At 71.2% G+C, this 53,808-nt stretch carries 63 protein-coding genes (2 of these 63 running past the window's edge); 35 read left to right on the top strand and 28 right to left on the bottom strand.

The annotated features are described in order from the left end of the window. From ABGB05_RS21475 to ABGB05_RS21465, 3 genes are all read left to right on the top strand, one after another. Positions 1 to 491, top strand: partial view of a PAS domain-containing sensor histidine kinase gene (locus tag ABGB05_RS21475; RefSeq protein WP_347655243.1) — the final stretch only. It extends 967 nt beyond the left edge of the window; 491 of the gene's 1,458 nt are visible here — the last part of the coding sequence; the start codon falls outside the window, past its left edge; its stop codon occupies positions 489 to 491. A 215-nt stretch (positions 492 to 706) separates the two neighbouring features. Next, the gene (locus tag ABGB05_RS21470; RefSeq protein WP_347655242.1) at positions 707 to 1,120 is read left to right on the top strand and encodes an ATP-binding protein; all 414 of its coding nucleotides are present in this window, start codon (positions 707 to 709) and stop codon (positions 1,118 to 1,120) included. 11 nt (positions 1,121 to 1,131) lie between these two features. Further along, positions 1,132 to 2,049 carry a DUF5926 family protein gene (locus tag ABGB05_RS21465; RefSeq protein WP_347655241.1) on the top strand — a complete coding sequence of 306 codons (918 nt, stop codon included), beginning with the start codon at positions 1,132 to 1,134 and terminating at the stop codon, positions 2,047 to 2,049. A gap of 36 nt (positions 2,050 to 2,085) precedes the next feature. On the opposite strand, the gene ABGB05_RS21460 is transcribed toward ABGB05_RS21465, so the two are convergent. Continuing rightward, positions 2,086 to 2,973 (bottom strand): RNA polymerase subunit sigma-70, encoded by an 888-nt coding sequence (locus ABGB05_RS21460; RefSeq protein ID WP_347655240.1) that lies wholly within the window; start codon positions 2,971 to 2,973, stop codon positions 2,086 to 2,088. Beyond that, complete coding sequence (locus ABGB05_RS21455) at positions 2,946 to 3,773, bottom strand: alpha/beta hydrolase (RefSeq protein ID WP_347655239.1); 828 nt, start codon at positions 3,771 to 3,773, stop codon at positions 2,946 to 2,948. Before ABGB05_RS21455 ends, ABGB05_RS21460 begins: the two co-directional genes overlap by 28 nt. Positions 3,774 to 3,880: 107 nt before the next feature. On the opposite strand from ABGB05_RS21455, the gene ABGB05_RS21450 reads away from it, so the two are divergent. The 3 genes from ABGB05_RS21450 to ABGB05_RS21440 all read left to right on the top strand — a co-directional run bounded on the left by ABGB05_RS21450 (position 3,881) and on the right by ABGB05_RS21440 (position 6,523). Beyond that, positions 3,881 to 4,384 (top strand): glutathione peroxidase, encoded by a 504-nt coding sequence (locus tag ABGB05_RS21450; protein WP_347655238.1) that lies wholly within the window; start codon positions 3,881 to 3,883, stop codon positions 4,382 to 4,384. Between the two features lie 88 nt (positions 4,385 to 4,472). Continuing rightward, positions 4,473 to 5,156 (top strand): N-acetyltransferase, encoded by a 684-nt coding sequence (locus ABGB05_RS21445; protein WP_347655237.1) that lies wholly within the window; start codon positions 4,473 to 4,475, stop codon positions 5,154 to 5,156. A 1,079-nt stretch (positions 5,157 to 6,235) separates the two neighbouring features. Continuing rightward, positions 6,236 to 6,523, top strand: coding sequence for a hypothetical protein (locus ABGB05_RS21440; RefSeq protein ID WP_347655236.1), 288 nt, complete (start codon positions 6,236 to 6,238; stop codon positions 6,521 to 6,523). Between the two features lie 158 nt (positions 6,524 to 6,681). Here the strand turns inward: ABGB05_RS21440 and ABGB05_RS21435 are convergent, their stop codons facing one another. From ABGB05_RS21435 to ABGB05_RS21420, 4 genes are all read right to left on the bottom strand, one after another. Next, entirely contained in the window at positions 6,682 to 7,131 is a 450-nt protein-coding gene (locus ABGB05_RS21435; protein WP_347655235.1) for a group II truncated hemoglobin, read from the bottom strand. 271 nt (positions 7,132 to 7,402) lie between these two features. Further along, complete coding sequence (locus ABGB05_RS21430) at positions 7,403 to 7,858, bottom strand: pyridoxamine 5'-phosphate oxidase family protein (protein ID WP_347655234.1); 456 nt, start codon at positions 7,856 to 7,858, stop codon at positions 7,403 to 7,405. Positions 7,859 to 7,991: 133 nt separating this feature from the next. Continuing rightward, positions 7,992 to 8,192, bottom strand: coding sequence for a DUF397 domain-containing protein (locus ABGB05_RS21425; protein ID WP_347655233.1), 201 nt, complete (start codon positions 8,190 to 8,192; stop codon positions 7,992 to 7,994). Continuing rightward, positions 8,185 to 8,961, bottom strand: a complete 777-nt coding sequence (locus ABGB05_RS21420) for a helix-turn-helix transcriptional regulator (protein WP_347655232.1) — start codon at positions 8,959 to 8,961, stop codon at positions 8,185 to 8,187. Before ABGB05_RS21420 ends, ABGB05_RS21425 begins: the two co-directional genes overlap by 8 nt. Positions 8,962 to 9,548: 587 nt before the next feature. Here ABGB05_RS21420 and ABGB05_RS21415 point away from each other — a divergent pair. Next, positions 9,549 to 9,842, top strand: coding sequence for a flavin reductase (locus ABGB05_RS21415; RefSeq protein ID WP_347655231.1), 294 nt, complete (start codon positions 9,549 to 9,551; stop codon positions 9,840 to 9,842). 8 nt (positions 9,843 to 9,850) lie between these two features. Here the strand turns inward: ABGB05_RS21415 and ABGB05_RS21410 are convergent, their stop codons facing one another. Further along, positions 9,851 to 11,059 (bottom strand): arginine deiminase, encoded by a 1,209-nt coding sequence (locus tag ABGB05_RS21410; protein WP_347655230.1) that lies wholly within the window; start codon positions 11,057 to 11,059, stop codon positions 9,851 to 9,853. 164 nt (positions 11,060 to 11,223) lie between these two features. Here ABGB05_RS21410 and ABGB05_RS21405 point away from each other — a divergent pair, with 164 nt between their 5' ends. The 4 genes from ABGB05_RS21405 (at position 11,224) to pheA (ending at position 14,300) form a co-directional block, all read left to right on the top strand. After that, complete coding sequence (locus ABGB05_RS21405) at positions 11,224 to 11,961, top strand: hypothetical protein (protein ID WP_347655229.1); 738 nt, start codon at positions 11,224 to 11,226, stop codon at positions 11,959 to 11,961. 184 nt (positions 11,962 to 12,145) lie between these two features. Beyond that, positions 12,146 to 12,637 (top strand): hypothetical protein, encoded by a 492-nt coding sequence (locus ABGB05_RS21400; protein ID WP_347655228.1) that lies wholly within the window; start codon positions 12,146 to 12,148, stop codon positions 12,635 to 12,637. Positions 12,638 to 12,779: 142 nt separating this feature from the next. Then, complete coding sequence (locus ABGB05_RS21395) at positions 12,780 to 13,304, top strand: hypothetical protein (protein WP_347655227.1); 525 nt, start codon at positions 12,780 to 12,782, stop codon at positions 13,302 to 13,304. A 39-nt stretch (positions 13,305 to 13,343) separates the two neighbouring features. Continuing rightward, positions 13,344 to 14,300 (top strand): prephenate dehydratase, encoded by a 957-nt coding sequence (gene pheA, locus ABGB05_RS21390; RefSeq protein WP_347655226.1) that lies wholly within the window; start codon positions 13,344 to 13,346, stop codon positions 14,298 to 14,300. 87 nt (positions 14,301 to 14,387) lie between these two features. On the opposite strand, the gene ABGB05_RS21385 is transcribed toward pheA, so the two are convergent. From ABGB05_RS21385 to ABGB05_RS21375, 3 genes are all read right to left on the bottom strand, one after another. After that, complete coding sequence (locus ABGB05_RS21385; protein WP_347655225.1) at positions 14,388 to 15,122, bottom strand: AIM24 family protein; 735 nt, start codon at positions 15,120 to 15,122, stop codon at positions 14,388 to 14,390. An 87-nt stretch (positions 15,123 to 15,209) separates the two neighbouring features. Beyond that, positions 15,210 to 15,572 carry a metallopeptidase family protein gene (locus tag ABGB05_RS21380; protein WP_347655224.1) on the bottom strand — a complete coding sequence of 121 codons (363 nt, stop codon included), beginning with the start codon at positions 15,570 to 15,572 and terminating at the stop codon, positions 15,210 to 15,212. A 129-nt stretch (positions 15,573 to 15,701) separates the two neighbouring features. Continuing rightward, positions 15,702 to 16,133, bottom strand: a complete 432-nt coding sequence (locus ABGB05_RS21375; RefSeq protein WP_347655223.1) for an OsmC family protein — start codon at positions 16,131 to 16,133, stop codon at positions 15,702 to 15,704. A gap of 160 nt (positions 16,134 to 16,293) precedes the next feature. On the opposite strand from ABGB05_RS21375, the gene ABGB05_RS21370 reads away from it, so the two are divergent. The 4 genes from ABGB05_RS21370 to ABGB05_RS21355 all read left to right on the top strand — a co-directional run bounded on the left by ABGB05_RS21370 (position 16,294) and on the right by ABGB05_RS21355 (position 20,356). Then, positions 16,294 to 17,166, top strand: a complete 873-nt coding sequence (locus tag ABGB05_RS21370; protein WP_347655222.1) for a hypothetical protein — start codon at positions 16,294 to 16,296, stop codon at positions 17,164 to 17,166. A gap of 106 nt (positions 17,167 to 17,272) precedes the next feature. Continuing rightward, complete coding sequence (serS, locus tag ABGB05_RS21365) at positions 17,273 to 18,538, top strand: serine--tRNA ligase (protein ID WP_347655221.1); 1,266 nt, start codon at positions 17,273 to 17,275, stop codon at positions 18,536 to 18,538. Positions 18,539 to 18,683: 145 nt separating this feature from the next. Next, the gene (locus tag ABGB05_RS21360; RefSeq protein ID WP_347655220.1) at positions 18,684 to 19,505 is read left to right on the top strand and encodes an HAD family hydrolase; all 822 of its coding nucleotides are present in this window, start codon (positions 18,684 to 18,686) and stop codon (positions 19,503 to 19,505) included. Then, positions 19,505 to 20,356, top strand: coding sequence for an HAD family hydrolase (locus ABGB05_RS21355; RefSeq protein ID WP_347655219.1), 852 nt, complete (start codon positions 19,505 to 19,507; stop codon positions 20,354 to 20,356). The genes ABGB05_RS21360 and ABGB05_RS21355 overlap by 1 nt, the downstream gene beginning before the upstream one ends. On the opposite strand, the gene ABGB05_RS21350 is transcribed toward ABGB05_RS21355, so the two are convergent. Continuing rightward, positions 20,325 to 20,699 (bottom strand): Lrp/AsnC ligand binding domain-containing protein, encoded by a 375-nt coding sequence (locus tag ABGB05_RS21350; protein WP_347655218.1) that lies wholly within the window; start codon positions 20,697 to 20,699, stop codon positions 20,325 to 20,327. The two genes, ABGB05_RS21355 and ABGB05_RS21350, sit on opposite strands and share 32 nt — an antisense overlap. A 130-nt stretch (positions 20,700 to 20,829) precedes the next feature. Continuing rightward, a complete protein-coding gene (locus ABGB05_RS21345; protein ID WP_347655217.1) occupies positions 20,830 to 21,507 on the bottom strand; it encodes an Lrp/AsnC family transcriptional regulator in 678 nt (225 codons plus the stop codon). Positions 21,508 to 21,630: 123 nt separating this feature from the next. On the opposite strand from ABGB05_RS21345, the gene ABGB05_RS21340 reads away from it, so the two are divergent. Next, entirely contained in the window at positions 21,631 to 23,097 is a 1,467-nt protein-coding gene (locus ABGB05_RS21340; protein ID WP_347655216.1) for an MFS transporter, read from the top strand. Here ABGB05_RS21340 and ABGB05_RS21335 read toward each other — a convergent pair. Next, positions 23,045 to 23,593: a helix-turn-helix domain-containing protein gene (locus tag ABGB05_RS21335; RefSeq protein ID WP_347655215.1), complete on the bottom strand. Its 549-nt coding sequence runs from the start codon at positions 23,591 to 23,593 to the stop codon at positions 23,045 to 23,047. The genes ABGB05_RS21340 and ABGB05_RS21335 overlap by 53 nt on opposite strands. Before the next feature lie 67 nt (positions 23,594 to 23,660). Between ABGB05_RS21335 and ABGB05_RS21330 the strand changes: the two genes are divergently transcribed. After that, entirely contained in the window at positions 23,661 to 24,572 is a 912-nt protein-coding gene (locus ABGB05_RS21330) for an alpha/beta hydrolase (protein ID WP_347655214.1), read from the top strand. Positions 24,573 to 24,605: 33 nt separating this feature from the next. Here the strand turns inward: ABGB05_RS21330 and ABGB05_RS21325 are convergent, their stop codons facing one another. Continuing rightward, positions 24,606 to 25,199, bottom strand: coding sequence for a bacterial proteasome activator family protein (locus tag ABGB05_RS21325; RefSeq protein WP_347655213.1), 594 nt, complete (start codon positions 25,197 to 25,199; stop codon positions 24,606 to 24,608). Positions 25,200 to 25,422: 223 nt separating this feature from the next. Between ABGB05_RS21325 and ABGB05_RS21320 the strand changes: the two genes are divergently transcribed. Further along, positions 25,423 to 26,160, top strand: a complete 738-nt coding sequence (locus ABGB05_RS21320) for an alpha/beta hydrolase (RefSeq protein WP_347655249.1) — start codon at positions 25,423 to 25,425, stop codon at positions 26,158 to 26,160. 83 nt (positions 26,161 to 26,243) lie between these two features. Beyond that, complete coding sequence (locus tag ABGB05_RS21315) at positions 26,244 to 27,446, top strand: ABC transporter substrate-binding protein (protein ID WP_347655212.1); 1,203 nt, start codon at positions 26,244 to 26,246, stop codon at positions 27,444 to 27,446. A 49-nt stretch (positions 27,447 to 27,495) separates the two neighbouring features. Here ABGB05_RS21315 and ddaH read toward each other — a convergent pair whose 3' ends face one another. After that, positions 27,496 to 28,320, bottom strand: a complete 825-nt coding sequence (gene ddaH / locus ABGB05_RS21310) for a dimethylargininase (protein WP_347655211.1) — start codon at positions 28,318 to 28,320, stop codon at positions 27,496 to 27,498. Between the two features lie 67 nt (positions 28,321 to 28,387). Between ddaH and ABGB05_RS21305 the strand changes: the two genes are divergently transcribed. From ABGB05_RS21305 to ABGB05_RS21285, 5 genes are all read left to right on the top strand, one after another. Further along, positions 28,388 to 28,846, top strand: a complete 459-nt coding sequence (locus ABGB05_RS21305) for an Lrp/AsnC family transcriptional regulator (protein ID WP_347655210.1) — start codon at positions 28,388 to 28,390, stop codon at positions 28,844 to 28,846. A 122-nt stretch (positions 28,847 to 28,968) separates the two neighbouring features. Then, complete coding sequence (locus ABGB05_RS21300) at positions 28,969 to 29,388, top strand: hypothetical protein (RefSeq protein WP_347655209.1); 420 nt, start codon at positions 28,969 to 28,971, stop codon at positions 29,386 to 29,388. Between the two features lie 2 nt (positions 29,389 to 29,390). Then, on the top strand, positions 29,391 to 29,615 hold the full coding sequence (locus tag ABGB05_RS21295; protein WP_347655208.1) for a helix-turn-helix transcriptional regulator: 225 nt from the start codon (positions 29,391 to 29,393) through the stop codon (positions 29,613 to 29,615). A 115-nt stretch (positions 29,616 to 29,730) separates the two neighbouring features. Continuing rightward, positions 29,731 to 30,438 (top strand): DUF4386 domain-containing protein, encoded by a 708-nt coding sequence (locus ABGB05_RS21290; RefSeq protein WP_347655207.1) that lies wholly within the window; start codon positions 29,731 to 29,733, stop codon positions 30,436 to 30,438. A gap of 127 nt (positions 30,439 to 30,565) precedes the next feature. Then, positions 30,566 to 32,587 (top strand): beta-propeller domain-containing protein, encoded by a 2,022-nt coding sequence (locus tag ABGB05_RS21285; protein WP_347655206.1) that lies wholly within the window; start codon positions 30,566 to 30,568, stop codon positions 32,585 to 32,587. 84 nt (positions 32,588 to 32,671) lie between these two features. On the opposite strand, the gene ABGB05_RS21280 is transcribed toward ABGB05_RS21285, so the two are convergent. The 3 genes from ABGB05_RS21280 to ABGB05_RS21270 form a co-directional block, all read right to left on the bottom strand. Further along, positions 32,672 to 33,775 carry a hypothetical protein gene (locus ABGB05_RS21280; protein WP_347655205.1) on the bottom strand — a complete coding sequence of 368 codons (1,104 nt, stop codon included), beginning with the start codon at positions 33,773 to 33,775 and terminating at the stop codon, positions 32,672 to 32,674. A 189-nt stretch (positions 33,776 to 33,964) separates the two neighbouring features. Continuing rightward, complete coding sequence (locus tag ABGB05_RS21275; RefSeq protein ID WP_347655204.1) at positions 33,965 to 34,906, bottom strand: aminoglycoside phosphotransferase family protein; 942 nt, start codon at positions 34,904 to 34,906, stop codon at positions 33,965 to 33,967. Between the two features lie 8 nt (positions 34,907 to 34,914). Then, on the bottom strand, positions 34,915 to 35,766 hold the full coding sequence (locus ABGB05_RS21270; protein WP_347655203.1) for a PHB depolymerase family esterase: 852 nt from the start codon (positions 35,764 to 35,766) through the stop codon (positions 34,915 to 34,917). Between the two features lie 242 nt (positions 35,767 to 36,008). On the opposite strand from ABGB05_RS21270, the gene ABGB05_RS21265 reads away from it, so the two are divergent. Continuing rightward, complete coding sequence (locus ABGB05_RS21265) at positions 36,009 to 36,602, top strand: PadR family transcriptional regulator (protein WP_347655202.1); 594 nt, start codon at positions 36,009 to 36,011, stop codon at positions 36,600 to 36,602. 71 nt (positions 36,603 to 36,673) lie between these two features. Here the strand turns inward: ABGB05_RS21265 and ABGB05_RS21260 are convergent, their stop codons facing one another. The 3 genes from ABGB05_RS21260 to ABGB05_RS21250 form a co-directional block, all read right to left on the bottom strand. After that, positions 36,674 to 36,994, bottom strand: coding sequence for a DUF6457 domain-containing protein (locus tag ABGB05_RS21260; protein WP_347655201.1), 321 nt, complete (start codon positions 36,992 to 36,994; stop codon positions 36,674 to 36,676). Beyond that, positions 36,991 to 37,764 (bottom strand): NTP transferase domain-containing protein, encoded by a 774-nt coding sequence (locus ABGB05_RS21255; protein WP_347655200.1) that lies wholly within the window; start codon positions 37,762 to 37,764, stop codon positions 36,991 to 36,993. The genes ABGB05_RS21260 and ABGB05_RS21255 overlap by 4 nt, the downstream gene beginning before the upstream one ends. 91 nt (positions 37,765 to 37,855) lie before the next feature. Continuing rightward, positions 37,856 to 38,998 (bottom strand): DUF4192 domain-containing protein, encoded by a 1,143-nt coding sequence (locus ABGB05_RS21250; RefSeq protein ID WP_347655199.1) that lies wholly within the window; start codon positions 38,996 to 38,998, stop codon positions 37,856 to 37,858. 194 nt (positions 38,999 to 39,192) lie between these two features. Between ABGB05_RS21250 and ABGB05_RS21245 the strand changes: the two genes are divergently transcribed. From ABGB05_RS21245 to ABGB05_RS21215, 7 genes are all read left to right on the top strand, one after another. Further along, on the top strand, positions 39,193 to 40,083 hold the full coding sequence (locus ABGB05_RS21245) for a fructosamine kinase family protein (protein WP_347655198.1): 891 nt from the start codon (positions 39,193 to 39,195) through the stop codon (positions 40,081 to 40,083). A gap of 23 nt (positions 40,084 to 40,106) precedes the next feature. Then, the gene (moaA, locus tag ABGB05_RS21240) at positions 40,107 to 41,138 is read left to right on the top strand and encodes a GTP 3',8-cyclase MoaA (RefSeq protein ID WP_347655248.1); all 1,032 of its coding nucleotides are present in this window, start codon (positions 40,107 to 40,109) and stop codon (positions 41,136 to 41,138) included. Beyond that, complete coding sequence (locus tag ABGB05_RS21235; protein ID WP_347655197.1) at positions 41,135 to 41,407, top strand: MoaD/ThiS family protein; 273 nt, start codon at positions 41,135 to 41,137, stop codon at positions 41,405 to 41,407. The genes moaA and ABGB05_RS21235 overlap by 4 nt, the downstream gene beginning before the upstream one ends. 9 nt (positions 41,408 to 41,416) lie before the next feature. Next, positions 41,417 to 42,760 (top strand): metallophosphoesterase, encoded by a 1,344-nt coding sequence (locus ABGB05_RS21230; protein ID WP_347655196.1) that lies wholly within the window; start codon positions 41,417 to 41,419, stop codon positions 42,758 to 42,760. Positions 42,761 to 43,510: 750 nt separating this feature from the next. Beyond that, a complete protein-coding gene (locus tag ABGB05_RS21225; RefSeq protein WP_347655195.1) occupies positions 43,511 to 44,029 on the top strand; it encodes a SigE family RNA polymerase sigma factor in 519 nt (172 codons plus the stop codon). A 4-nt stretch (positions 44,030 to 44,033) separates the two neighbouring features. After that, the gene (locus ABGB05_RS21220; protein ID WP_347655194.1) at positions 44,034 to 44,408 is read left to right on the top strand and encodes a hypothetical protein; all 375 of its coding nucleotides are present in this window, start codon (positions 44,034 to 44,036) and stop codon (positions 44,406 to 44,408) included. Positions 44,409 to 44,587: 179 nt separating this feature from the next. Continuing rightward, on the top strand, positions 44,588 to 45,607 hold the full coding sequence (locus ABGB05_RS21215; RefSeq protein WP_347655193.1) for a low temperature requirement protein A: 1,020 nt from the start codon (positions 44,588 to 44,590) through the stop codon (positions 45,605 to 45,607). On the opposite strand, the gene ABGB05_RS21210 is transcribed toward ABGB05_RS21215, so the two are convergent. Next, positions 45,519 to 45,881, bottom strand: a complete 363-nt coding sequence (locus tag ABGB05_RS21210; RefSeq protein WP_347655192.1) for a low temperature requirement protein A — start codon at positions 45,879 to 45,881, stop codon at positions 45,519 to 45,521. The two genes, ABGB05_RS21215 and ABGB05_RS21210, sit on opposite strands and share 89 nt — an antisense overlap. Positions 45,882 to 46,032: 151 nt before the next feature. Between ABGB05_RS21210 and ABGB05_RS21205 the strand changes: the two genes are divergently transcribed. Beyond that, positions 46,033 to 47,217 (top strand): low temperature requirement protein A, encoded by a 1,185-nt coding sequence (locus tag ABGB05_RS21205; protein ID WP_347655191.1) that lies wholly within the window; start codon positions 46,033 to 46,035, stop codon positions 47,215 to 47,217. Positions 47,218 to 47,230: 13 nt separating this feature from the next. Here ABGB05_RS21205 and ABGB05_RS21200 read toward each other — a convergent pair whose 3' ends face one another. Genes ABGB05_RS21200 through ABGB05_RS21190 form a run of 3 tightly spaced genes read right to left on the bottom strand, consistent with a single transcriptional unit; the run spans position 47,231 to position 49,868 of the window. Continuing rightward, positions 47,231 to 49,324, bottom strand: coding sequence for a hypothetical protein (locus tag ABGB05_RS21200; protein WP_347655190.1), 2,094 nt, complete (start codon positions 49,322 to 49,324; stop codon positions 47,231 to 47,233). Next, complete coding sequence (locus tag ABGB05_RS21195) at positions 49,321 to 49,581, bottom strand: hypothetical protein (RefSeq protein WP_347655189.1); 261 nt, start codon at positions 49,579 to 49,581, stop codon at positions 49,321 to 49,323. The genes ABGB05_RS21200 and ABGB05_RS21195 overlap by 4 nt, the downstream gene beginning before the upstream one ends. Then, positions 49,578 to 49,868: a DivIVA domain-containing protein gene (locus tag ABGB05_RS21190; RefSeq protein WP_347655247.1), complete on the bottom strand. Its 291-nt coding sequence runs from the start codon at positions 49,866 to 49,868 to the stop codon at positions 49,578 to 49,580. The genes ABGB05_RS21195 and ABGB05_RS21190 overlap by 4 nt, the downstream gene beginning before the upstream one ends. Before the next feature lie 435 nt (positions 49,869 to 50,303). Between ABGB05_RS21190 and ABGB05_RS21185 the strand changes: the two genes are divergently transcribed. Beyond that, positions 50,304 to 50,531, top strand: coding sequence for a winged helix-turn-helix domain-containing protein (locus tag ABGB05_RS21185; RefSeq protein ID WP_347655188.1), 228 nt, complete (start codon positions 50,304 to 50,306; stop codon positions 50,529 to 50,531). A 105-nt stretch (positions 50,532 to 50,636) separates the two neighbouring features. Here the strand turns inward: ABGB05_RS21185 and ABGB05_RS21180 are convergent, their stop codons facing one another. The 3 genes from ABGB05_RS21180 to ABGB05_RS21170 all read right to left on the bottom strand — a co-directional run bounded on the left by ABGB05_RS21180 (position 50,637) and on the right by ABGB05_RS21170 (position 53,508). Continuing rightward, a complete protein-coding gene (locus ABGB05_RS21180) occupies positions 50,637 to 52,007 on the bottom strand; it encodes an MFS transporter (RefSeq protein WP_347655187.1) in 1,371 nt (456 codons plus the stop codon). Continuing rightward, positions 52,004 to 52,675, bottom strand: a complete 672-nt coding sequence (locus tag ABGB05_RS21175; protein ID WP_347655186.1) for a helix-turn-helix domain-containing protein — start codon at positions 52,673 to 52,675, stop codon at positions 52,004 to 52,006. The genes ABGB05_RS21180 and ABGB05_RS21175 overlap by 4 nt, the downstream gene beginning before the upstream one ends. Positions 52,676 to 52,800: 125 nt before the next feature. Beyond that, entirely contained in the window at positions 52,801 to 53,508 is a 708-nt protein-coding gene (locus ABGB05_RS21170) for an SDR family oxidoreductase (protein ID WP_347655185.1), read from the bottom strand. 97 nt (positions 53,509 to 53,605) lie between these two features. On the opposite strand from ABGB05_RS21170, the gene ABGB05_RS21165 reads away from it, so the two are divergent. Beyond that, positions 53,606 to 53,808: the 5' portion of a MerR family transcriptional regulator gene (locus ABGB05_RS21165; protein WP_347655184.1), read on the top strand. The gene runs 193 nt beyond the window's last position; the window shows 203 of its 396 coding nt (coding positions 1-203); the start codon lies at positions 53,606 to 53,608; its stop codon lies beyond the right edge, outside the window.

Here is a 53,808-nt window from a genome sequence, read left to right as displayed (position 1 = left end):
TCTCCAGCACCAACGACGCGGGCGCGGTCGGCGGGTCGCCGCCGGTACCCTTCGACCTGACCGAGACGCTGCGGGCGGCTGTGGCCGACCTGCCGGCGGACCTGCGTCACCGGCTCAGCATCCGGCTGCCGGAGCAGCTGCCGAAGGCGCTCGGCAACCGGGCCAGCCTGGCCACTGTCCTGACCGAGCTGGTCACGAACGCCGGCAAGTACTCCCCGGACGGCAGCCGGGTGGAGCTGACCGCCGAGTCGGACCGTCGGACCGTGGCGTTCCGGGTGAGCGACCGGGGAATCGGGGTACGTCCAGACCATGTGGAGCGGGCGTTCGAACGGTTCTGGCAGGCCGAGTCGGGAGACCGGCGCCGCTATCCCGGTGCCGGCCTCGGTCTCTACCTCGTCCGCCGGATCATCGAGCGGCAGAACGGATGGGTTTCGCTGCGTCCCCGCGAGGGCGGCGGTACGGTCGCAGAGGTACGGCTGCCCCGAGGTTGACCCACGGCATCCGGGCCCCACGGTCCGCTGAGGAGGCGTCCCCCATGTCCACCGTCCCGACGTCCGACACGTCGGCCGTCCCGAGGCCCGACAGCCCGACCCGCACCTCGGCCGTCCCGAGGCCCGACACGCCGGCCCGCACCTCGGCCGTCCCCGCGTCCGGCGCCACGACCGCCTCGGCCGTGCGGCACACGCCGACCGAACGCTCGTGGCACATGACGGTGCCGCACCACGCCCAGGGTGCCCGTACCGCCCGGCACCGGCTCCGGGTCGAGCTCGCCGACGCCGTACCGGCCGCGTTGCTCGCCGACACGATGACGGTGGCGGCCGAACTCCTCGGCAACGCGGTACGCCACGCCGCGCCGCTGCCCGGCGGCACCGTCCGGCTCTCCTGGCGGCTGCGCGACGACCCGACCGGCCACCTGGTCGAGATCCGGGTGACCGACGGCGGCGCCGGGGTCACCCCCCGGATCCGCCAGGTGGGCCCAGACTCGGCCGACGGCCGGGGCCTGTTCCTGGTCGCCGCGCTCGCCACCGACTGGGGGGTGGTCCGCGACGGCCTCGGGCAGAGCGTCTGGGCCCGGCTCCAGCACCCGGTCGGGTGCACGCCGGAGGTCCGAGGGGCCTAGGCTGTCTCGTCGTGGGTAAGCGTCGAAAGAGTTCCCGGGCCACCGAAACGACCGGTTCCGCGACGGGCGGAGCCGGCGGCCGGCCGGAGAAGCGCCAGAAGGTACGCGACATCTTCGTGCCCCGCCCCTTCGAGGGGCTGGCCGACGAGGCGGAGTGGATTGCCCTCCGTGAACTGGTGCCGGCGGCCTCCGCACCGCTGACCCTCACCCCCGAGCTCGTCGAACAGTACGGGGAGCGGCCGGTCACCCTGGCCACCGTGCTGCCGATGGCGATGCCGGCGATCGCCAAGCCGGACGGGCGGATCCTCGTCGGCCTGCAGCGGCACGTGCAGTCCGGTGACGTCTCCCGCGATCTCGCCGAGGCGCTGCTCTGCGCGCTGCGTACCGAGCCCGGCGGGACGGTCTCCGTGCCGGCGCTGCCCGGCGAGGGCCCCCGGCTGCAGGACGTTCTCGTCGACGGGCCGCTCGGCATCACCATGCACGACGGTTTCGGGTTCTGGCTCGACCCGGGCGCCGACGAGGACCCGAACGTGAAGGCGTCCCTCGAACGGGCCGACGCCTCGATCTATCCGACCGTCAAGCTCGCTGCCGCGCCGGCCGCGTACTGGTGCCAGGTCAGCGACAAGAGCCACGTCCGCTGGGTACTGCCGGACGACGAGGACCCGGCGCTCGCCGCGCTGTCCCGGCTCTCCGCCGCCGGTGAACTGACCCTCGGTGACGGGACGAAGTTCGCCGGCATGTTCCGGGCGCACGGCCGGCTCGTACCGGTCTGGGACATCCCCCGGGACGCCCCGGCCGAGTCGTGGGAGGGCCCGCTGACCGACTTCGCGAAGCGGTACGCGGCGGCGCTCGCCGATCCGGCCGACCTCGACGCCGCCGGGCGCCGGGCCCGGCAGGGTCTGCTCGGGCGGCAGCTCACCCTGCGCTAACCGTCAGTCGGGTTGGTTCACTCAGCCGCTCGGATCTCAGGTCACCGGGGCGAAGAGTTCTGCCAGGTCCGGTTCTCCGAAGAGGCTGATCTCCACGATCCCTTTCTCGGTGACCGTCAACACGGCCACTCCGTAGGGCTCGTCACGCAGCCACGCGACCGCGGCGGGCTGCCCGTTCGCCTCGGTCGCGGTCATCCGCCACTGCCCCGGAGCACCCATCGCCGGCGCCGCGAAGGCCAGGCACGCCTCACGACCGGCGTACGAGGTCTGCGAGCCGACCGGTTCGATGGTCGCGTCCGCGTGCAGCACCCTCCGGAAGGCGTCGGCGTCGGACGCCTCCCACGCGGCCATGTACTCGGCGAGCAGTTCCCGGGCCCGGGGCGAGTCGGCGTCGAGCACGTCGTCGCGGGTCGGTGCCGCTTCGGCGAGCCGGGCCCTGGCCCGCTGCAGGGCGCTCTTGACCGCCGGCACCGACATGTCCAGCGCCTCGCCGGTCTCGGCCGCCGAAAAGGTCAGCACCTCACGTAACAGCAGGACGGCACGCTGTCTGGGGGTGAGGTGCCGCAACCCGGCCACGAAGGCGAGCCGCACGCTCTCCCGCGTGGTCACCAGGTCGGCCGGGTCCGTCGGGAACGGCTCCAGCCGCCCACCGAGGTCGTCCGGGCCGAGGCCCGACGGCAGCGCGCGGCGTCCCCGGCCCTCGATCACGGTCAGGCAGACGTTGGTGGCGATCCGGAAGAGCCAGGTTCGCACCGACGAACGCCGCTCGAACGTCTCCCAGCCGCGCAGTGCCCGCACGTACGTGTCCTGTACTACGTCCTCGGCCTCGTGATAGGTGCCGAGCATCCGGTACGCGTGGGTCAGCAAACCTCGGCGTTCCCCCTCGAACACCTCGGTCAGAATCCCAACGTCGAACGCACCCATGCGGCCAGCCTCCCGATCGCCTCGTCGGCGGCCGGTGCCCGCCCGGCGGCCATCTGGAACGTGTGCAGTTGTCCGTCGAAGACGTCCAGCCGGGCACCGGTCAGCTTCGCGAGGCGCTCGCTGTCACCCCGGCCGCTCTCGTGGCTGCCGCACTGAACGTAGGCCGGCGGCAGCGCGGACAGGTCGGCGTGGAAGGCGTTCACCTCCGGCGCCAGGCCGCTCACCCCCTCGGGCAGGTACTGCGCGATGAGACGCTGCACCATCGGCCGGGTGAAGAACAGGTCGGTGGCGGCGCTCTCCTCGTACGAGGTGGCGGTCTGCGCCGGGTCCATGTCGATCCACGGCGACAGCAGCAGCAGCGCGGCCACGCCGGGCTCGCGGAGCGCGACCTGCACGGCCAGGCCGCCACCGGAGGAGTCCCCGGCCAGCGCCACCTTCCGGGCACGCGCCGCCGCCCACCGGTACGCCGTGACCGCGTCCTCGATCTGCGCGGGGTAGCGGAACTCGGGAGCGTGTCGGTAGGTGGCGAGCAGCACCCGTACGCCGGCCGCCTTCGCGAGGTGCCCGTACATCTTGCGGTGCGTGTAGAGCGACCCGCTCACGAAGCCGCCACCGTGCAGCGCGACGATCACCCGGTCGGGGTCGGCGCCGTGCGGGCTGAGCCACATCGCCGGCACGCCGTCCGCCGACACCTCCGTGTAGTCCAGGCCGCGTGGCTCGGCTGTCACGTCGCCCCACTGGTCGTCCTCGCCCGGGTCACCGGCGGCCCAGCGGGCGTACATCTCTCTTATCGCGTCCATGTGAGTATCGACCGCGGGCGTACCGGAAAGGAATCGGCGCGGCCCGGTGTCTGCCGACCCGGTGCCGGCCGACCCGGCGGCGTGGCCGGCGGGGTAGCGTCGGGCCCATGTCAGTTTTCGACGTGGAGATCGGCGCCCTCGGCGGCGGTTCGGCGGATCTCGGCCAGTACCGGGGCCGGGCACTACTCGTCGTGAACGTGGCGTCCCGGTGCGGGCTGACCCCGCAGTACGCCGGCCTGGAGCTGCTCGCCGAGCGCTACCGCGAGCAGGGGTTGACCGTGCTCGGGGTGCCCTGCAACCAGTTCCACGGCCAGGAGCCGGGCACCGCCGAAGAGATCGCCGAGTTCTGCTCAACGACGTACGGGGTGACCTTCCCGCTCACCGAGAAGGTCGAGGTGAACGGCGCCGGACGGCACCCGCTCTACCAGGAGCTGGTCGACGCTCCGGACGACGAGGGATACACCGGCGACATCCGGTGGAACTTCGAGAAGTTCCTCGTCGGGCCGGACGGCGCGGTCGTGGCCCGGTTCGGTCCCACCGTCACCCCGGAATCCACCGAACTGGTCGCGGCCGTGGAGAAGGCACTGCCCGGAACAACGCCACTGCCGTAGGCGAAGCGCCCGCCACGCGCGCGTGACCTCGGGCTCAGTGCGTCCGAGGCGTGGCGGGCCGATCAGGTGCGACTGATCTACTCGACGGGTGAGCAGCCTGCGTGATCTCATCGTCCGCTGGCAGCGCGGCTGGGCGGTGGCCCGGGCGCTCCCCGTCGCCGAAGACGTGGGCGGCGCGTTGCGGGTCCGTTGCATGCAGCCCGGCCGCGACGTCGAGTACGTCGCGCTCGATGCCGGCGAGGACCCCGCGTCGCTCACCAGGCTGGCTGAGCTGGTCGCTGGCGAGGACAGCGTCACCTGGCTGACCGTGCCCACCACCGATCCGGCGAGGGCTGCCTCGGCACTGGTGGCCGCAGGCCTGGTCGTGCTCAAGGACTCGGAGCTGCTGATGACCGCCGATCTTCGCCGGCATCCGCGGAACATGCCCGTGGACGCGTACCGGCTCCTGACCCAGGTCGACCCACACGGAGCCGACCGCGTGGTCACGGCCACGGTACGGCACGAGTCGGGAGAGGTTGGTGCGCGCGGCACGATGGGACTGGCCGGAACGGATGCGGTCGCAGACCGGATCGAAACCACGCCGGCTCATCGCCGCAAGGGCCTGGCCAGCGCGGTCATGGGTGCACTAGCCAATTCTGCGATCGAAGAAGGCGTCGAACACGGCATTCTCATCGCCAGCGAGGACGGTCAACGTCTGTACCTGACGCTTGGCTGGCAGCCGGTGGCCGATGTACTGATCGCGACGACGCCTGGCAACACGTACCCGTCCTGAACAGCGCACCGATCTCGGCATTATGCAGGTAATCCTTGCGTTCCCGTTCGAAGAGGCCGGTGCGGCGTTCCAGTACTACAAATCGACCAGCCCGTTCGGAAAGGTCATCATCGAAATGCGACGACCGGTGTGTGGCGGCGGTGGCGTCGGGGTGGAACCGGTCACCCGCCGGCCCTTCGGCGACCGCCCGGCCGGCCGGTGATCGACGCCTCAGTACCCCAGAGACGACCAGGAAGACACCCCGGTAGTTCTCGATCATCCGTGCGAAAAGGGTGCCAGTGGCTGTCGCGACCGCACAGTAGAGCAGGTCCACTGTCGCAACCCCGGCCGCAGCCGCGGCCGCAACCCGGAACCCGTTGACCAGCCCCTCGCGCAAGGAATGCGGAGCAGCGCAGACCCAGACCCGGGTAGCACTACGCTCCCGCTGACCGTCCCCACACCACGCTACCGACAGGGCCTACACCCTCGTCTGGGAAGAGCCCCGAAACCCAATGGATGTGCGCATTGCGCAATACGGCGATGCCGGTTCACGGCGGCGTTCCGCCAGCGTCGGACGGGATATGGGGCCCCTACGCGCGTGCGACGGCGACGGCCGCAAGCACACCGGCAACGAGGACAGGCAGGCCGATCGTCAGTATGCCGAGAAGACCGAGCCCCAGCAGCATCGCGGCAGCGGCTCCCAGGGCCCATCGGCGTCCAGGTGCCGCGCGAACAGTTCCATATGTGCACAGCAGCCCTGCTGCGGTTAGGCAGACGACGAACCAGGCCGCAGGTTGACCATCCTGCTGGGCTATGACCGCCAGATATACAACCATCATGACAACAGTGACCGCAGCGGCTGCTGCCGCTACCGGGTCCCAACCGCTCCTCGGTCTTGAGGTCATGGTTCATGTTGTCGAATCTGACGGCGATCCCTGGGACCGGAGCAAGGAGAGCTCTCTCACATCGGCTATGAGCCGCGTTCGACAAGGTCAACGGATGACGTACGGAGAGTGACGGGCGCCGACACCTGACGTGCCTCTTCGGGGAAGGCGGATGCCGACCGATCGTTCAGCAGGCTGTGATGGGAGCATCGCCGGGTGACCGATGAGCAGGCGCGGGTACTTGCGCGCGGCGGAAACGTCGCGGTGACCTGGCTGGATGGCCGGGCCTCTCCGGGCATCCATGTACAGGGTGACACCTTCGCCGAGCTGCACCGACTGCTTGCCGAGGTGGCCAGCCGGCTGCATCGTGACGTAGGCGACAGCGAAGCGTTGGACGATCTCGACCGCACTGTCGAGGAGGTGACCAGCATGCTGCGCTTCTACGAATCGGCACTCGCGGAGCGGGAGGTCCGACAGCCATACCACCGGCATGATGCCGGGTGAGTCGCCCACCTCACCACGCCACGCGGCTCAAGGTGTCAGGCAGCCGGGTAAGCCGACCTGACGTCGCTTTGCCGTAGTGCGTTGATCACGGCATGTGCGGACGTCCGTGGCGGCTGGCCGGAGGGAGCCTTGAGGACGTCAGGGTTCGCGGATGACCGTCAGTTTTCAGACTGTCGCGGCCACGTCCAAGCGGGAACCTCACGGATCGGATGCAGCTGGTCATCGCTCTCAGCATGCGAGTTCTGCTGGGCCACGCGGGCGCCGAACTCGAGGTGTTCACGCACGGCCGCACGGAAAGCGTCATCGTCCGGTAGGCCGGCTTCATCGATCGCTTCGAGGTAAAGGGCGACGAACCGCTCCCGCTGCTCGTCGGTGATCTTCAGATGGCGGTGGACGTCAATGATGTACTGAAATCCCAGTCCGGCGGTGAACCTGTCGGGGCCGCCGAAGGACTCGGCGGTGAACCACGTGAGGTGTTCGACATGGCTCGGCTGGCGAGCGGGGAACACGCTGCACAACACGGGATCGTCCAGCACCTTGGTATAGAACAGTTCCTCCAGACGATGCAACGCCTCGTCGCCACCGGCAAATTCGTACAGAGTAGACATGGGCTCGTCCTTTGTTGCCTGGACTGAGCGACTGGTGCGCTCCCTGAAATCCGATCGCTGCGACCGTACCTCGTTGTGACAAGCATGGTGGCCCACGGAAAGCCGCAACGTCCGGTCATCGACATGAGCGCACCGCTCCACGCGGCAGCGCAGCGACCCCGGCCGTCACGGACCGTTATTTTGCGCCCGGCGATATCAGCCCTGTAGTCGAACCAGTTGCAGCTGTCCCCGGTGGTGCCGGGTCCATCCGTCACGGCCACGGTGCCGGACCTCACTCTCGGGCGACGGTACGCAGCCCGTGCGTGGGTGTCCACCACTCGATGACCAGCATCGTCGCCTCCGGGTTGAGGTGGGTGTGCACCACCTCGCTGATGTCGGCATGGAAGCGGTCACCGGCCGGGCCTTCGGTGATCGGTCCGACGGCAACCGCCCGACCGGCAATCTTCGCCTCACCCGGCCACTGCGCCTCGGCGCCCTCGACCGGGTCGACCGTGGCGCTGTGCAACGCGAAACGCGGATCTCGTCGCAGGTCGGCACCCTTGCGCGCGTTCGACATCGAGCCGAAGACCAGTTCGCCGTCCTCGAACTGCGTCTCGATCCCGGAGATCCGCGGTGCCCCGTCGGCCCGCAGGGTGGCAATCGTCTTGTGCCGGTGCGCGTCGAAGAGCGCCCGTACGCGCCGCGCGAACTCCGGCTCCGCCCGCTCGACGTCCCGCCATGCCGTCATGTCCCCGATGATCGCACCAACACAGTCGGGGAGGGGCGGCCGTTCAGCGTACGAGACGCAGACAGCCCCCGGCAGTGGACGCCGGGGGCCAGGTCCGTCGTGGTGTGGAACCGTCGGTGTTGAGGTGGAACGGTCAGCCGACCGGGCCGATCCGCTTTGCCAGGTCGACAAACGCCTGCCAACCCGCCGGTCCGAAGACCAGCGTGCCGCCGTCCCGGTCCTTGGTGTCCCGGACCAGCACCCGGCCGGGCAGGTTGTCGGCCACCTCCACACAGGCACCCTGATTGGTTCCGCTGCGGGTGCTCTTACGCCACCGGGGCGCCACGTCAGTCATGATCGTTGATCGCCTTCTGGATGAGGTCCCGTGACGCGTGCACGGGAAGGGCCAGTCCGCTGACAATCTCCCACGATACTTCCAACTGGTCCAGATCTCCGCTGTCGGTCACCACCCGGCCCTGCAACTGGTCGTCGACATAGCCGGCCCGGCGGCCCGCCGGCAGCGTGGCCAGCACAAACGCACCCTGAAGACCGGCGTGTAGTCCGGCGGACGTCGGGACCACAAGCACCTGGACGGTCGGGCGCTGGCTCAGGTCCAGCAGGTGCTTCAACTGCTCCCGACGCACCTCGGGCTCACCACAGGTCAACGCGAACTCGCCGATGATGGCGGAGATCCTCGGCGGCTGGGGCCGGTCGACCGTGACGGCCCGCCGGTCCCGCCGGACGTCGACGGTGCGGTCGATGACCTCGTCCGACAGCCAACCGCCCCGCAGCAGGTTCCGGGTGTAGTCCTCGGTCTGCAGCAGGCCCGGCAGCAGCAGCGGCTCCCACCAGCGGAGCAGGGTCGCACGCTCCTCGTGCTCGGTCCACGGCCGCAGCCACGGCGGTCGGGCGTCCTTCCGGGCCTCGACGGCGGCCTGCTGTATCTCGTCCTCGGTGCCGAAGAACTCGTCGAGGCGTAAGGCGGTGTCGGGCTGGGGAATGATCCGGCCCTGCTCGATCGCGGCAATCAGTGATCCACTCACCTTGATCGCTTTGCCGAGTTTTGCCTGGGTCAGCCGCCGCGCGATCCGGTGCCGGCGAAGAATTTCCCGTAGGTCATTCACGTAGTACTCCCACGTGCAGAGAGGGATGCAATAAGCATCTATATTGCACCCTGTTTGCCTTCCATTACAAGGTGTGAAACCTCCAGGCTGGAGGTCAGGCGCCCCGCTCGCCCCCTCAGTGCCCCCTCCACTCCGGGCGGAGCGCCCACGGGGTGCGGTGCCGGTCCGAGGCCGGCGCCGCACCCCGTCTCCATCTCGCCAACGGGAGGCAACAGATGAGACACGCCCGCCCTGTCACACCTCGACACCGCCGCGCCTGGTGGCAGCTCTGGCGCTCCTGCCGGTGTGGTCACCGGTGCCGCCCCGCACCGCCGAAGCCAGCTGCCACGCCGCCGCAGGTGCCGTCGCCTGCGCCGCCACTGTCGCCGTCGCCTGCGCCGGTCGAGCTGACCGAGGCGGAACGGGCCGAGATCCGCGCCCTGACGTCGCAGACCCCGCCAACACCGCCAACCCCGAACCACCCCCGGGCAACCAACCAGCGGCCCGCCTGGAACGCGCCGACCCGCCCGTACCTGAGCAACGGGCGCCCAGGGGCTCTCACCCCGGGACAGGAGCACCGCGCCCGGCGCGGTGGACGGGCGTGACCGGTGATCGGGCCATGGGCACGCTGGGAGCGGGCCGCGGCGCGACGACGGTTACGACAGCAGGAGCGCCGGGCCGGCGTACACCTTCCGACCCGGACCTACGACTGCGGTGAGTGCGAACACCCGTGGCCGTGCCGGGAGGCCCGCCTGTCCCTGCTCCTCGGCTTCGAGGGCGACCGGGTCGGGCTGCTGATGTACCTCGGCGCCCACCTCGCCCACGCGATGCGGGAACTGCCCGACCGGCACCCCGCGCTGATCGTCGGGCAGCTCCTCCACTGGGTGCCCCGCCGGCGCTGACCCACCCGCTACGGCCGCAGCGGATCCCGGACCAGCGGGCAGGACATGCAGCGAGGGCCACCCCGGCCCGAGCCGAGCTCCGAGCCGGCGATCCGGATCACCTCGATGCCGGCCCGCTCCAGCTGGGCGTTGGTCTCCACGTTGCGTTCGTACGCCACGCAGAGCCGGGGTGCGATCGCCAGGGTGTTGTTGCCGTCGTCCCACTGTTCCCGTTCGGCGGTGACCGGGTCGAGTCCGGTGTCGATGACCCGCAGGACGTCCAGGTCCATCGCGTCCGCCGCCGCCCGCAGGAACGGGGCCGGCCCGTCGAGCTGCAGTTCCCCCTCCGCGTCGGCGATCACGGTGTACGCCGACAGGCTGTCCGCCACCTGTGGATACATCAGTACCGCGTCGACGTCGACCATGGTGCAGACGGTGTCCAGGTGCATGGTGGCCCGTTCCTGGGCGATCGGTACGACCAGGATGGTGTGCGCCAGATTCGCGGCGAAGACCCGGCGGGCGAGTCGCTCGGCACCGGCCGGGGTGGTCCGCTCGCCGACCCCGACCGCCACCACTCCGGGGGCGAGCAGCAGGACGTCGCCACCCTCCAGCGGCTCCAGCGTCGGGGCGTACCCGAAGGGGGTGCCGACGAACCGCGGGTGGTGCCGGTAGATCGTGTCGGTCAGGGTGGTCTCCCGGCGGCGGGCCGGCATGGCCAGGCTGGTCACCACCGCGTGGTCGCCGATCCAGGTCGACGAGTCCCGGGTGAAGAGCAGGTTCGGCAGCGGGTCGATCACGAAGTCCTGCCGGTCCATCAGCCGGTAGACCAGTCCGCCGCCACGGTCGGCGCCGACCCGCAGTTCCTCGTGGGCGAGTCCGGCGATCAGCACCCCGGCCAGCGCGACCGGGTCCAGGTACGACAGGTGTTCGCCGACCCGCCGCCGCAGGGTGTCGCCGAGTCGCGGGTCGGCGAGGACCCGCTCGGTGAGTTCCGCTCGGGCGTCGGCCACCGCCAGCGTCTCGGCGAGTAGCGTGCCGAGGTGGAGCACCTCGACGTCGCGCTCCCGCAGGGCGGCGGCGAAGGCGTCGTGCTCCTCCTGGGCACGGCCGACCCAGGGGATGGCGTCGAAGAGCAGCGAGTCGTTGTTCCGGGGCGTGAGTCGGGCGAGTTCCGGTCCGGGGCGGTGCAGCAGGACGGTACGCAGACGCCCCACCTCGCTGTCCACGAAATGGGTCATCCTCGCAGGGTAAGGCAGTAGTTGGCGCCATCCGGGAAAAAGGGCTTCGGATGAATGGGGCATTCATCCACACTCACTCCGGCGCTTCGACTTGCCGACCCAGGGGGCTGGCCACGTACCGTAGTGAGAAGATAACTTCGAGGGACCTTTTGCCGGAGGTCACGATGACTGTCTTCTCTGCACGATCAGCGGTGCCCGCGCCCCGGGCGCTACCCCCCTCCCCGACCGGCGCGCCACCAGCGCTGGACGCCGTGCGGCCGACCCCGATGGACTGGGCACGTCGGCGGCGGGCCGAGCGGGTGGAACGACGGATCGAGGCGGCCGGAGCCCGGGCACTGAGCAGGTTGGACCACCTCGGTCCATCGTGGCACGTCGTCGACTGGCCGCGTACCGAATTCACCGACGCCAGTCTCCTCGACCTGGACTACCGCTCCCGCGACGAACGGGCCGGTTTCCTCGCGATCGGCCCCGGCGGCCTGTTCGCGGTCACCGTGGCCGACCACGGGCGGTCCCGGGTCCTGATCGCCGGCGACGTCGTGCAGATCAACGGCAAGCGACCGGCGTACGTGAGCGAGGCCCGCCGAGACGCGAAGCGGGCCAGCAAGGCGCTCTCCGCCGCCGTCGGCCTCACCATCCCCGTGACGCCGGTGCTGACCTTCGTCGGCTCCGGCGACCTCAGCGTCTACGGGCTGCCGAAGGACTGTCTCGTCGCGACCCACCGGGAGTTGGACCGGCTGCTCGTGGCGGGCGGCAACCGGATCAGCGCGGCGACCGCCGAGAAGCTGTCCCGGGTCGCCCAGTCGCCGGCGACCTGGCTGAACGCCCCCTACCGTTCGGCCGCGGACTACCGGTGGTACGAGGGCGGCCGAACGGCCGCTGACAAGCCGGCCGGTCGGCGGTAGCGTCACCACCCGACGCATCCACCGGACCGCCACGGCCGGTACGACGTCACCGACCGTCAGCGGCGGGACACGGGTCGACGGTGGAGCGACGGGACGACCCCGTTCGTCCGATTCGTGCCGGGAGTCGCGATTCCCGGCACGGACCGGCTAGCGTGGGTGGCGGTCAGGTGAATAGGAGGCGCGGGTGGCCCACGTCGAACTCTCGATCTCGGAGGCGTTCGCGCCGTCAGTGACCTCGGTGCCGGGTCAGCACCCCGCCGGGTTCGCGGAGCCCGACGACGGGCCCGGGGGCGACGGCTTCGACCGCTGGTGCGACACGGTCGCCGACGCCGCCGAACCCTGCCTGCTGATCGCCCGGGACACCACCGTCGCGGCGGTCTCGCCCGCCTGCTGCCAACTGCTCGGCTTCGGTAGTCCGGTCGCCGTCTTCGGCCGTCCGCTGCTGGGCACCCTCCGGCTGCTCGACTTCACCGCGTCTCGGGGCGAACTGACCGAGCAGGACGTCGAGAAGATCCCTCCGCTGCTCGCGGTCAGCTCGCAGCGGCTCGCCCGGGGACTGCTCCGGGTGGACCGGGCCGGGGCGGACGGCACCGACGCCACCGTCGACGCGATCGCCACCCCGATCCTGTCGCACGGTGAGGTCATGGGCTCGCTGACCTTCTTCGCCGAGGTCTGAGCCCTCCACCTGTTGTCGGACAGCACCGGGACCGTGTGGGACGGCACCGGCGTCACCGACCGGACGGCACGACCTACCATTGGCCGGAAGATCTCGCCGCAGCACCACGGCGTCCACCTACGCCCGAGGATCCGGCCCTTCCATGTCCGCGTCACGTGACACCCCGGCGGCCCGCCGACGGACCGGCGGCGTACCGCTCGCCGTCCTGCTCACCCTGGTCGGCTGCGTCGCGACGGCGGCCTGCGGGGTGCCGCCCGAACTCGAACGGTCCCGCGCGGCGACCCCGGCCGCACCGACCCCCACCCCGACGGTCACCGGCACCCCCGGCGTCGGCCCGACCCTGCCACCGACCCCGACCGTGACCCCGACCGGCAACGGCACGATCGCGGTCGACTGCGGCGGGCGGCCGAGCCGCGACCAGGTCGTCGCGCTGCTGCGCCGGGTCGACCTGCTGCCCCGCAGCGCCCGGGTCACCTTCCGCAACGCGCCGGTCTGCGCCGCCGACTGGCAGTACAGCGTGATCGAGGTGCCCGGCCGGGACCTGCTCCAGGTGGTCACCACCGGCCCGGCCGACAACCTCAAGCTGGTCACCGCCGGCAACGACGTGTGCAACATCAAGGTACGCGTCGAAGCACCGCCGGGAATCCGTACCCTCGCCTGCGCGTGACCTCCGCCGACCGGTCCACGGTTCCGTAGGCTGGACGCCATGCCCGGAACGCCACCGACCCGCTTCGTCTACCTCGGCCCCGAGGGGACCTTCGCCGAGCAGGCCCTACGGACCATCCCCGCCGCCGAGCGCGGGACGCGTACGCCGGCCCGCAGTGTGCCCGAGGCGCTGGACGCCGTCCGGGCCGGTGACGCCGACGCCGCCCTGGTGCCGTTGGAGAACTCGATCGGCGGGGCGGTCGCGGTCACCCTGGACGAGATGGTCGAGGGCGACCCGTTGGTGATCACCCGTGAGGTGGTGCTGCCGGTCGAGTTCGTCCTCGCCACCCGGCCGGGTCGGGGCCTCGGCGAGATCCGGACCGTGGCGGCCCACCCACAGGCGTCCACCCAGTGTCGACGCTGGCTGCGGGAGCACCTGCCCGAGGCGGCCGTGGTCGACGTACTCTCCAACTCCGCCGCGGCGGCCGCCGTGGTCGACGGCGAGCAGGACGCCGCGGTCTGCGCGCCGTTCAGCGCCGCCCGGCACCGGCTGGCCGTACTCGCGGACAAGATCGCCGACCATGACGACGCGGTGACCCGGTTCGTCCTGCTCACCCGCCCCGGACCGCCGCCGCCCCGGACCGGCGACGACCTGACCTCACTCGCCGTCTACATCGCGCACGACCGGGTCGGCGCGCTGCTCGCCGTGCTGATGGAACTCGCGGTACGCGGGGTCAACCTGACCCGGATCGAGTCCCGGCCGACCGGTGAGGCGCTCGGCCGGTACGCGTTCTTCCTCGACTGCACGGGGCACGTCGCCGACGACCGGGTCGGCGAGGCGTTGCAGGGGCTGCACCGGATCTGCGCCGAGGTACGGTTCCTCGGGTCGTACCCGAGGCACCGGCGCGCGGCGGGCGCCGCCGACCGGCCGGTGCCGGCCCCGGCGGGGCTCTCCGACCACGACTACGCGGACGCGGCGGCCTGGCTGGCCCGGCTCCGCGCCGGCGGACTCGGCTGAGTCCACCGGGCGGGCCGCCGCCGACAGTCGCGCCCGCCGGGTCGGTGGGGCCGCCCGCCGGGTCGGTCAGCCCTTCCGTCGCGTCGGTCAGTCGTCCAGCAGGCCGCCGAGGAAGCCGCCGCCGCCCTGGCTGCCGCCCTGCTGGCCGCTGCCCATCAGCGGGGGCTCCTCGGACGGCTGGACGATCACGAAGCCCTGCCCGGCGAAGCTCATCGTGAACGCCTCCCCGGTACGACGACCGAGCAGCGTGCCGAGGCCGAGCTGCTCGGCCCGGTGGTAGCCGGTCTGCAGGTTCGCCGACCAGCAGACCGCCGCCTGCGGGTCGACGTACGTCGGGGCGTCGACGTTGAGCACCACCGGCGTGCCCTTGGTCGTGATCGCGATCCGCCCGTAACCGGTGAAGACACAGTTGAACAGGCCGGACGAGGACATCATCCCGGCGCCGCCGACCATCTTGATGTCGTACTGCAGGGTGGAGTCGAAGGCGAGCACACTGGAGCCGTTGATCGACAGCGCGTCACCCGGCTCCAGGTCGATCAGGTGCACGTCCGCCGCGTAGTCGGCGAGGAAGACGTCCCCGTGGCCGGACACCTTCATCAGCGGCACGCCCTCGCCGGTGAGTTTCTGCTTGAGGAACTTGCCGAGGCCGCCGGAGCCGAGCGCCTGGAACTGCACGTTTCCCTGGTACGCCACCATCGAGCCGACCCGGGCCATCGCCTCGCCGTTGAGCTCGATCTTCAACATCTTCGAGTTCTGCAGCCGCATGCCGGGCTGGTGGGATTCCTTCTCCAGGTTCTCCGCGGAAAACAGGGCGCTGCGCATCACGTTCCTCCTGAGGGTTCGCTGAGGTGAGGGTAGGCAACCCGCGCAAGAACGGATCGTCCCGCTTACCCGGGTCGGCCCGGCGGCTCAGGCCCAGCCGAGTTCGTGGAGGCGGTCGTCGTCGATCCCGAAGTGGTGGGCGATCTCGTGTACGACGGTGATCGCGATCTCGTCGACCACGTCGTCGTCGTTGTCGCAGATCCGCAGGATCGGGTTGCGGTAGATGAGGATCCGGTCCGGCAGCACCCCGGCGTAGTCCCAGCCCCGGGTGGTCAGCGCGTGCCCCTCGTAGAGGCCGAGCAGTTCCGGCTCGTCCTCCGGCGACTCGTCCTCGACCAGGATGACCACGTTGCTCATCAGGCCGAGCAGTTCCTCGGGCACCTCGTCGAGAGCCTCGGCGACCAGTTCCTCGAAACGTTCGCGGCTCATCTCGACCGGCACGGTCCCCATTGTGCCGCACCCGTACGCCGGTCGGGGCGGCCGGCGGCCCGCGACCGGCCGCAGACGGTCGCGGTGACCGGGACCCGGGCCGACGTACACCGCCACGGGCCGGTCACCGCGACCGGACAGGGATTCGGATCAGGCGGCGAGACGGGCGGTCAGCGAGATGTCGGCGCCCGGGGAGAGCAGCCGGGAGATCGGGCACCCGGCCTTGGCCGCCTCGGCCAGCTTCTGGAACTCGGCCTCGTCGATGCCGGGAACCTCACCGACGGTGTCGAGGTCGATCCGGGTCACCGTCATGCCGGCGTCGGTCTTGTCCAGGTGCACCTTGGCGGTGGTCTCCACCGAGGTCGGGGTGTGGCCGGCGTCGGCCAGCGCCTTCGAGAAGGCCATCGAGAAGCAGCCGGCGTGGGCGGCCCCGATCAGCTCCTCGGGGTTGGTGCCCTCCCCCTCCTCGAAACGCGACTTGAACGAGTAGGCCCCCTCGAGTCCGCCCTTGCCGGTGCGGATCGTGCCGGTACCTTCGGTCAGATTGCCCTGCCAGCGGGCGGATGCGGTGCGGATAGGCATGGTCACGACGCTAGCTCATGGGCGTGGCCCACGCGATGCTCTCCACCGCGGCGTGGTGGGACTAACTGGGCAGCCCGGCGCGCCTGCCGGTCAGGGGTGTCGGGCGGTTGCTGTGCCATCATCGACGTCAGGCAACACGCGCCGCGTGAGGGGGCAGGAGATGTCCGACGGGTTCCCCATTCCCCGACAGGACGGCGTCTCCCGGCCCGGGGAGCCGACCGGCCACCGGGAGCCCGCACCACCCGTGACCGTCACCCCGGAAGCCTCGCCCGATCCGGCCGCACCGGCGTGGGCCACACCGGACGCGGACGCCGTGGTCGTCTCCTCCGGCGAGCCGGTACGCGGCGGCGGGCGGGCCGGACGCGCCCTCGGCCGGCTCGCCCGGGACGGACGCCCGCTGCCGATGGTCGCCGCTCTCGGCGCGCTGGCGTTCTTCGGCTCCCTGGTGGAGGAGTGGACGGTCACCCGGATCCCGGACGACAGCGAGATCCCCCAGAACATGATCGAGCTGACCAGCGGCGTGGGCCAGATGAGCACGTTCGGCACCGGATACCTGGTCGGGGTGCTCGGCGTACTCGGTTGTCTCGCGCTGGTCCTCTTCGGTACGCCGGGACTGCGACACAACGCCCGGGTCGCCGGGCTGGCCGGTGCCGGGGCGGTGCTCGCCATCCTGGCCGGGGCCACCGGCTCGCTCGACAGCATCGCGCTGGACCGTTGGCAGGTGTACGGCGAGATCGACGGTCTGGTCACCGAGCACGGCCGCGGCCTGATCCTGGCGTACGTCTGCACCGGGATCCTCGGCCTCGTCCTGCTGCTCGCCGGCCGCTTCGTCCCGGCGCCCGGCGCCGACCGGCCGGCCCCGACCACGGCCGGCACCTCCACCTCCGCCGGTACGACCGACGCCGACCAGCCGGAGCAGTCGGACTGGCCGTGGCGCCGGCCGCGCCCCGCCGGCCGACCGGAGCCGGACGACGACGGTCGGGGAGCGCCGATCGACCTGACCGTCACCCCGACCAGGCCCTTCGTCCGCTAGTCAGCCGGGCCGGGAGCCCCCTGTCCCCGGGCCGGGAACCGCCCCGTCCCAGGGCGGGCCATATGTCGATGCGGCCGTGCCGCCGCCCCCGGTAGGCTCGGTTCCCGTGATTGACCTGCGCCTGCTCCGCGACGACCCGGACACCGTACGTGCCAGCCAGCGTGCCCGTGGCGAATCCGAATCCGTGGTCGACGACCTGCTCCGTGCCGACGAGGAGCGGCGGGCGACGGTCCAGCGCTTCGAGGCCCTGCGGGCCGAGCAGAAGCAGCTCGGCAAGCGGATGCCGAAGGCCGACCCGGCCGAGAAGGCGGAACTGCTGGCCCGGACCAAGGAACTCGCCGCCGAGGTGAAGGCAGCCGAGGCGGCGGTCGGCGAGGCCGAGGCGGCGCTGCGCCGGGCGCAGTACACGATCCCGAACGTCGTCGAGCCCGGCACGCCGCCCGGCGGTGAGGACGACTACGTGGTGCTCCGCGAGGTCGGCACCAGGCCGGAGATCGAGAACCCGCGGGACCACCTGGAGCTGGGTGAGGGACTGCGGGCGATCGACGTCGAACGGGGCGCGAAGGCGTCGGGCAGCCGCTTCTACTACCTGACCGGGGTCGGCGCGCTGCTCCAGCTCGGCCTGCTGCAGCTCGCGGTCGCCCAGGCGGTCGAGTACGGCTTCATCCCCAGCATCACCCCGAGCCTGGTCAAGCCGGAGTCGATGGAGGGCACCGGGTTCCTCGGCTCGCACGCCAGCGAGGTGTACCGGCTGGAGGCCGACGACCTCTACCTGGTCGGCACCAGCGAGGTCGCGCTCGCCGCGTACCACTCGGGGGAGATCCTGGACCTGGCCGGGCCGATCCGGTACGCCGGCTGGTCGTCGTGTTTCCGGCGGGAGGCCGGCTCGTACGGCCGGGACACCCGGGGCATCATGCGGGTGCACCAGTTCGACAAGGTGGAGATGTTCTCCTACTGCCGGCCCGAGGAGGCGCACGACGAGCACCTGCGGCTGCTGGCCTGGGAGGAGGAGATGCTGGCGAAGGTCGAGATCCCGTACCGGGTGATCGACGTGGCCGCCGGCGACCTCGGCAGCAGCGCGGCCCGCAAGTACGACTGCGAGGCCTGGGTGCCGTCGCAGGGCCGCTACCGCGAGGTCACCTCGACCTCGAACTGCACCACGTTCCAGGCCCGTCGACTGAACGTGCGGTACCGGGACGCACAGGGCAAACCGCAGACCGCCGCCACCCTCAACGGCACCCTCGCCACCACCCGCTGGCTGGTCCCGATCCTGGAGAACCACCAGCAGCCGGACGGCTCGGTCCGGGTCCCGAAGGCCCTCCAGCCGTACCTCGGCGGCCGGGACGTCCTGGAACCGGTCCGACCCTCGTAGGCGAGCCGCACTTCACACAAAAGTCACGGGAAGGCAGCACAACGTGAGGTACGGTTGCTGCCCCGCCATCGCCAGCTGACCCGGTAGAACCGGCGTTTCCGCTGTTCACGGGCGGCCGACGGGTGGCAGGGCCGAAGGAGGAGCCATGCCCCGACCCGGACTGCCCAAGCTGATCGCCACCGACCTCGACGGCACGCTGGTGCGTACCGACGACACCGTCTCGGCGTACACCCATGAGGTGCTGGACCGGGTGCGGGCCGCCGGCATCCCGGTGGTCGGCGCCACCGGACGCGGCCCCCGGCTGACCGAACTCACCCGCAACGACATCCGGGCCGCCGACTTCCTGGTGATGGCCGGCGGCGGCTGGGTGGTCGACCAGACCGACCCGGCCGGCCCGGTGGTGCTGCGGGACGAGCGGCTGGCCGGTACGACGCTGGCCGCGCTGCTGCGGGCGCTGGAGGCCGAGGTCGGCCCGCTGACCGTGATGGTCGAGGCGTCGGACGCGCCGAACGCCCCGCTCTGGGGCGACTACGACGAGACCTGGCCCTACCAGGACCGGTTCGAGCCACGGGCCCGGCTCGACTGCCTCAGCGGTGACGTGATCAAGGCGTTCGCCCGGGCGCCGGGACACGACGTCGACACCCTGCTCGACATCGCCCGCCGGATCGTGCCGCCGGCCCAGGCCACGGTGACCCAGGCCGGTCTCGGGTTCATCGAGATCTGCCCGCCCGGGGTCGACAAGGCGACCGGGCTCGCCGTCGTCGCCGAGTCCCTCGGTGTCGACCCCGCCGAGGTCCTGGTCTTCGGCGACATGCCGAACGACCTGCCGATGTTCGAGTGGGCCGGCTGGGGCCGGGTGGCGGTCTCCAACGCCCACCCGCTGGTCCGGCGGGCCGCCGACGAGGTCACCCTGCGCAACGACGACGACGGGGTGGCGGTCTACCTCGATCGACTACTCTCCCATTGATGGGAGAACTGCCCCGGCTGGTCGCCACCGACCTCGACGGCACGCTGCTGCGCTCCGACGGGACGCTGAGCCCGCGTACCGTCGAGGCGCTGGCCGCGATCACCGCCGCCGGGGTCGGCGTCGTCCTGGTCACCGGCCGGCCGATCCGCTGGCTGTACCACGTGTACGACCAACTCGACGCGCCGCTGCCGACGATCTGTGCCAACGGTGCCGTGGTGTACGACCCGCACACCGACACCGTGCTGCGCGCCGACCCGCTCGCCCCCGAACTGCTCGCCGAGGTGGTCCGGCGACTCCGGGCCGAGGTGCCCGGGGCGAGCTTCGCCGTCGAGATCACCGACGGTCGGGAGTTCCGGCACGAATCCGGCTACGAGCTGCGCTGGGACGCCGGGGTCCCGACCAGCCGGATGATCGGCGACCCGACCGAACTGCACGCCGCACCGGCGGTCAAACTGCTGGTCCGCTCCGGCCGGCAGGATCCGGACGCGTTCCTCCGGGTGGTCGCCGGTGCGCTGGCCGGGCTCGCCGAGGCGACCCACTCGTCGTACAGCGGACTGGTCGAGATCTCGGCGGCCGGGGTGACCAAGGCGGCCGGGCTCGCCTGGTACTGCGCCCAGCACGGGCTGGACGCCGCCGACGTGATCGCCTTCGGGGACATGCCGAACGACGTACCGATGTTGACCTGGGTCGGTCGTGGGGTCGCGGTGGCGAACGCCCACCCCGCCGTACGGGAGATCGCCGACGACGTGACCGACGACCACAACGCCGACGGGGTCGCCGCGTACCTGGAGACACTGCTCGCGACCGCCGGACGGCCGGTCAGCCCGGGCCCCGACCCGGCACGCCCCTGAACGGCGGCGGGCCTGGTCGGCGGGTCGGGGACTGACCGGTGACGGGTGGGCCACCCTGCCGCTTCCAGGTGCGGGTGAAAATCGTGGTGTCGGCCCGGCTGACCGCCGGCAGCGCCCCGACCGTGCCGGTCAGGTGGGCGTAGACGGCCGCCAGGTCGGGCAGCAGCAGGCTCACCACGAGCGGGACCGGGCCGCTGGTCGCGGCGGCGAACGAGACGTCGGGATGCCCGGCGAGGGTGTCGCCGACCTCGGCGAGTGCGGACGGCGGCACGGTGAGCCAGAGCATCGCCCCGGTCCGCATCCCGACCGCCCGGGGGTCGAAGTCGACCTCGAAATGGAGCACGCCGGTCTCGTGCAGTGCCCGGAGCCGGCGCCGGGCGGCCGACTCGGAGACGCCGACCCGGGCGGCGAGGTCACTGACCGGGGTACGACCGTCGCGGCCGAGTTCGGCGAGGATGTGCTCGTCGACCGGGCTAAGGTCGGGTCTTCGCCGTTGCGCGGCGTCCTGGGGCCGGTGGGCCCGGCCCTGCGCTGCCGGGTGGGGGGTGGGGGGGGGGGGGGGGCCGGATCACCCGCTCTGGGCGGTCAGGCTTGATCCCGTCGCGGGCGATCCGGCCCCCCACCTGTGGCGGTGCCGCGTCCGTCGACGGTTCCGGCTGGTCGGCGGTGAGCCGGGCCGCCGCGGCCGGGTCGAGCGGGGCGGGCCAGCCGCGCCACGGCGCCCGGCCGGCCCGGAACCGGTGCAGGATGCAGTACGCGGCGAAGCCCACCACCCGGGGAGTCCGGTCCAGCCGGGTCAGCAGGTTCTCCTCCTCCTCGGCCGAACCGGCCCGCAGACCGCAGACGATCTCGCCTCCGCCGGAGGTCCGTACCCAGGTGGTGGCCGGGTGGCCGGCCAGCGCCGAGGCGATCCGGTCGGCCCGGTCGGGGGTGCACTGGATCCGCAGCAGCCACGGTGTCCCGCCGACCGCCCAGTACGGGCTGCGTCCGACCACCCGTACCGTGCCGTCGGCCCGGAGCCGCTGGTAGCGGCGGGCGACGGTCTGGGCGGGCAGTCCGAGCGCCCGGCCGATCTGTTCGAACGAGGCCCGGCCGTCGAGCTGGAGTGCCTGGACGATCCACTGGTCACGCTCGTCCAGGACGTTTTCCACCGTTTCAGTCTGGACGAATACGGGTTTCCGCCGTGGTAGGCGGTGGGGCGGGTCGTTCCGGGTGTGCCGACCGCAGAGTGGGTCACCGGCACCTGTCGGCTCGGATCCCTCGGGAGCAGCCCCATGCGGAAGTGGTGTCCACTGGTCGCGGTCGGTCTGGGCGCGTTCATGCTGCTGGTCGACGTCACCATCGTCAACGTCGCGCTGCCGGCGATGTCGGCCGACCTCGGTACGTCCTTCGGCGGCCTGCAGTGGGTCGTCGACATGTACGCGTTGACCCTGGCCGCGCTGCTGCTCGGTGCCGGTACGGTCGCCGACCGGCTCGGCCACCGGCGGGTCTACGTCGGCGGGCTCGGGCTCTTCGCGCTCGCCTCGCTGGGCTGCGCCCTCGCGCCGTCGACCGGACTGCTGATCACCGGCCGGGCGGTACAGGGGATCGGGGCGGCGGCGATGTTCGCCACCACGCTCGCCCTGCTCGGTACGACGTACCGGGGGCGGGACCGGGCCCTCGCGTTCGGCGTCTGGGGCGCGGTCAACGGTGCCGCCGCCGCAGCCGGCCCGATCCTCGGCGGGCTGCTCACCGAACACCTGGGCTGGCCATGGATCTTCGCGGTGAACGTACCGGTGGCGGTGGCGGCGATCCTGCTCACCCTGCTGACCGTCGGGCCGGGGGACCGGACGGGCCGACAACGACTCGACCCGTTCGGGATCCTCACCTTCACGGTCGCGGCGGGCGCGGCGACGTACGGGCTGATCCACAGCGGCGAGGCGGGCTGGGCGGAGCCGGGTTCGTGGCTGCCGCTGCTGGTGGCGGCACTGGCGCTGGCGGCGTTTGTCGTCGTGGAGCGGCGGACGGCCGAGCCGATGCTGGATCTCGCACTGTTCCGGCACCGGACGTTCGTCGGGCTGGTCGGCGCCGGGGCGGTGTTGTCGCTGTCGGCGTGGGCGATGTTCCCGTACGCCTCGATCTGGATGCAGGACCGGCTCGGACTGGGACCGGTCGCCACCGGGCTGGTGCTGATGCCGATGAGCGTGGTCTCGTTCGTGGTGCCGCTGCTGATGGGACGGTTCGGGCACGCTGTCCCGGCCCGCTGGTCGGTGTCGGTCGGGCTGCTGCTGATCGGGATCGGCGACCTGCTGCAGGCCCGGGTGCACGCCGACTCGGGCGCGGGGGTGCTCGTCCCGGGTCTGGTCTGTGTCGGGTTGGGCGCGGGACTGGCGCTGCCGCCGATGTCGTCGGCGCTGCTCGGTGCGGTGCCCCGGGAGCGGGCCGGGATGGCCGGCGGGGCGCTGAACTCCGCCCGCCAGCTCGGATTGGCGCTCGGGGTGGCGGTGCTGGGCAGCGTCTTCGCCGCCGCCGACGGGCCGGCCGGGCCGGCCGCCGACGTCGCCACCGCGCTCAACACCAGCTATCTGCTCGCCGGCGGACTGGGGTTGGCGGGTGCGGTGCTCGCCTTCGGGCTCGTCCGTGCCGGCGGCCGACCGGATCCGGGTGACCGGGCGGGCGCCGGACACCGGCCCGAACCCGAGCCGGCGGCTACTCCGGTGCCGGCTCGGGCGGCTCGCCGATCGGAAAAAGGATCGGACTGAGCAGGTAGGGAGTGCGGTCCGGAGTGGGAGGACCGGCCAGCCGGGGTGCGATGGCGGCGCGGAGTTCACCGATCAACTCGGCGAGTTCCTGCCGGGTCAGCCAGACCGCGTGCTGCCGGTAGCCCACCAGGTCGGCGGCCGGGTCGGCGTGTTCCCGGTCGAGGTAGGCGTTGAACTCGGAGATCAGCGTTGCCATCGCGATCGCGAACACCCGGCGGTGGTCCTCCGCCGACGCCGACGCGGCGGTGTCGGCATCGATCACCGCCCGTTCCCGGTGGAGCCGGTAGCGCCGCTCCACCGCGCCGCGTACCCGCTGTTCGGCCTCGACCTCGAGAATGCCGCCCTCGGCGAGTAGCCCGACGTGCCGGTAGAGGGTCGCCTTCGAGACGTCGGGCATCCGGGCGCAGAGTTCGGCGGTGGTGAGTGCCCGTCCGCCGGCCATGGCGTGCACGATTCGTAGCCGTACCGGATGCACCAGCAGTTCCACCCTGTCCATCAGCAGACGATCTCAGATCTGATACCGTTCTCAAAGTTGAGAACGATGAGAGAGGCGACAAGACCGCATGCGCCAACAGATATCCGAGCCGGCTCCGGTGGGACGGCACCACGAGGTCGGCGGACGTCGACTGATGCTGCACCGGTCGGGCACCGGCGGCCCGAGCGTCGTGTTCCTGCCCGGCGCCGGCCTGGTCGGTCTGGACTTCCTCGAACTGCAGGAGGCGACGGCCGGTTTCACCACCAGCGTGCTCTACGACCGTGCCGGAACCGGGTGGAGCGACAACGTCGAGTTGCCCCGCACCCCCGGTGCGGTCACCGACGAACTCCGGTCACTGCTGCGGGCAGGCGAGGTACCCGCGCCCTACCTGCTGGTCGGGCACTCTCTTGGCGCGTTCTACGCGCGCCGCTACGCCCAGCGCTTCCCGGACGAGGTGGCCGGCCTGCTCCTGTTGGACCCCGGTCACGAGGACATCCTCGCCCACCTGCCCGACGAGGCAGCCGAGATGGGCGAGAGGATGAAGCCGGACCTGGACCGGCTACCGGAGCTGACCGACGAGCAGGTGCACTCCGCCCGCCAGCAATACACGAAGATCTACGACAGATGGCCCGAGCCGGTCCGGACGGCTCTTGTCGACCATCACCTCGCGACCTGGCGGACGGGCACTCGGGAGACCCTCAACTTCGAGACCGAGGTCTACGACGAACTCCGACACGGGGGCGAACTACCCGACGTGCCGCTGGTCGTGCTCACCGCGCTCGGCGACAACCCGTACTGGGCGGGATTCGCCTCCGAGGAGTTGATCCGCCAGGCCCAGGACGGCATCCGCGCCATGCACGCGGCGATGGCCGCCGCCGTGCCACACGGCGAGCACCGGGTGGTCGAGGACGCCTCGCACCAGTTCCTGCACGTGCAACAGCCGGACGCCGTACTCCGGGCGATCCGTGACCTGGTCGACCGGGTGAACGGGCAGCGATAGCGGCCGGGGTCGGCCCGACGGTTCGCCGGGTCGTCAGAGGTACTGGCCGGGGCCCTGACCCTCGCCCGGGTGTCCGTGGCCGCCGGGCATGCCGGGCAGTCCACCAGGTCCCATCGGCAGGGCCGGGCGACCACCGGAACGCATCTGCTCCAGCTGCATCCTGGCCGCCATCTGCTGGGCGACCAGTGCGGCCTGGATGCCGTGGAACAGGCCCTCGAGCCAGCCGACCAGCTGGGCCTGGGCGATCCGCAGTTCGGCCTCGCTCGGCGCGGCATCCTCGCCGAACGGCAGCGAGAGCCGGGCCAGTTCCTCCCGCAGCTCGGGGGCGAGCCCGTCCTCCAGTTCGACGATCGAACGCTGGTGGATCTCGCGCAGTCGTTGCCGGCTGGCGTCGTCCAGCGGGGCGGCCTTGACCTCCTCCAGCAGCTGCTTGATCATGCTGCCGATCCGCATCACCTTCGCCGGCTGCTCGATCAGCCGGGCCGGGTCCTCGCCCGACGACTCGCCGTCGGTGGGTACGGTGCCGACCGGGCGTCCGTCCGGGCCGACCACCAGCACCGCACCGCCGGGCCGGTTACCGCTGGTCGACTCGTTGCTGTCTTCCGGGGAGCGTGGCACGTCGGTCATGCTCCCATCTTTGCGCAACCCGCCGGGTCGGCGCGCGCCGGCACCGCCCCGGAGCGGACGGGCAGGTGCGGGGTGGGCCGACCGCACCCGGTACGGTCCGTGCGTGGTCGACAACCCAGCCGCCGGATCCGGGACACCGGCTGCCGACCTCCATCCGCCGGATCCGGCCGCCGCTTCCGCCGACCCACGCGCCGTCCTCGACCGGCCGGCACCGCCACCCGACCTGCAGATCCGGTACGGCGACCACCCCGACCACGTCGCCGACCTGCGGATTCCGGCGGCCGGTCCGACCCGGCCACTGGTCGTGGTGATTCACGGCGGCTTCTGGCGGGCCGAGTACGACCGTCGACACACCGGTCCGCTCGCCGCCGACCTCGCCGACCGGGGTTGGCCGGTGGCGCAACTGGAGTACCGGCGCACCGGTCAACCGGGCGGCGGCTGGCCGGGCACCCTCGACGACGTACTGGCCGGAGTCTCCGCGCTGCCCGAGCTGGCCCGGGCGGCACTACCGGCCGGACGGGTCGCCCCGGGCCCGCCGATCCTGCTCGGCCACTCCGCCGGCGGCCACCTCGCGATCTGGTACGCGCTGCGGGCGCCGGACGGCGTACGCGGGGTGCTCGCCCTGGCGCCGGTGGTCGACCTGGCCGAGGCGTACCGGCTGGACCTGGACGGGGGCGCGGTCGCCGCACTGCTCGGCGGCGGCCCGGACGAGGTGCCCGACCGGTACGCGGCGGCCGACCCGGCACGGAGCGCCGCGCCAACGGTACCCACGGTGATCGTGCACGGGCGGCAGGACCGGCAGGTGCCGGTGGAGCTGAGTGTCGGGTACGCGACGTCCCGCACTCCCACGGCGGAGTTGCGTCTGATCGAGTTGCCGGACTGTGAGCATTTCGCCGTCATCGACCCGCTATCCCCCGCGTGGACTGCGGTGATAGCCGCGTTACATTCGTTCGTCGAGTGATCTCCTCGCCATTGACGCAGCGTCGCGTAGCCGGTAGAACGCCGGAGGGGCTGCGATCCGACCGCCCCTCCGGGAGGAAATTCGTGTCGCAGATGGACCGCAGACAGGCCCTCAGGTTGCTGGGCGCGCTGGGTGCCACCGGGCTGACCGCCGCGTGCGGTCGCTGGGGCGACGGCGGAACCGGGGACTCGACCAGCGACGAGCCGGTCCGGATCGGCATGATCACCTCGCAGTCCGGTGCCTACAAGGCGATCGGTGACGAGATGGTCCGGGGCTTCCAGCTCTACCTCGACCTGAACGACCAGCGGCTCGGCGGCCACCCGGTGGACCTGATCATCGCCGACGAGGGGGACAGCCCCCAGTCCGGCACCGCCGCGCTGGACGACCTGCTCAGCCAGCGCGTCCTGGCGCTGACCGGGGTGGTCAACTCGGACGTCATGTCCGCGATCCGCGAGAAGGTCGAGTCGTCGAAGGTTCCGCTGGTCAGCTCCAACGCCTCCCCGGCCACGCTGCAGAGCGTCGTCTACATCTGGCGCACCTCGTACGTGAACGACGAGCCGGGCCGCGCACTGGCCCCGTACATGGCACAGCGGATCCCGGCCGGTGGTCGGATCACGATCGTCGCGCCGAACCACGACGCCGGGTTCGACGCGGTCCAGGGTTTCCGGCAGAGCTTCGGCGAATCCGACGACCGGATCGCGGAGCCGGTGATCTGGACGAAACACGTCAAGGGCAAGCCCGCCAAGAACGCGTACGCCACGGTGATCAGCCAGGTGATGGCCCGGAATCCGGACGCGGTCTACTGCTCCTTCGCCGGCGAGTCCGCCGTCGAGTTCCTCAAGCGGCTGCACGAGGCCGGCTACCGCAACGACATCTACGCGCCGGGCTTCCTCACCGAGGGCACCGTGCTCGACCAGCTCAAGGTCAGCGAGGCCGAGGGGATCGTCACCTCCCTCAACTACTCCGCGGACCTGAACAACGCGGCCAACCGCCGGTTCGCCTCCGCCTTCCGCAAGGCCCACGGCTCGACGCCGACGACGTACGCGATGGCGTCGTACGACGCGGCACAGGTCCTCGACAAGGGGATCCGGCTGGCCAACAGCGAACTCACCCCGTTGACCCTGAACCTGGCGCTCGGTCGGGTCGGGCAGATCGACAGCCCGCGGGGTCCGTGGCAGTTCAACCAGCCCCGTACCCCGCAGCAGAAGTGGTACCTGCGGCGGGTGCAGCGGGACGGTCAGGTGCTGTCGAACGTGCTGATCAACGAGCTGGCGACGCTGGGCTGAGGGCCGCGTCCGGACCGGTCCACTCCGGTCCGGCCGGCTACGACTACGACTACGGCCGAAGTTCGGCGACGCAGCACTTGACGCTGCCGCCGCCCTTCTTCAGCTCGGACAACTCGACCGGCACCGGAACGTACCCGGCTGCCGCGACCTTGGCCGCCATCCCGGTCGCCTCGCTGTTCAGGACGACGTGCCGGCCGTCGCTGACCAGGTTGAGCCCGAACGCGACCGCGTCGGCCTCGTCGGCCCGGATCGCGTCCGGGAAGAGCCGGGCCAGCACCTGCTGCGAGGCGGGCGAGAACGCCTCGGGGTAGTAGACGACGGTCCGGTCGTCAAGCGGGGCGAGCGCGGTGTCCAGGTGGTAGAAACGCGGGTCGACCAGGCGCAGCGAGATCACCGGTCGGCCGAGCACCTCCTGCGCCTCGGCGTGTGCGGCGGTGGCGGTACGGAAGCCGTACCCGGCGAGGATCAGGCCACCGTAGGCGTCGGGGAGGTAGGTGAAGTCGCCCTCCCCCTCGTTGATCTCGACGGGCGGCACGTGACGCCAGCCGTACGCCTGGTAGAACGCCTGGTGGGCGGCGGCCTCGGCGGCCCGCTGCCGGTGCCGGAACCGGGCGCCGTAGCTGACGCCGTCCACCACGAACGCCCCGTTGGCCGCGTAGACCATGTCGGGCAGCCCCGGCTCCGGGGCGAGTTCGTGCACCGTGTGGCCGAGGTCCAGCAGGGTCTCCCGCAGGCGGTGCCACTGCTTGGCGGCGAGTTCGGAGTCGACCGGGGTGGTGACGTCCATCCAGGGGTTGATCGCGTACTCCACGGTGAAGTACTCCGGCGAACAGAGAAGGTATGTCCGCTTTCTGGGGATCCTCGGCTGGTTCACGAATCCAAGGGTAGGTACGGTGCAGGTTAACTAACAGCCGGAACTGTTGCCTGAGAGAGGCGGAACGTTGCAGATTGACGACGTCGACCAGCGAATCATTGCGTCACTGGTGGCGGATGCCCGAATGTCGTACGCGGAGATCGGCGCCCGGGTCTCGCTCTCCGCCCCGGCGGTGAAGCGGCGGGTCGACCGGCTCCGGGCCGTCGGGGTCATCCGGGGATTCACCGCCGTCATCGACCCGGCCGCGGTCGGCTGGAACACCGAGGCGTTCGTCGAGCTCTTCTGCACCGGCCGGACCACCCCGGCGCAGATCGCGGTGGCGACCCGGCGACACCCGGAGGTGGTCGGCGCGTACACCGTCTCCGGCGAGGCGGACGCCCTGGTGCATCTGCGGGCCGCCGACATCGCCCACCTGGAGCAGGCCCTGGAGCGACTGCGCGCCGAACCCTTCGTCACCTCGACCCGGAGCATGATCGTGCTGTCCCGCCTGGTCGACTCACCGACGGTGATCTCCGCGCCCGCCTGATCCGCCCGCCGGGGACCGGCAGTTGGGCCGGTGGCCGACAGGAGGAGTCAAAGATTCTTGACATCATGTCGATGAATCTTTACTTTTGACATGTCAGGTTTCTTTTACATGAGGAGCGGGACATGTCCTCCGAGGAGAAGCGCACCTGGATCTCTGCCGTGGTCGGCGTCGCCGTACCGGTCGCCTACCTGGCGATCGTCCTGTCCAAGGTGCCGGGTACGGACGTGTCGAGGATCGCCTACGTAGGGCCGATGCTCACCTCGATCGGCGTCGGGATCGGCGCGGGCATCGTCCTGGCCGTCGTGACCGCCATGGCCTCGCCGAAGGATGCGGACAGGACCGACGAACGGGACCGGGAGATCAATCGGCGGGGCGAACACGTCGGTTTCTACGTCATGAGCATCGTCGCGATCGTGCCACTGGCCCTCGCGATGGCGAAGGTCGAGCACTTCTGGATCGCACACGCGCTCTACCTGGCGTTCGTCCTGGCCGCACTGGCGTCGGCGGCCGTGAAGATCGACGCGTACCGGCGGGGCTGGTAGCCATGGGCAAGCCGACCAGGGTCACCAACTCGATCCGGGCGCTCCGCTTCGCCCACGACGAGATGACCCAGGCGGAGCTGGCCGATCGCATCGGGGTGACCCGCCAGACCATCATCGCCATCGAGCAGGGTCGTTACTCGCCGTCGCTGGAAGTGGCCTTCCAGATCGCACGCGTGTTCCGGGTGCCACTCGACGACGTCTTCGGATACCCCGACACCGACCAGTGAGCCGACCCACGACACGGCACGCGAGAAGACGGCTCGCGGCCCGGTTCCACGCACCCGAAATCAGGGAGAGAACGCGCACAACCCCAACGCCTCGTCCGGATCGTAAGGAGCCCCGATGCACGAGCTGACCCGTACCGCCCGGATGACCGGGCTGTTCTACCTCGGCATGGCTATCACCGCCGTACTCGGCTTCCTCGTCATCCGCCCGCAGCTCTTCGTGGCCGGCGACCCTGACGCGACGCTGGCCAACCTGGTCACCCACGATTCGCTCGCCCGCGCGGGCGTCGCCCTGGAAATGGCCATGGTCGTCACCCAGGCCCTCACCGCCGCCTGGTTCTACCGCCTCTTCCGCACCGTGAACTCCTTCGCCGCGAGCGGTATCGCCGCCTTCGGCCTCGTCAACGCGGTCGTCGGCCTCGTGAGCGCGGTCATGCTGGCCACGGCGATCCAGGTCTCCGCCGACCCGGTCGGCGACCCGACGGCCACCGTCCAGATCCTGTACCTGGTCAGCCTCAACATGTGGGGCGTGGGAGCACTGTTCTTCGGCCTGTGGCTGATCCCGATGGGCTGGTGCGTGCTGCGCTCCGGCTGGATGCCCCGCGTCCTGGGATGGCTCCTCATGGTCGGCGGCGTCGGGTACGTGTTGAGCCCGTTCGTCCTCTACCTCGCTCGCGACGCACAGGTCCTGTTCGACGCGATGGCGTACCCCGCGTCCATAGGCGAGTTCTGGATGGTCGGCTACCTGCTCGTCCGTGGCGTGGGCCGGAAGGCACCGGACGCCGCGCCGCCACCCGTCCACCCACCGGCAGCGGTGGCGGGCTGACGCGCTCGGGTCGCGGGCGCGCTCACCTGCCGCAGACAACGCACGGCCAGCCGCCGGTCACCATGCGCAGGCACGGGTCATGGCGGGTGGTGGGAACGCGAGCGGCGACCGGCGCGTCAGAGCCGGCATGACCGCTGACCGGGGAAGCCGCTCTGTCACCGTCGGCACCGCGCTGCTCGCGGGGCTGGCACTGCTCACCAGTACGCTGCTGGCCGGCTGCACCGCCGAGCCCGATCCGGTGGCGTCACCACCACACGACCCCGGCGTACCGGCGGCCGGTGGGATGCGACTCGTCTCGTTCAGCTCCTGCGCCGACGCGTTGGCCGGGCTCCGGGCCGCGGCCAGCGCGGCCGTCGGACCGTACGGCTTCCAGAACGGCCGGGCCTGGACGTTCGGCATCCCGGAGGTGGCCCGGGACACCGCCGGCGGCAACGAACGGGCCGCCGACGCGGGCAGTGAGCAGGCCGGGCCGGGGGGATCCGGCTACTCCGGCACCAACACGCACGAGGCCGGGGTGGACGAGCCCGACCTGGTGAAGACCGACGGCCGGCGCATCGTCACGGTGAGCCGGGGCGTGCTCCGGGTGGTCGAGCCGACGAGTCGACGGGTGACCGGCAGCCTCGACCTGGACCCCGGCGCGGACCGCCACGGGTGGCCCGAGGCGAACCTGCTGCTGCACGGCGACCGCGCCCTGGTGCTGGTCCGCCAGTCCGGGTTCGCGCTGCCCGAACCGGCGATCCGCCGAGGTGGGGCGGAGGTGCCGCCGATCGACGAGAAGACGGTGGTCGGACCCCGGCTGATCCTGGTCGACCTGGCCGGCGCGCCGAAGGTGCTCGGCGAGTACCGGATCGACGGTGACCTGCTCGACGCCCGCCAGGTCGGCGCGATGGTACGGGTGGTGGTCCGCTCCGGACCACGGCTGGACTTCCCGATGTACAAGGGCGCGAAGCCGGTCGACGAGGAGAAGAGCCGCGCCGCCAACCGGAAGATCGTCGAACGGGCCGGCATCGAGACCTGGCTGCCCCGCTACGAGACGATCGAGAACGGCCGGGTCAGCTCCGGGCGGGTCGACTGCGAACGGCTGAGCCGACCGGCGGTCTACTCCGGCACCTCGCTGCTCTCGCTGCTCAGCTTCGACCTCGGCACCGGCCGGATCGGCGACGGCGACCCGGTCACGGTCGCCGCCGACGGCGACACCGTCTACAGCAACGGATCCCGGCTCTACATCGCCGCCGACCAGCGTTGGCGGGCGCTGCCGACCCGTGGCGACGGCACCGTCGCCACGCCCGACCCGAAGGACGAGCAGACCGAGATCTACCAGTTCGACACCACCGGAACCGGCCGACCCCGGTACGTCACCGCCGCCACCGTGCCGGGCTGGCTGGTCAACCAGTACGCGATGTCCGAGTGGGACGGTCACCTCCGGGTCGCCACCACCACCGGCGGCACCTGGGGCGAGAACCCGAAGTCGAGCTCCGGGGTGTACGTCCTGCGTGCCGACGGGTCGACGCTGACCGAGACCGGTCGGGTCACCGGGCTCGGCAAGGGGGAACGGATCTACAGCGTCCGCTTCGTCCAGGGCACCGGCTACGTGGTCACCTTCCGGCAGACCGATCCGCTCTACACGGTCGACCTCCGCGACCCCCGGGCACCGAAGGTCACCGGCGAACTCAAGATCACCGGCTACTCGGCGTACCTGCATCCGGTCGGCGACGGCCGGTTGATCGGGATCGGCCAGGAGGCGGACAACCAGGGGCGTACCCAGGGCACCCAGGTCTCGCTCTTCGACGTCTCGGATCCGACCCGGCCGACCCGGATCGCCCAGCACCACGTCCGGTACGGGCACTCCGAAGCCGAGTTCGACCCGCACGCGTTCCTCTACTGGCCGGCCGACGGCACCCTGGTGGTGCCGCTGACCACGTACCAGCCGCAGGGCGGTTCGCCCGGTGGTGGGGCGATGGTGCTGCGGGTCGGCGCCACCAGCCTGACCGAGGCGGGTCTGGTCGACCACGCCGGGACGACCGGCCCGGAGCCGGGCTCGATCCGCCGGTCACTGGTGGTGGGCAACGTGCTCTGGACCGTCTCCGACAGCGCCCTCAAGGCCACCGACCTGACCACCCTCGGCACGCTCGGCGTGGTCCGACTCTGAAACCCTGACCGGCCCGCCACGGCCGGGCACCGCCGCCTGCCAGGCGTGGGAACGGAGCTGTTCCCACGCCCGGCGGCGGTCCGGTTACAGGTACATCCCGGTACGGTGCCCGCTGTCCCGCTGTCCCGACTTGTCCCCCTCGCCGAAGAACCGCCGACCGCCGAACTCACCGTGCAGCCGGTCGTCGAGCTCGTCGGCCAGTCCGGTCATCACCTGTACGGCGAGCATCAGGTGGGTGGCCTGGAAGTTGCGTCCGAAGACCGGGATCGAGGCCCAGACGGTGTCGTTGGTGCAGTAGAGCCGTCCGATCGGCATCCGGTTGGTCAGCTCGGAGAGCTTGACGTAGAGCTGCTCGGTCGGCTCGATCTCGGTGAGCACCGGGGAGAAGACGTCGACCAGCGGCGGGTTGTCCCGGACCCGGACGAAGACCATCGCCGAGCCGGCCCGGATGCCGATGTCGCCGTCGGAGTCGACCTGGAGCTGGTCCGCCGACGACTTCATCATCGCCGAGACGACGGTCTTGACCCGTTCCTCCAACGCCATCGAATCGTCGGCGGCCCGCACGGCCCGGGCGGCGGCAAGAGCTTCGTCGAGGTCGAGTTCCACGCCCGCGTCCGCCGCCACCTCCGGCCGGGCGGTGCCGAGCGGCTCCACCGGAATCGGCTCGTCCTCGGCGTCGTGGACCAGGAAGACGAGGAAGGCCGGGTGCGGGGCGCCGTACACGTCACGCAGCGTGCGCGAGACCGTGGTGGCGAGCCGGCTCGCCTCGGCCGTGGTGGTACGCATCCCGAAGTGGTCACCGGAACCCTCGACCACCCCGGGCGGCGACCAGCCGAGCGCGATCATGTCGGCGACCGCGGACCGGTCGAGCCGGTAGCCCTGCGGCAGCGCGGCGTTACCCACCGCCCGTACGTCGATCCGGCCGTCCTCGCCGACCTCGATGCTGACCGAGTAGACGGCGTCCCCGGTGCCGGAGGCGGTCGGATCGAGGGTCAGCGCGATCTGCGTCCCGGGCGGCAGACTCCGCACCTGGTTGGCCAACGCCCGAGCGAAGTCCTGCCACGCCTCGGTCACCTTGACCCGCAGGTCAGCGGTGGTGGGCTCGTCGAGCAGGATCGGCTCGTACTGATCGGCCAGGTTGCCCTCGACTACCTCGCCTCCCGGCAGTTCCGGGTTGTCAGCCGTCATCGGTCGCCTCCGTCCGTCAGGCACCGCACACCCTACCCAGCGAACCGGGAGGGCGGGACACTGCGGACCCGGATCGGACAGTAGGCCGCCGTCAGGACGGAAACACCCGGCGACACAACGGCGGCGGCCTCGGCGGCCTCGGCTCCTGCCGAGATCGGGCCATGCCGCGGTCTGTTGACGTGCGAGCTGTCAGCTTCGGATATCCAGGCCGGTGCGGTCGATCGCCGCCCGGAGCTGGCTGAGCCACTCGGTACCCAGCCGGCGCCCGTTGGGGAGTTGGTCGCCTCGATCCCAGCGCCACGTTGTGATCATCGCCAGCACGAGGATCCGGCATTCACGTAACAGTCCTTGATCAACACCTGGATAGTGCCCGCCGACGTCTTCGGGCGTATGGGCGAGGTCGAACTCGACCGGACCACGGCAGCACGTCTCGAGGTCTATGAAGAGCAGCCCGTCCTTCGTGGCAAGCACGTTGCCGGGGTGCGGCTCGCCGTGCAGTAGCTGCTCGGCGCCGCCACGTCGGCCGATCACTCGCCGCAGGCTTCGTAACGTGTCGCCGAGGAGTTCCCGGTCCACGTCGCGCAGGGCCGGGGTGCGGTCGCGGCTTGCCACGAGTTGCTGGGCCTGCTCGACTCGATCCGTGAAGTGCGGCGTGGGGAGATCGAGATTGCGCATGCCGGCATGCAGCCGCCCGAGTGCATCGGCGTAGTCGGCTGGCGAGACCTCGCGGGACGTCGCAGACTCGTAGTAGGTCCACAGCGTGACCACGAACCCGTCGCGCTCGTGGACACGTGGCTCCACTCGAGGCTCAAGCGCGGCTACCGGGCTCCCGGATTCGGCGAGCCGTTGCGCAAGCTCGATCTCGGCGTACGCGATCTGATCCGCTGCAGGTGCCACCCGGGCCAGGACGTCACACGGCAGCAGACGCAGAGTCAGCTTGTTCGAGTCCTGAAGGACGACAGCGTCGTCGACCGCCAAGCCGACTGATGCTGCGATCGACATGGCGGCGGCCACCGCACGCTGAGTCTCCAACGCCCGCATCGCCGGCCCTCTCCCTTGCGCGCTGCCGTACACACCGCCGAACTCCATGACCATCAGCCGGGCGGGTTCGGCGACCCGGCCGACGTTCATGGTCACAGCTACGCGCGGCGGGCGTGGGCGGCGAAGAACTCCCAGATCACCTGGGTGCCGTCGACGGCCGCCTGGTACCCGGTCGGCGAGGGCCACGCATGGCCCATCTCGTTCACCGTGTAGTCGACCACCTCACTACCGTCCGGGCACTTGCTGACCGTACGGTTCACCGTCTTCCCCCGGTCGACCCAGACCGGCTCGCCGACCTGGCAACCGAGGTTCTTCTGCCAGTTGGTCAGCCCGCTGTACATCCGGGCTGCGTTACGGTCGTCGTGGCCGATGAACGTGAGCAGCGACACCGGCCGGGACGGCTTGTAGCCGGGGTCGTGCCCGGCGGGGCCACCGGCGAACGGGCCGCTGACCGGGGCGATGGCGGCGAACAGTTCGGCGGCCTCGACGCCGAGGTTGTACGTCATGCCGGCGCCGGAGGAGAAGCCGGTCGCGTACACGCGGTTGGGGTCCACCGACCACTTCTCCACCAGCTCGCCGACCAGCGCCCGGACGAAGGTGATGTCGTCGCCCTGGTCGGGCAGGCGGCTGAACTGGCGGCCCTTCGCCTTCGGGTAGGCGACCAGGAAACCCTCGCGGTCGGCGATCGCGTCGAGTCCACTGCTCTCGCGGAGGCCCTCGACGCTCTGGTCGGTGCCGTGCAGGGCGACGACCAGCGGAGTCGGCATGCCCGGTCGGTATCCGGGTGGGGCGTGCAGCTCCCAGGTGCGTTCGGCGCCCGCCTGGTCGAGCCCCATGGTGTGGTCACCGGGTGCCGGCGACACCTCGGGTCGGGCCGGTCGGGACGATCCTGGGGAGCCGCCCGGGCCCGTCGCCTCGTCCGTGCCGCAGCCGGTGGTGCCACCGAGCATGGCCGTGACTGTGACGGCCGTCAGGATTCCGCGTCCGAGCCTCCACGACATGTGTCCCCCGTTCGATTCACTGCGTCATCGTGTCCTGCCGCGGGTATCCGGATGCCCGGCGTCCCGACTGGCGCCTGGTGGACGTCCGACCCGCCGCCGATCGTCGGTTGTTCCGCTGGGTCGTCTCCACGACAGCTATGTCAAAGTTGACATAGCTATGCTGCAGCCGGGAGGTACCGGGAGGTAACAGTTTGGCCACTGTCAGCACGCTGGGTTACGCCCTGCTCTGCACCCTGCATCGCGGCCCGCTGACCGGGTACGACATCGTGCGGCGGATGCGTAAACCCATCGGCTACTACTGGACGGCGCAGCAGAGCCAGATCTATCCCGAGCTGGCCCGACTGTCGGCGGCCGGGCTGATCGAGCACGAGGCCGAGGCGGGTCCGGGGCCGAGGCAGCGTAAGACGCACCGGCTCACCGACGCCGGGCGCGAGGCACTGGCCGCCTGGCTGGTCGAGCCGCCCGCCCCGCGCGCTCCCCGGGACGAGGCGGTGCTGAAGACGTACGCCCTCGCGGCGGCCGACCCGGTACGGATGCGGCGGTTCTATCTCGCCGAGGCCGAGACGTACCAGCGACGGCTCGACGACTTCCGGGCACAGCACGCCGAACTGCTCTCCCGGCACGGTGACGACGTCCGGCATCCACAGTTCGGCGCGTACGCCACCCTGGAGCTGGCACTGGCCAGCTTCCCGGCCCGGATCGCCTGGTACCGCTGGTTGGCCGAGAAGATGACCGAACTCGGCAACCTCCGGAACACCCCGACCGACCCGCCGACACCCGACTAGTCCTCGACCAGTCCGTCGGCCGCCTCCGGAACACCCCGACCGGCCCGCCGACACCCGGCTGGTCGAGGAGGTCAGGCCGGCGCGATCGCTCCGGAGTCGCTGGCGGGCGCGCCGGGCTCGCCCGCCGCGCCCGTGCCGGCCGGGGCGGTCGCGTCAGAGTCGGCGCTCGGCCAACCGGTGGCGAGCCGGGCCAGGGCGGCCGCCGCCGTCGCCGGATCGGCTCCCCGACCGACCGCGATCCCGAGCAGGTACGCGGTGACCGGCGCACCGGGCCGGAGCACGTGGTGGGCGACGTCGCGGGCCAGGTCCAGCACCATCCGCACGTCGACCTCGGTCGGGGCCAGGTCGAGTTCGGCGCAGGCCGCCGCCACCCAGTCGTCCATCCTGCTCATCGAATCCACTCCTCCGCCCGGCGTAGGTCCTCGTCAGTGTCGCAGTCGAACCAGGGTGGCGGCCCCGAACCCCGCCAGGCCAGTTCGGCCACGGTCAGCTCGGCCATCAGCGCCCGCACCGACGTACCGGTGAGCACGCCGTCGTGGCGGGTCGCGAGCCGGCCCAGGGCACGCCGCAGCGACGCGGTCCGCCAAACTCCGCACAGCCACTGCGGACGTCCGGTGTCGTCGACATAAACCACACCGTCGGCGGTGGGCGCCCCTTCCAGCGCGGTACGCAGGTCGTGCACCGCCGACGCCGTCAGCAGCGGCAGGTCGGCGGCGAGCAGCGCCACGGTCGCCGGCATACTCCCGACAACGGTGCCCCCGTCGACGGCGCCCTCGCCGAGGCTGCCCTCCCCGACGGTGTTCTCGCCGAGGGTGCTGCCCCCGTCGACGGTGTCCTCGGCGGCGGCGGCCCACTCCACGACGGCTGGGCCCCTGTTGCCGCTCGTGCTCCTGCTGACCAGCAGGGCCAGACCGGCCGCGGTGGCCGCGACGGGTCCGCCGCCCGCCGGACGTTCGCGGATCCCGTGCACCCTGGGCGGCAGGCCGTCGGTCGTGCCGACGACGATCCGGGGCTCCGCGTCGGCGACGGCGGCCAGCACCCGTTCCCGCATCGAGCGGCCGCCCACCGGCAGCGCCGGTTTGTCGACGCCACCCATCCGGCGGCCGGCGCCACCGGTCAGCACCACCGCCGCCAAGCGCGACGCTCCCGTAGCCCCTGTCACCCTGGCAACGGTAACCGGGGTTGCCGCCGTACGGTCGACGGTGCCGGAAGCGGTCGTGTCGGAGCACGTACGCCCACCGCCGACCGCCCCACTACCGGGCACGGAGGACCTCCTGTCGTGACCGGTCGGGCGCGTCCCAGCCGTCGAGTGTGGACGGTGGGATGCCGGCCCGCAGTGTCTCGGCGAGCAGCAGCGCGAGCGAGTAGTCGGGCTGTGCCTCCAGCGCCCGTTCGACCGCCACGCTGGCCAAGGCCCCCTGCCCGGCCCGCCAGGCCGCGAAGCACAACAGGGTGGCCGGGGCGGCAACCAGATCCGGCTCGGACCGGCGGAGCACATCCGTCCAGAGCGCCAGCTGCCAGTCCTCCCCGCCGGTACGCTGCCACGCCTCGTCCCGGGTCGGCAGGTGCACCAGCAGCAGGCTGAGCCAGGCCAGCTCGTCGTCGGTGAGCCGCCCCCCGGTGCGGTGCCGGAGCATCGCGATCCGTACGGCGGAGCGCCCGGCCCGGCGCAACGCCCGACGTCCCCGCGGATCGGCCGGTGCGGCCCGGTCCAGCAGCTTCTGCAGCCGGCTCTCCGCCCGCCGGGTGGCCTGGCGCATCGCCTCCCGGGCCGGACCGTCGACCGGCGACACCTGTCGGACCAGCGTCTCCCGGTCGGGGAGCGCCACCTGACCGGCGAAGGTGGCCGCGGCGGCGAACTGGCTGGCCGAGGCGTCGAACCGGGTCCCCTCCGGCGGGCAGCACCCCGGATCGGCGCAGACGTACGACCAGTAGCGGTCGCCGGTGACCCGCAGCGCGTCCAGGACCGGCAGGCCGAAGCGGCCGAGTGCCCCGGTCACGGCGTCGATGACCGGGGTGACCCGGGCGGGTGGGCCGTACCCGACGATCGTGACCGTCTCGACACCCTGGCGGGCGACGACGGCCGCGAGCTGCGCGGCGGCTTCGCCCGGGCCACCAGCGGTTTCACCCGGGCCACGGGCAGCGGTTTCACCCGGGCCACGGGCAGCGGTTTCACCCGGGCCACGGGCAGCGGCCTCGCCGGCTCCACCGGCGGAAGGTGGCGGCGCGGTGAGGAAGTCGGGCAGGTCTCCCCGGGCCACGAAGACGATGCGGTTCGCCCGTAACGCGATCACCACGACGCTGTCGGCGGGGTGGAAGCCGAGCAGGAACGGTACGGCAGCGAGCAGGTCGGCGGTGGAGCGGACGGAGAGGGTGGCCTGATCGGTCGGAGTCATGCCGGGCAGCCTGGCGAAGCACATCGATGATCAGAAGTGCGCCCCCTGCGCGCCTGTGGACGACACGCCCGACTATCCACAGCTACGTTCCGTAGTCCCCCTGCTCAGGGGCGAATCGGATTGCCGTTGACGCCTACGAGAATTTCGAAGCGACCGGAAGGAGCCCTTCCCTCAGGGACGGCTACCTTGCCCTGATGGACCTGGCGTATCTGCGGGCGCACCCCGGGCAGCTCCCGCTCTTCCTCACCCACCAGCGGATCCGGGAAACGCCGGTGGCCGGCGGGGACATCTGCACCGCGAGCCGGTTGACCCTGGACGACGGCAACTCGATCTTCGCGAAGAGCTGGCCGGAGGGGGCGGCTCAGGGTGTGCCGGAGAACTTCTTCAGCACCGAGGCGGCCGGGCTGCGGTGGCTGCGGGAGACGGAGGCGGTCCCGGTGCCCGAGGTGATCGTGGCCCTGCCCGGCCTGTTGGCGTTGGAATGGGTGGAGCCGGGTGAGCCGACCCCGGCGGCGGCCCGCCGGTTCGGCGCCGGACTCGCCGCCCTGCACCGGGCCGGCGCGCCCACGTTCGGCGCCGGGTGGCCGGGTTTCATCGGCGCGCTGCCACAGGACAACACGCCGACCGGCGGCGCCTGGGCACCCTGGTTCGCGGAGCACCGGCTCGTCCCGTACCTGCGGCGGTCGGTGGACAACAACGCGCTCTCCGCGACGGAGGTCACCCTGGTCGAGCGGCTGGTCTCCCGGATCGACGGGTACGGCGCAGCCGAGCCGCCCGCCCGGATCCACGGTGACCTGTGGCCCGGCAACCTGCTCTGGGGTGCCGACGGGCGGGTCTGGCTGGTCGACCCGGCCGCGCACGGCGGGCACCGGGAGACCGACCTGGCCCAGCTCGCGCTCTTCGGTGGTGCCCCGCACCTGGAGCTGATCCTCGACGCGTACCAGGAGGTGTGGCCGCTCGCCGACGGCTGGCGGGAGCGGATCCCGGTGCACCAGCTGCACCTGCTGCTGGTGCACACCGCGCTCTTCGGGGGGACGTATCGGGATGCGGTAGGTACGACGGCTCGCGCCGCGCTGTCGGTGTGACGCGCTACCGTCGAACGATGACCATTCCGGGTTCCCGGCCGGAGGTCGGGGGACTCGTCGACCGGTACGGCCGGGTGGCCACCGATCTGCGCGTCTCGCTGACCGACCGGTGCAACCTGCGCTGCACCTACTGCATGCCGGCGGAGGGGCTGCCCTGGCTGCCGAAGTCGGAGGTGCTGACCGACGACGAGATCATCCGCCTGGTCGGCGTCGCGGTACGCCTGCTCGGCGTGACCGAGGTCCGGTTCACCGGTGGCGAGCCGCTGATCCGGCCCGGCCTGCAACAGATCGTCGCCGCGGTCGCCGCGCTGGAGCCCCGGCCGGTCATCTCGGTGACCACCAACGGGATCGGGCTCGACCGGCTCGCCGCGCCGCTGCGCGCGGCCGGGCTCGACCGGGTCAACGTCTCGCTGGACACCCTCGATCCGGACCGGTTCACCGCGCTGACCCGGCGGTCCCGGCTGTCGGACGTGGTCGACGGGCTGGCCGGGGCGGTCGCCGCCGGGCTCACCCCGGTCAAAATCAACTCGGTGCTGATGCGGGGTGTCAACGACGGTGACGCGCCGGGACTGCTGCGCTTCGCCCTGGCGCACGGCTACGAGCTGCGGTTCATCGAGCAGATGCCGCTGGACGCCCAGCACGGCTGGGACCGGTCGACGATGGTCACCGCGGAGGAGATCCTGGCCGCGCTGCGGGCCGAGTTCACCCTGTTGCCGGATCCGGCCGAGCGGGGCGGGGCGCCGGCCGAGACCTGGCTGGTCGACGGCTGGACCGCCGCCGACGGCCGCCCGGCGAAGGTCGGGGTGATCGCGAGCGTGACCAGGCCGTTCTGCGGCGACTGCGACCGGACCCGGCTCACCGCCGACGGTCAGGTCCGCAACTGCCTCTTCGCGACCGAGGAGTCGGACCTGCGGGCCGCGTTGCGCGGCGGGGCGGACGACGAGGAACTGGCCCGCCGGTGGCGGGTGGCGATGTGGGGTAAGCGGGCCGGGCACGGCATCGACGATCCGAGCTTCCTGCAGCCGGTACGCCCGATGTCGGCGATCGGGGGTTGACAGTGGACGGCACAGCGACGGGGACGACCGTGGTCGTACGCTATTTCGCGGCCGCCCGGGCCGCGGCCGGGACCGCCGAGGAGACCCTGCCCGGCGGACGTACCCTCGACGATCTTGTCGCCGAGTTGACCGACCGGCACGGTGCGCAGCTCGGCAAGGTGCTGGGGTTGGCCAGTTTCCTGGTCGACGGCGTCGCCTGCCATGATCGCGAGGCGCTGCTGCCGCCGGGCGCGACGATCGACGTGTTGCCGCCGTTCGCCGGCGGCTGAGGAGGCCGGGTGTTCGGGGTCCTGGGCTTTGTCGGGACGTTGGTGCTGGTCACCGGCCTGATCCACCTCTACCTCTGGAAGCGGCTGATCCGGGACACCACCCGACCGGGGCGCTGGCGCCGGCTCGGGACGATCGCCGCGCTGGTCCTGGCCCTGCTCGCTCCGGCCACGCTGATCAGCACCCGACAGGGGCTCTACTGGCTCGCCTGGCCGGGTTACCTGTGGCTCGCGGTGATGTTCTACCTGCTGGTCATCCTGGTCGTGCTGGAAGTGCCGATGCTGGCGACCCGGCTGGTGCTGTTCCGGCGTGCCCGCCGTGCCGCACCGGTCGCGGCGCCGCTGGTGGCCGTACCGGCCGCCGGTGGGGCGACGGAGCAGACCTCGGCCGCACCGGACGACCCGACGCCGGCCGTGACCGCCGAGCCGGCCACCGCCGCCGCGGCCGGGGCACCGCCGCAGCCCGCCGGGGCACCGCCAGCGTCCGGGGACGCGCCGCCGGTCGAGCCGGGACACGATCCGGACCGACGTCGACTGCTGGCCCGGGGTGCCGCGATCTTCGCCGGGCTGACCGCCCCGGCGATCGTCGGCTACGGCGTCCGTACCGCGCTCGGCCCGCCACAGGTCGACCGGGTGCAGATCCCGCTCGCCAAGCTTCCCCGGAGCATGGACGGGCTGCGGATCGCCACCGTCTCCGACATCCACATCGGGCCGCTGGCCGGCCGGGCGCACACCGAGCGGATCGTCGCCACCATCAACCGGCTCGACGCCGACCTGGTGGCGGTGGTCGGTGACCTGGTCGACGGTACGGTCGCCGAACTCGGCGACGCCGCCGCCCCGCTGCGCGGCATCCGATCCCGGTACGGCAGCTTTTTCGTCACCGGCAACCACGAGTACTACTCCGGGGTGGAGGAGTGGGTGGTCGAGGTCGATCGGCTCGGGTTGCGGGTGCTGCAGAACGAGCGGCAGGAGATCCTGGCTCGGGGCGGGGCTCTCGACCTCGCCGGGGTGAACGATCCGGCCGGTGCCGGGCTCGGTTTCGCCCAGGGCCCGGACTTCGGTGCCGCGCTCGGTGGACGGGATCCGAACCGGCCGGTGGTGTTGCTGGCCCACCAGCCGGTCAACGTGTACGAGGCGGCGAAGCACGGCGTCGACCTGCAGCTGTCCGGGCACACCCACGGCGGTCAGATCGTGCCGTTCAGTCTTGTGGTCGGCCTGCAGCAGCCGGTCGTCTCCGGGCACGCCACGATCGACGGCACCCAGCTCTACGTCACCAACGGCGCCGGTTTCTGGGGTCCGCCGGTCCGGGTCGGCGCCCCACCGCAGGTGACCCTGGTCGAACTCCGCACACCCTGAACTCGGGCGACAAACCGTTCCGTTCGCGGCGGGCTCGGCGGATGTGGTGTCGGCCCGGACGCGGCCCGGGCTGATGGATCATGTCGACCATCGATCGATGATGAGGGCCGGGTGTGGTCCTTGTCGGTGTCATGGTGTCTCAGCAACCCCGTGATCATCAACAGAACCACACCCGTCTTACATCGCCCTCCAACCGGGCCGCGACACCGCGTACGGCCAGGTCAGAAGTGCCTCATGCGACTACGGCTGCGGGTCGGCCAGCACCGGAGCAGGCGGCGTCGAACCAGACTGCACCGGAGCAGCCGGCGTCGAGTCGGCCGGCTGCGGGTCGGCCAACACCGGAGCAGGCGGCGTCGAACCAGACTGCACCGGAGCAGCCGGCGTCGAGTCGGCCGGCTGCGGGTCGGCCAACACCGGAGCAGGCGGCGTCGAGTTGGGCGAAGGGGTGGAGTCGGCTAGCGCTGGCCCGGCAAGCAGCCCCAAGCCAGCCAGGCCGACCACGACGGCACCGACAACACCCAGGCGGATACGCATACAGTTACCTTTCGTCCAGACTCTGCTGCGCGACGGGCCGAAGCGCGCCGCATTCCACACTCACACGCCTCCCGCGCCCATCGGATTGCGGTGGAGCGAGCTACGTCTCCCGGTGCAATCACCCGACCCGCACAAGCGTGACTACTGGTATGTCGCGACAGGACGGACGCGGGATTGGCGGTACGGATGATCGTGGACGGGAGGCATCGACCACCGGTGCGGGCGGTACGGTCGGACAGTCACCCGGACGACGGACGCGGCGAGTTCGAGAGCTTCTACCAGGCGTCGTACAGTCGCCTCGCCAGTCAACTGCATGCCTACCTCGGCGATCGCGCGGAGGCGGAGGACGTGGTGCAGGAGGCGTTCGTCCGGGCCTGGCAGCGGTGGTCGGGGATCGGCAGGTACAACGATCCAGCGGCCTGGGTACGTCGGGTCGCGTGGAACCTGGCGACCAGCCGCCTACGCCGGCTGACCGTCGCTGCCCGGATGCTTCGCCGGCACGCCGACCCGCAGGTCGTACCGGAACTTAGCCCTGATCATGTGGCCCTCGTTGCCGCGTTACGTACGTTGTCGGACCGGCACCGCCGAGCGGTCGTGCTGCACTACCTCGCCGACCTGAGTGTGGCCGAGGTCGCCGACGACCTCGGCGTTTCGAGAGGCACAGTGCTGTCATGGCTGCATCGCGGCCGTAGTCGACTCGCTGCCCACCTCATGTCAGACGACCACAGGCGGTGACGTCATGACCAGCCTTACCCCCGATCTCGATCCCGAAGCCGATCGCCGGGTGGCGCGGCTGCTGACGGCTTACCGGGAGACGGCGAACCTGTCGTTCGTGGCACCGCCGGTCGAGACCCTTGTGGCCCGGGCCGGCGGCTCCACCGTTCGCCGTGTCGTCCTGGCGGGAGTCGCGGCGACGGTCATGGCGGTCGTCGCCGGCGGTCTGATGCTCGCGCTCAGCATGCGGCAGCAACCACCACCGCCGTTGACACCGGCACCGTCGCCATCCCCGACGATCTCGGAGCCGACCAACGCGCCGTCACTTGTCCCGCCCGCTCCCGTACTCCAAACGCATGTCCCGGCCAACCCCGTGCCCCTCTCGCGTACGCCTCGGTAGCCGCCTGTCATCGCCGACCTTCTGGCACCCAGCCGTACGTCACCAACGGCGCCGGTTTCTGGGGTCCGCCGGTCCGGGTCGGCGCCCCACCGCAGGTGACCCTGGTCGAACTCCGCACCCCCTGACCAACAGCGGCGTTACCACGAGCATTGAGGATAATTCTGGCATATTGAGTCCCGATGGCTGATGACGTCGGCGTGGTACGGGAGGCAACGGGAGAACATCGCCCGGCCTTTCTCGAACTCTTCTTCGACCTGGTGTTCGTCCTTGCGCTCATCGTGCTCGCGGCGAACCTGTCCGCGACACCGACCGGGTTGGCCGCCGTACAGACGCTGATCCTGTTCCTGGCGTTCTCGCTGGTGTGGGCCCTCACCTCGTGGGCGGCGGACACCTTCAACCTGAACCATCCGCGTGGCCAGGTGCAGGTTTTCTGGGTGATGACCGGCAGTCTGGTGATGTCGACGGCGGTGCCGCAGTCGTTCGACCGGCGAGGGCTGCTCTTCGTGGTCGCGTATCTCGCCATCCACTTCGGGTCGAGCACGTACCTCGCCGTCGCCGGTCGCCAGCACGTGCTACGGATCCGCAACCGTCGGATCCTCTTCTGGGTCAGCATCTCCGGGACAGCCTGGCTCGCCGGCGCGTTCGTTCCCGGTACGCCGCGCACCGCGCTGTGGGCGCTGGCGATCTCGATCGAGTACGGGGCGGCCGTGCTCGGCTGGCCCACCCCGAGACTCGGCCGCTCCTCCGACTGGGAGTGGAAACTCGTCGGTGAGCGTGTCGCCGAACGTTACCGGGAACTCATGGTGATCGCGCTCGGTATGTCGATCTTCATAGCCGCGCTGACGGTCGGCCCCGAAAACCACACGGCCCACCGGCTCGCCGCCTTCGGCGTGGCGTTCGCGACGTCGGTGCTGATGTGGCGGATCTACATTTTCCGGGCCGGTGAGGCGCTACCCGACGCGATCGTCGCCTCCCCCGATCCGTCCAGGTTCTGCCAGTTCGCGGTGGTGGGACATCTCGTCATGATCGCCGGCCTCATCCTCACGGCGGCCGGGACCGCACTTGTCATCAACGACCCGTTGGACCGTCCGCACCCGAACTGGGGCGCGGTCATGCTCGGCGGGCCGGCACTCTTCCTGGCCGGCGCGTCTCGAACGCGGTCGCCATCACGAGTGCCATCAGCAGGACGCCGAACATGATCAGGATGGTGACCAGCTGGATCTTTGACAGGCGTGGGTTGAACAGGTCGGTCAGCCAGACGGTCAGTACCCAGACCCACCACGCGGTGAGCAGCAGCAGGACCATCTCGAACGCGCCGCGCCAGGACAGATTCCCGGCCAGTTCCTGTGACAGCTGGGCGAAGACGACGATGAAGGCGAGATCAAAAAAGAGTTCCAGGAACGACGGAGGTTCGGCCTCGCCGGGTGGACGGCGGATCGCTGGCACCGACTGGCCGTCACGCCGCCGCTTCATGTCCTTTTTATACCTCTTCTAGCCCCCCTTCCGGCTTCGTTTGCCACCGCACTCGACAATGCCCGTTATAGCAGCAGATTACCTATTTGCCGATACCCTGGACGAGGTAACCGACGCAGGGAAGGCGGCGGGAAGCAGGCGGGGCGAGCGGATGACCAGAGGCAGGCGAGCCGAACTCGTCCGGCAACTACAGCGCCCGAAACCCATCACGTACGTCGAACTCTTCTTCGACCTCGCCTTCGTGTTCGCCCTGTTCCGGCTCTCGGAGGCGCTGTCCGAACGGCTCCACTGGATCGGCGGCCTCGAGATCCTGCTCATCCTCATGGCCACCTGGTGGATCTGGGCGTACACGAACCTGTTGACCGACAGCCTCGACTCCCGGAGCCTCCGACTCCAGTTGCTGGTCATCGGCTCCATGTTCGGCGCTCTTGCCCTCTCCGCCGCCATCCCGGAGTCGTGGGACGCGCGCGGCCTGCTCTTCGCGATCAGCTACGTCGCGGTCAACCTGGGCCGCAGCGGCATCCTCGCCTACGCACTGCGGCACGACGAGCTTGGTCTCCGGCCGCTCCGGGCCGCGTTCTGGTTCACCGTTTCGGCGGTGCCCTGGTTCGCCGGCGCGCTGGTCGAGGACAACGCCCGGATCGCGCTCTGGAGCCTCGCCATCACGATCGACTACCTGGCCGCACTGCTCGGCTGGCCGACGCCCGGCCTTGGTCGTACCCCGACCCGGGAGCTCAACCTCGCCAGCGAACACTTCGCCGAACGCTACCGGCAGTTCATCATCATCGCGCTCGGCCAGACCATCGCCGTCACCGGACTCACCTTCCACGACAACGACTTCAGCCCGCACCGGGGCGTCGCGTTCGCGCTGTGTTTCATCATCAGCGTGATGCTCTACTGGATCTACTTCCACCGGATCCGGGAGAAACTCGGGCCGAGCTTCTCCGGAGCACCGGACCCGGACGTCCGGACCCGGGAGGCCGGCTTCGCCCACCTGGTCATGGTGGCCGGGATCGTCGCCCTCACCACGGCCGACCAGGAGGTGATCACCAATCCGGCGGAGCCGGCCCGGGCCGCCATGGTCGCGGTCCTGGTCGCCGGCCCCGCCCTCTTCCTCGCCGGGCACGCGCTGCTCGCCCGTCACCTGTTCCTCACGGTCGCCGCCCCCCGGCTGATCGCCGCCGTTGTCCTCGTCGCCGTGGCTCCGGCACTGGTGGGGCTGCCGACCGTGACCATCATCGGCCTGATCGCCGTGGTCCTGGCCGCGATCGTCGGCTGGGATCTGCGGAGCGCCGGCATCAAACCCGGCGACCAGGACCTGCCCCGTCGACTGTGACCAGCCGTACCGCTCAACACCGCCAATCGGCGACCCGCAGGCCGAGCGCGCTGAGGGCGGCGGGCACGGTGGGTGCGCTGGCCAGCAGCTGGGTGACGCCGTACTCGTGCAGGTGGACGGTGCAGCCGGCACCGTCGAGGCGTACGGTGACCGGCCGGCCGGAGAAGTGGTGGCCGAGTCGCGCGACCAGCGGGCCCGGGTCGGCGGCCGGCGCCGGCACCGGCGTCTGCGGCACCGGGATCGGTCGACGCGGGTCGGCGGGCACCGCCGCCGCGAGCGCCACTTCGAGGTACGTCACGCAGCTCGCCACCGCCGCCGCCAGGCTCGGCTGCGTCGGCAGGTCGGTGAACGGGGCGACCGGGTCGACGGAGAGCACCTCGACCGCCCAACTCTCGCCGTGGATCCGCAGCGGGTCACCGTCGTTGAGCCGATGGTCCTGCACGGTGATCGCGACCGCCAGCCGCAGGCCGAGCGCGACCCGGATCAGCTCGGTCAGGGGCGGCGCCGCCGCCGGCCGGGCCGCCAGCAGCAGCCGGCCGCCGGGCCGTCCCCGGGTGGCCCGGGCAAGCTGTACGGCAACCGGGTCGTCGGTGGGATCGTCGAGGGTCACGACCCCGTCCCGCAGGTCCTGACAGAGCGGTTGTCCGAGGTCGAGCTGGGTGAGGTCGGTCGGCGCCCGGCCGATCCGCTCGGCGAGGCTGGCGATCCGGTACGCCTCCGAAAGCTGGACGACCGGTTTGCCGCCGGGCTGGGTGGCGACGAGGTTCGCCGCCACCGGTCGCGGCGTCCAGTTCTCGTGCACGACCCGGCCGACGAGATCGGTCACGCTGACCACCGCACCGTGCTGGATCCGGTGGCTGTCGCCGCAACTGTGGCAGGGCAGCCGCTGGGCGCGGACGCCGGCGCCGCCGCAGTCCGCGCAGTCCGGGTCTGCCGGTCGGCCGCCGAGTCGACACCAGCAGGTACGGAGCAGACTGCCCGGATCACAGTCGGGACAGTCGTGGTACGGGATCGGCTCGCCCCGCCAGTCGGGGACGGGTGGCTCCCAGCCCCGGACCAGTACGGCGGTAACTCGCCGGGTCACCTGGCCGGTCGGCTCCTCGGTGAGTTCCTCGGCGAGCCGGTCGCGGCGCAGCGAGGTGTGCCACCACCGGCGGTTGCGCCAGATCGCCTGGGCGCCAGACTGGTCATCGGCGTCCCGGAGCATCCGACGTTCGAGCTGGTCGAGATCGAGGTCGAGGTCGAGGTCGATCGACTCGGCCCGCTCAACCTGCTCGATACCGGGCCGGAGGAAGTACCCCGGCGCGGCGAGGTTGCGCGGCTCGAATCCGTCGAAGGCGTTGGCGACCGTGGTGGCGACAACGGCGGCGGGCAGGTCGTCGCCCCGTACCCGGGGTGTGGTCGACACGGGCGCGCCCGGCAGCTCGTAGCGCAGGTCCCAGTCCGTTCCACCCCACTCCGTACGCCGCAGTTCGACCACGAGGTCAACATGGAGCTGGTCGGCGAGCCGGCACAGCGTGGTGAGCCGGGCGGTGGGGTCGACCGGCGGCGGCGCGACGGTGCGGCCCTGGAAGACCCGCCACGGATTGTGGCCATGGTCGGCGAGGGCCGCCGCGACCAGGGCGTCCCGCTGGGCGGCGGGGAGCGCGGGATGCCACTGTCGGGGCAGCAGCAGATCCTGCTCGCCGACCGGCCGGCCGCCGCCGGTCAGCTCGACCAGCCCGGTGGCTGCCACGGCGGCGGCGAGTTCGTCCAGCACCGGGTTGAACGCGAGCCGCCAGCGGCCGTACGCCGGGGTGGGTTCAAGGGATCCTGGGGTGAGGCTGGCCGAGGCGACCGCCCCGGTGTCGGCGTTGACCACGGTGAGGACAATCTGGGCCCGCCGCTCGCCGCGCTGCCCGCACTCGTGGCACCCCCGGGTGACCGTGCCGGTGCCCTGGCAGAGCAGACAGTCCCGGTACGCCGTAGCCCGCCGCCCCGGCGCAGACTCCTCGTCGACGGAGGAGTCGACCAGGAACCGGTCGCCGTGCCAGGTGCACCGGCAGCGGACGAGACCGAAGGTCAGGCCCTGGCAGCCGGCGCAGGTGACGACCGGCGGGCCGCTCATCGTGGCACCCTCGGCGCACACCCGGTGGCGTGCTCGGCCCGCAACGCGCAGCGCCGGCCGTCGGCCAGCAACCGATCACAGAAAACCCGATGGTGTACGCCCTGGTTGTCCTCCTCGGAAACGGTCGTCTCCCGGGCGTCGACCGCGAGGAAGGAGAGCGCCCGCGCGGCGGTACGCGCCAGAACCCGGGCGCGGGCCAGGTCGGCGGCGACAACCGGCAGGTGGATGACGTACCGGTTGTTCTCTTCCCCGCTCATCGCCGGGCCAGGTCCCGCATGCTCGGTGCCTGGCTGGACTGCCAGCGGCGCAACGCGTCCTTGATCCGCTGGTTCTCCTCGCGGCTGCGGGCCAGTTCGGCGTAGACCCCGGTCAGGTCGTGCGCCACCCGGTCGAGGAAGGCGCCGACCTCGTCCGGGTCCAGGCCACGCCAGGTCACCGCGAACCGCCGGCCCCGCACCTGCCAGGGCCGCAACGGGGCGTACGTCGCCGACCGGTACTCGCCGACGGTCGAGAACAGCCGCTGCGGGCTGTTCCGTCTGAGCATCTTTCGAAGGAGTTTGCGCATGTCAGGACTCCTTTCACGGCTTGGTTGGAAGGGGTGGTCCGGCCGTCTCGGGTCCGGCCGGACCACCCCACCCCGACACCGCAGCCTCGATCGGCGGTACGGCACCGGGGTTGCCACGCGGGGACTCTGCTCCGGGCGAGACGCAGTGCTGGTGAACGGAGGGGCGCCCACCAGCACGTCAGCCCGGTCATTCGGCGGGTGTCGTGACCTGCGAAAGGTGCCAACCGACCGCAACCACCCCGACAACCACCATCGATGACAGTACTGATGCTCGCTCAAATCAGTCAAGGACATCAGCACATCTTTTCCATCACCTCCTCACCTCATCACCTTGCTCAGTTATGACACGTGCGTTGCCTATGTCAGATTCATGATCGATACTGGATGGGCCAACCGAGCCGCAAGGGGCGAACTGTGCCTATCCCGCCGACCATGGAAGAGCTGCTCAACGATCTCGTCGCGAGGATCGAACGGGGAGAGTTCCCACCCGGAACTCAGCTGCCCTCTGGCCAAGCTCTCGCTGACCACTACAACGTTTCGCCCGCGACCATCCAACGCGCCACCGCGAAGCTACGCCAACGCGGTCTGTTGGTAGGCCGACCAGGACGCGGCGTCTTCGTAGCCGAAACTGAAGCCAGATAGCGACTCAAGGTACCCAGCCAACCCGCGATCTTGGACGTTTAGCGTCGCTGCAGCAACGCCAGGCGTCCAAGATCTCGGGAATGTGAGGGGCGATCGACGCTCACCTCACGGCGTACCCGGCGCGGGTTCCGCGAAGTCGGCGTCCCGCAGGGTCGGCAGGGTGAGGGCGGCGAGCGCGGTGAGCAGGCCGACGGCGCCGCAGCCGAGGAAGGTGGCCGTCAGACTCGTCGCCTCGACCAGCAGCCCGAACGCGCTGTAGCCGACCGGTACGAGGCCGAGCGCGGAGAAGGTGACCAGCGACATGACCCGGCCGAGATAGTTGGTCTGGGTGCGGGCCTGCACCAGTCCGAGCAGCAACGCACTGGCCGGCCCGGCGCTGAAGCCCAGCGCGGCGGCGGCTCCGATCGCGGTCGGCAGGTTCGGGCTGAGGGTGATCGCCGCCAGGCAGCCGCTGCCGAGCGCGACCCAGAGCAGCCCGATGACGGCGGGGCGACGCCGGGGGCGCCACCGCAGCATCGACAGGGCGCCGAGGGTGGCGCCGGCGCCGAATCCGGCGATGATCCCGCTGAAGCCGCTGGCGTCCCAACCGCGTGTCTGGGCGAGCAGTGCGACACCGACGTTCAGCGGCGCGGTGAGCATCAGGTTGAGCAGGCTGACCACCAACAGGATCGGTCCGAGCACGGGGTCGCGGGCCACGTACCGCAGACCCGCCCACAGCGAGCGCCAAGTGCCCTCCGGCCGAGCCGCGCCGGGGTCGTCCTTTGTCGGCACGCTCGATGCCATGGTCAGCCGGAGCGTCCGGAGTACGAGGAAGGCGAGGCCGAACAGTCCCACGTTGATCGCGGTGGTCAGGCTGAAGCCGCCGAAGGCGACGAGAAAACCACCGAGTGGCGCGCCGACGATCGTGGCGGCCCGTTCGAGGGTCTGCACCAGCCCCTGGCCGGCGGGCAACTGGTCCCGCGCGAGCAGTTGCGGTGGCAGCGCCGCGACCGCCGGCAGGTGTACGGCGTCGATCGCACCGAAGACCAGTGCCACGATCGCGAGGACAACAAGGTCGGGGCCGACGGCCAGCGCGGTGCCGGCGGCGGCTGCCATGACCAGCAGCCGGAGCAGCTGGCTGGCCTGGGCCACCCGTAGTGCACCCCAGCGGTCGGCCAGGGTGCCGCCGACGAGCAGGAGGGCCGCCCTCGGCACCGCACCGATCGTCATCACCAGGGATGTCTGGGTCGGATCGTCCAGCCGGACGGCGGCCCAGGCGAGGGCCATGAACCACAGTTGGTCGCCGAGCAGGGAGAACCCGAACCCGCCGAGGTAGCGCAGGAACATCCGGCGGGACGGCGGACCCGCCGCTGGTCCGGCGGCGTCGGGTGGGACGGCGGAGTCGGGTGGGGCAGCGTCGCATGCGGTGACGTCCGCCGCCTGGGCGGGCTCCGCCGTGGCGGCGGCGAGATCCGGCTCCGGGCGGACGCTGGTCATGGCCGCGGCTCCTCGGACGGATCGACCGGGAACCCGTGTACGAAGAGGAAGATCTCCTCGCGGTCGGAGTCCGACCCGGTCTCTGCGCTCTGTGCACTCGCTGTGCCCTGCGCCGACTGTGCCGCCCGATGGTCGCGGGAGCGCTCCGCCCACCGGTCGATGAGTTCGCCCACCTCGGCGCCGAACTGTCGCAGCTCGTCCGGGGTCAGGTACAGCATCATGTCGCTGGAGACCGAGGCGCCGAGCCATTCGGCGCCCCACCGGTCGACCGCCGTCTCCTGCCACCGTCGTAGCCGGTCGAGGCGACGGCCGACGGCAAGCTGCTGTGCCGCGTCCACCGCCGCACGCGCGGCCGGGGTGTCCAGGAAGTCGGCCGGGGAGAACCGGATGCCGCCCGGCACCGCACGCCACCAGCGTTCCCGGGCGTCGCCACCGAGGTCGGGTGCCTCCTCGACGTAACCGGCGGCGGCCAACTGCCGCAGGTGGTAGCTCAACGACCCGGGCGCCGCGGAGACGTACTCCGCGAGGCGGGCGGCGGTGGCCGGCCCCCGGGTGGCCAGCACCTCGTAGAGCCGGAACCGGATCGGGTTGGTGATGGCCCGCAGCACGTTCAGGTCGGTGATCGCCGGCGTGCTCTCAGCCGGCTCGGAGGTCCGCTCGTCCGCCATGCCCGCAGGCTACCAGTCCACAAATAAATTTGCGCAAAAGTTTTTGTGCTTTTTCGGCGCGCCGCCCGGATCGTGGTGCCGGATCGTCGTGGGCACGACGACCTGACACCACGAATCCCGGCACCTCAGTTCGACAGCGACGGGCCGTAGAACTCGAACGGGTCGCGGGCCAGGGACGCCTTGACGTGGGCACTCCAGTCGTCGACCAGCACCTCCAGCTTGCCGGCCTCGACACCGTCGAGTACCGCACGGACCACGTCGGCCGGGTCCGTCTTGGGACCGTCGAAGTCGGCCACCATGTCGGTGTCGGCCAACCCCAGGTGCACGCCGGTCACCAGCGTCTTCTGCTTGGCCAGTTCCAGGCGCACGCCGTTGGTGAGGCTCCACTCGGCGGCCTTGGCCGCGCCGTACGCGTTGTCACCGTCGTGGGAGAACCAGGAGACCGCGGAGAGCATGTTGACGATCGCGCCGCCGCCGTTGCCCGCCAGCACCGGCGCGAACGCCCGGATCATGCCGAGGGTGCCGTAGAAGTGGGTCTCCATCTCCAGCCGGATCGTGTCCAGGTCACCGGTGACAAGATTGGTGTGGGTTGAGATGCCGGCGTTGTTCACCAGCAGGTCGACGTCGGTCGCGACCGACGCCGCCGCGGCGATCGACGCCGGGTCGGTGATGTCGAGCCGCAGCGCCTGCACGCCGGGAACGTCGATCGCCTCGGGGTTGCGCGCGGTCGCGTAGACCTTGCTCGCACCCCGTTCGAGCAGCAGTCGGGCGAACTGCCGGCCGATGCCACGGTTGGCGCCGGTGACGAGCGCGACAGAACCGGAAACCTTCATGTTTGCCTCCCTGGTAGGACCTGCCGCTACGCTAAAACCTGACGTTGACGTCAGAGGCAAGTCCCGTGAGCGAGGTCACCGGGAGGAGAGCAGGAACATGCGGATCGGAGAGCTGGCCGAAAAGACCGGGGTGAGCGTCCGGGCCCTGCGCTACTACGAGGAGCAGCAGCTGCTTCCCGCCCTGCGCAGCGAGAGCGGCCAGCGCCACTATCCCGACAGCGCGGTCGAACGCGTCAACCTGATCCAGCAACTGTATGCCGCCGGCCTGGCCAGCAAAGCCATCCTGGAGCTGCTGCCCTG

This window comes from Plantactinospora sp. B5E13 (assembly GCF_039871775.1).
GTDB lineage: Bacteria > Actinomycetota > Actinomycetes > Mycobacteriales > Micromonosporaceae > Plantactinospora.
Note: the sequence above shows the minus strand (reverse complement) of the source record. Positions and strands in the feature narration are given on the sequence as shown.

Bases quoted from the DNA above. Each gene is read 5' to 3' on its own strand.
- ABGB05_RS21335 (WP_347655215.1), bottom strand. From the start codon at position 23,593: ATGGACAGGGTGGAACTGCTGGTGCATCCGGTACGGCTACGAATCGTG.
- ABGB05_RS21460 (WP_347655240.1), bottom strand. From the start codon at position 2,973: ATGGGTGCGTTCGACGTTGGGATTCTGACCGAGGTGTTCGAGGGGGAA.
- ABGB05_RS21410 (WP_347655230.1), bottom strand. From the start codon at position 11,059: ATGACCCATTTCGTGGACAGCGAGGTGGGGCGTCTGCGTACCGTCCTG.
- ABGB05_RS21220 (WP_347655194.1), top strand. From the start codon at position 44,034: ATGACCAGCCTTACCCCCGATCTCGATCCCGAAGCCGATCGCCGGGTG.
- ABGB05_RS21205 (WP_347655191.1), top strand. From the start codon at position 46,033: ATGACCAGAGGCAGGCGAGCCGAACTCGTCCGGCAACTACAGCGCCCG.
- ABGB05_RS21295 (WP_347655208.1), top strand. From the start codon at position 29,391: ATGGGCAAGCCGACCAGGGTCACCAACTCGATCCGGGCGCTCCGCTTC.
- ABGB05_RS21355 (WP_347655219.1), top strand. From the start codon at position 19,505: ATGGGAGAACTGCCCCGGCTGGTCGCCACCGACCTCGACGGCACGCTG.
- ABGB05_RS21210 (WP_347655192.1), bottom strand. From the start codon at position 45,881: ATGAAGCGGCGGCGTGACGGCCAGTCGGTGCCAGCGATCCGCCGTCCA.
- pheA (WP_347655226.1), top strand. From the start codon at position 13,344: ATGCCCGGAACGCCACCGACCCGCTTCGTCTACCTCGGCCCCGAGGGG.
- ABGB05_RS21170 (WP_347655185.1), bottom strand. From the start codon at position 53,508: ATGAAGGTTTCCGGTTCTGTCGCGCTCGTCACCGGCGCCAACCGTGGC.
- ABGB05_RS21455 (WP_347655239.1), bottom strand. From the start codon at position 3,773: ATGGACGCGATAAGAGAGATGTACGCCCGCTGGGCCGCCGGTGACCCG.
- ABGB05_RS21380 (WP_347655224.1), bottom strand. From the start codon at position 15,572: ATGGGGACCGTGCCGGTCGAGATGAGCCGCGAACGTTTCGAGGAACTG.
- ABGB05_RS21395 (WP_347655227.1), top strand. From the start codon at position 12,780: ATGTCCGCGTCACGTGACACCCCGGCGGCCCGCCGACGGACCGGCGGC.
- ABGB05_RS21245 (WP_347655198.1), top strand. From the start codon at position 39,193: ATGGACCTGGCGTATCTGCGGGCGCACCCCGGGCAGCTCCCGCTCTTC.
- ABGB05_RS21325 (WP_347655213.1), bottom strand. From the start codon at position 25,199: ATGACCGACGTGCCACGCTCCCCGGAAGACAGCAACGAGTCGACCAGC.
- ABGB05_RS21330 (WP_347655214.1), top strand. From the start codon at position 23,661: ATGCGCCAACAGATATCCGAGCCGGCTCCGGTGGGACGGCACCACGAG.
- ABGB05_RS21180 (WP_347655187.1), bottom strand. From the start codon at position 52,007: ATGACCAGCGTCCGCCCGGAGCCGGATCTCGCCGCCGCCACGGCGGAG.
- ABGB05_RS21430 (WP_347655234.1), bottom strand. From the start codon at position 7,858: ATGACGGCATGGCGGGACGTCGAGCGGGCGGAGCCGGAGTTCGCGCGG.
- ABGB05_RS21190 (WP_347655247.1), bottom strand. From the start codon at position 49,868: ATGCTCAGACGGAACAGCCCGCAGCGGCTGTTCTCGACCGTCGGCGAG.
- ABGB05_RS21360 (WP_347655220.1), top strand. From the start codon at position 18,684: ATGCCCCGACCCGGACTGCCCAAGCTGATCGCCACCGACCTCGACGGC.
- ABGB05_RS21215 (WP_347655193.1), top strand. From the start codon at position 44,588: ATGGCTGATGACGTCGGCGTGGTACGGGAGGCAACGGGAGAACATCGC.
- ABGB05_RS21375 (WP_347655223.1), bottom strand. From the start codon at position 16,133: ATGCCTATCCGCACCGCATCCGCCCGCTGGCAGGGCAATCTGACCGAA.
- ABGB05_RS21290 (WP_347655207.1), top strand. From the start codon at position 29,731: ATGCACGAGCTGACCCGTACCGCCCGGATGACCGGGCTGTTCTACCTC.
- ABGB05_RS21450 (WP_347655238.1), top strand. From the start codon at position 3,881: ATGTCAGTTTTCGACGTGGAGATCGGCGCCCTCGGCGGCGGTTCGGCG.
- ABGB05_RS21435 (WP_347655235.1), bottom strand. From the start codon at position 7,131: ATGTCTACTCTGTACGAATTTGCCGGTGGCGACGAGGCGTTGCATCGT.
- ABGB05_RS21370 (WP_347655222.1), top strand. From the start codon at position 16,294: ATGTCCGACGGGTTCCCCATTCCCCGACAGGACGGCGTCTCCCGGCCC.
- ABGB05_RS21385 (WP_347655225.1), bottom strand. From the start codon at position 15,122: ATGCGCAGCGCCCTGTTTTCCGCGGAGAACCTGGAGAAGGAATCCCAC.
- ABGB05_RS21270 (WP_347655203.1), bottom strand. From the start codon at position 35,766: ATGCTCGGTGGCACCACCGGCTGCGGCACGGACGAGGCGACGGGCCCG.
- ABGB05_RS21280 (WP_347655205.1), bottom strand. From the start codon at position 33,775: ATGACGGCTGACAACCCGGAACTGCCGGGAGGCGAGGTAGTCGAGGGC.
- ABGB05_RS21340 (WP_347655216.1), top strand. From the start codon at position 21,631: ATGCGGAAGTGGTGTCCACTGGTCGCGGTCGGTCTGGGCGCGTTCATG.
- ABGB05_RS21300 (WP_347655209.1), top strand. From the start codon at position 28,969: ATGTCCTCCGAGGAGAAGCGCACCTGGATCTCTGCCGTGGTCGGCGTC.
- ABGB05_RS21470 (WP_347655242.1), top strand. From the start codon at position 707: ATGACGGTGCCGCACCACGCCCAGGGTGCCCGTACCGCCCGGCACCGG.
- ABGB05_RS21260 (WP_347655201.1), bottom strand. From the start codon at position 36,994: ATGAGCAGGATGGACGACTGGGTGGCGGCGGCCTGCGCCGAACTCGAC.
- ABGB05_RS21200 (WP_347655190.1), bottom strand. From the start codon at position 49,324: ATGAGCGGCCCGCCGGTCGTCACCTGCGCCGGCTGCCAGGGCCTGACC.
- ABGB05_RS21425 (WP_347655233.1), bottom strand. From the start codon at position 8,192: ATGACTGACGTGGCGCCCCGGTGGCGTAAGAGCACCCGCAGCGGAACC.
- ABGB05_RS21250 (WP_347655199.1), bottom strand. From the start codon at position 38,998: ATGACTCCGACCGATCAGGCCACCCTCTCCGTCCGCTCCACCGCCGAC.
- ABGB05_RS21405 (WP_347655229.1), top strand. From the start codon at position 11,224: ATGACTGTCTTCTCTGCACGATCAGCGGTGCCCGCGCCCCGGGCGCTA.
- ABGB05_RS21195 (WP_347655189.1), bottom strand. From the start codon at position 49,581: ATGAGCGGGGAAGAGAACAACCGGTACGTCATCCACCTGCCGGTTGTC.
- ABGB05_RS21275 (WP_347655204.1), bottom strand. From the start codon at position 34,906: ATGAACGTCGGCCGGGTCGCCGAACCCGCCCGGCTGATGGTCATGGAG.
- ABGB05_RS21285 (WP_347655206.1), top strand. From the start codon at position 30,566: ATGACCGCTGACCGGGGAAGCCGCTCTGTCACCGTCGGCACCGCGCTG.
- ABGB05_RS21175 (WP_347655186.1), bottom strand. From the start codon at position 52,675: ATGGCGGACGAGCGGACCTCCGAGCCGGCTGAGAGCACGCCGGCGATC.